Source organism: Pseudomonas sp. SMSB3 (assembly GCF_052041965.1).
In the GTDB taxonomy this organism is placed as follows: domain Bacteria; phylum Pseudomonadota; class Gammaproteobacteria; order Pseudomonadales; family Pseudomonadaceae; genus Aquipseudomonas.
The window spans coordinates 227,144-272,503 of the sequence record NZ_JBKGGV010000008.1 but is presented as its reverse complement, the minus strand read 5'-3'; the positions used below and the strand labels follow the sequence as shown (position 1 = coordinate 272,503).

26 protein-coding genes, 5 tRNA genes and 1 pseudogene are annotated in these 45,360 nt (G+C 59.7%); 18 read left to right on the top strand and 14 right to left on the bottom strand.

The window, feature by feature from the left end; genetic code table 11:
• Nucleotides 1–56 precede the first annotated feature (56 nt).
• Nucleotides 57–1,403 carry a class II 3-deoxy-7-phosphoheptulonate synthase gene (locus ACLEJW_RS15465; RefSeq protein WP_440777847.1) on the bottom strand — a complete coding sequence of 449 codons (1,347 nt, stop codon included), beginning with the start codon at nucleotides 1,401–1,403 and terminating at the stop codon, nucleotides 57–59.
• 115 nt (nucleotides 1,404–1,518) lie between these two features.
• On the opposite strand from ACLEJW_RS15465, the gene ACLEJW_RS15460 reads away from it, so the two are divergent.
• The gene (locus ACLEJW_RS15460) at nucleotides 1,519–2,274 is read left to right on the top strand and encodes a spermidine synthase (RefSeq protein WP_313302773.1); all 756 of its coding nucleotides are present in this window, start codon (nucleotides 1,519–1,521) and stop codon (nucleotides 2,272–2,274) included.
• Nucleotides 2,275–2,588: 314 nt separating this feature from the next.
• Nucleotides 2,589–4,302, top strand: a pseudogene (locus ACLEJW_RS15455) (DEAD/DEAH box helicase).
• A gap of 88 nt (nucleotides 4,303–4,390) precedes the next feature.
• Here the strand turns inward: ACLEJW_RS15455 and ACLEJW_RS15450 are convergent.
• Nucleotides 4,391–5,143 (bottom strand): DODA-type extradiol aromatic ring-opening family dioxygenase, encoded by a 753-nt coding sequence (locus ACLEJW_RS15450; RefSeq protein WP_313458885.1) that lies wholly within the window; start codon nucleotides 5,141–5,143, stop codon nucleotides 4,391–4,393.
• 101 nt (nucleotides 5,144–5,244) lie between these two features.
• On the opposite strand from ACLEJW_RS15450, the gene ACLEJW_RS15445 reads away from it, so the two are divergent.
• Nucleotides 5,245–5,895 carry a thiopurine S-methyltransferase gene (locus ACLEJW_RS15445; RefSeq protein ID WP_313302768.1) on the top strand — a complete coding sequence of 217 codons (651 nt, stop codon included), beginning with the start codon at nucleotides 5,245–5,247 and terminating at the stop codon, nucleotides 5,893–5,895.
• A gap of 49 nt (nucleotides 5,896–5,944) precedes the next feature.
• Here ACLEJW_RS15445 and htpX read toward each other — a convergent pair whose 3' ends face one another.
• Complete coding sequence (htpX, locus tag ACLEJW_RS15440) at nucleotides 5,945–6,832, bottom strand: protease HtpX (RefSeq protein ID WP_145193049.1); 888 nt, start codon at nucleotides 6,830–6,832, stop codon at nucleotides 5,945–5,947.
• Nucleotides 6,833–7,065: 233 nt separating this feature from the next.
• Nucleotides 7,066–8,277, bottom strand: coding sequence for a pyridoxal phosphate-dependent aminotransferase (locus tag ACLEJW_RS15435; RefSeq protein WP_313302764.1), 1,212 nt, complete (start codon nucleotides 8,275–8,277; stop codon nucleotides 7,066–7,068).
• Between the two features lie 168 nt (nucleotides 8,278–8,445).
• On the opposite strand from ACLEJW_RS15435, the gene msrB reads away from it, so the two are divergent.
• Nucleotides 8,446–8,850: a peptide-methionine (R)-S-oxide reductase MsrB gene (msrB, locus tag ACLEJW_RS15430; protein ID WP_313302761.1), complete on the top strand. Its 405-nt coding sequence runs from the start codon at nucleotides 8,446–8,448 to the stop codon at nucleotides 8,848–8,850.
• Entirely contained in the window at nucleotides 8,850–9,338 is a 489-nt protein-coding gene (locus ACLEJW_RS15425; RefSeq protein ID WP_145193054.1) for a glutathione peroxidase, read from the top strand. The genes msrB and ACLEJW_RS15425 overlap by 1 nt, the downstream gene beginning before the upstream one ends.
• Here the strand turns inward: ACLEJW_RS15425 and ACLEJW_RS15420 are convergent.
• Nucleotides 9,328–11,682: a hybrid sensor histidine kinase/response regulator gene (locus tag ACLEJW_RS15420; protein WP_313302756.1), complete on the bottom strand. Its 2,355-nt coding sequence runs from the start codon at nucleotides 11,680–11,682 to the stop codon at nucleotides 9,328–9,330. The two genes, ACLEJW_RS15425 and ACLEJW_RS15420, sit on opposite strands and share 11 nt — an antisense overlap.
• Nucleotides 11,683–11,752: 70 nt before the next feature.
• On the opposite strand from ACLEJW_RS15420, the gene ACLEJW_RS15415 reads away from it, so the two are divergent.
• Both ACLEJW_RS15415 and ACLEJW_RS15410 read left to right on the top strand, forming a co-directional pair.
• Nucleotides 11,753–12,640 carry an ATP-binding protein gene (locus ACLEJW_RS15415; RefSeq protein WP_313458889.1) on the top strand — a complete coding sequence of 296 codons (888 nt, stop codon included), beginning with the start codon at nucleotides 11,753–11,755 and terminating at the stop codon, nucleotides 12,638–12,640.
• Nucleotides 12,641–13,123 carry a GAF domain-containing protein gene (locus tag ACLEJW_RS15410; protein ID WP_313302750.1) on the top strand — a complete coding sequence of 161 codons (483 nt, stop codon included), beginning with the start codon at nucleotides 12,641–12,643 and terminating at the stop codon, nucleotides 13,121–13,123.
• Between the two features lie 75 nt (nucleotides 13,124–13,198).
• Here the strand turns inward: ACLEJW_RS15410 and ACLEJW_RS15405 are convergent, their stop codons facing one another.
• A complete protein-coding gene (locus tag ACLEJW_RS15405; RefSeq protein ID WP_145193062.1) occupies nucleotides 13,199–13,966 on the bottom strand; it encodes a hypothetical protein in 768 nt (255 codons plus the stop codon).
• Between the two features lie 342 nt (nucleotides 13,967–14,308).
• On the opposite strand from ACLEJW_RS15405, the gene ACLEJW_RS15400 reads away from it, so the two are divergent.
• The 5 genes from ACLEJW_RS15400 (at nucleotide 14,309) to ACLEJW_RS15380 (ending at nucleotide 14,873) form a co-directional block, all read left to right on the top strand.
• A tRNA-Glu gene (locus tag ACLEJW_RS15400) sits at nucleotides 14,309–14,384 on the top strand.
• A 4-nt stretch (nucleotides 14,385–14,388) separates the two neighbouring features.
• Nucleotides 14,389–14,464: transfer RNA gene (locus ACLEJW_RS15395), tRNA-Gly, on the top strand.
• 92 nt (nucleotides 14,465–14,556) lie between these two features.
• Nucleotides 14,557–14,632: transfer RNA gene (locus ACLEJW_RS15390), tRNA-Glu, on the top strand.
• A gap of 3 nt (nucleotides 14,633–14,635) precedes the next feature.
• Nucleotides 14,636–14,711: transfer RNA gene (locus ACLEJW_RS15385), tRNA-Gly, on the top strand.
• Nucleotides 14,712–14,797: 86 nt separating this feature from the next.
• Nucleotides 14,798–14,873 (top strand) — tRNA-Gly (locus tag ACLEJW_RS15380).
• A gap of 92 nt (nucleotides 14,874–14,965) precedes the next feature.
• On the opposite strand, the gene ACLEJW_RS15375 is transcribed toward ACLEJW_RS15380, so the two are convergent.
• From ACLEJW_RS15375 to ACLEJW_RS15360, 4 genes are all read right to left on the bottom strand, one after another.
• Nucleotides 14,966–16,432 (bottom strand): hypothetical protein, encoded by a 1,467-nt coding sequence (locus ACLEJW_RS15375; RefSeq protein WP_313459810.1) that lies wholly within the window; start codon nucleotides 16,430–16,432, stop codon nucleotides 14,966–14,968.
• Nucleotides 16,433–16,478: 46 nt separating this feature from the next.
• Complete coding sequence (locus tag ACLEJW_RS15370) at nucleotides 16,479–18,488, bottom strand: autotransporter outer membrane beta-barrel domain-containing protein (protein ID WP_313298182.1); 2,010 nt, start codon at nucleotides 18,486–18,488, stop codon at nucleotides 16,479–16,481.
• Nucleotides 18,489–18,843: 355 nt separating this feature from the next.
• Nucleotides 18,844–20,838: a hypothetical protein gene (locus ACLEJW_RS15365; RefSeq protein WP_440777846.1), complete on the bottom strand. Its 1,995-nt coding sequence runs from the start codon at nucleotides 20,836–20,838 to the stop codon at nucleotides 18,844–18,846.
• 19 nt (nucleotides 20,839–20,857) lie between these two features.
• Nucleotides 20,858–25,753: an RHS repeat-associated core domain-containing protein gene (locus ACLEJW_RS15360; RefSeq protein ID WP_313298188.1), complete on the bottom strand. Its 4,896-nt coding sequence runs from the start codon at nucleotides 25,751–25,753 to the stop codon at nucleotides 20,858–20,860.
• Between the two features lie 207 nt (nucleotides 25,754–25,960).
• Here ACLEJW_RS15360 and ACLEJW_RS15355 point away from each other — a divergent pair, with 207 nt between their 5' ends.
• The 6 genes from ACLEJW_RS15355 to ACLEJW_RS15330 all read left to right on the top strand — a co-directional run bounded on the left by ACLEJW_RS15355 (nucleotide 25,961) and on the right by ACLEJW_RS15330 (nucleotide 40,130).
• Complete coding sequence (locus tag ACLEJW_RS15355) at nucleotides 25,961–27,736, top strand: hypothetical protein (protein ID WP_313298190.1); 1,776 nt, start codon at nucleotides 25,961–25,963, stop codon at nucleotides 27,734–27,736.
• A gap of 107 nt (nucleotides 27,737–27,843) precedes the next feature.
• Nucleotides 27,844–30,354, top strand: coding sequence for a hypothetical protein (locus ACLEJW_RS15350; protein ID WP_313298192.1), 2,511 nt, complete (start codon nucleotides 27,844–27,846; stop codon nucleotides 30,352–30,354).
• 12 nt (nucleotides 30,355–30,366) lie between these two features.
• Nucleotides 30,367–32,592 carry a hypothetical protein gene (locus tag ACLEJW_RS15345; RefSeq protein ID WP_440777845.1) on the top strand — a complete coding sequence of 742 codons (2,226 nt, stop codon included), beginning with the start codon at nucleotides 30,367–30,369 and terminating at the stop codon, nucleotides 32,590–32,592.
• 46 nt (nucleotides 32,593–32,638) lie between these two features.
• A complete protein-coding gene (locus ACLEJW_RS15340) occupies nucleotides 32,639–35,707 on the top strand; it encodes a hypothetical protein (protein WP_440777844.1) in 3,069 nt (1,022 codons plus the stop codon).
• On the top strand, nucleotides 35,691–36,191 hold the full coding sequence (locus ACLEJW_RS15335; protein ID WP_313298201.1) for a hypothetical protein: 501 nt from the start codon (nucleotides 35,691–35,693) through the stop codon (nucleotides 36,189–36,191). Before ACLEJW_RS15340 ends, ACLEJW_RS15335 begins: the two co-directional genes overlap by 17 nt.
• Nucleotides 36,192–36,236: 45 nt before the next feature.
• Nucleotides 36,237–40,130: a hypothetical protein gene (locus ACLEJW_RS15330; protein WP_440777843.1), complete on the top strand. Its 3,894-nt coding sequence runs from the start codon at nucleotides 36,237–36,239 to the stop codon at nucleotides 40,128–40,130.
• A gap of 44 nt (nucleotides 40,131–40,174) precedes the next feature.
• Here the strand turns inward: ACLEJW_RS15330 and ACLEJW_RS15325 are convergent, their stop codons facing one another.
• From ACLEJW_RS15325 to ACLEJW_RS15310, 4 genes are all read right to left on the bottom strand, one after another.
• Nucleotides 40,175–41,251, bottom strand: a complete 1,077-nt coding sequence (locus ACLEJW_RS15325) for a fimbrial protein (RefSeq protein WP_313298207.1) — start codon at nucleotides 41,249–41,251, stop codon at nucleotides 40,175–40,177.
• Nucleotides 41,248–43,773: a fimbria/pilus outer membrane usher protein gene (locus ACLEJW_RS15320; RefSeq protein ID WP_313298210.1), complete on the bottom strand. Its 2,526-nt coding sequence runs from the start codon at nucleotides 43,771–43,773 to the stop codon at nucleotides 41,248–41,250. Before ACLEJW_RS15320 ends, ACLEJW_RS15325 begins: the two co-directional genes overlap by 4 nt.
• A gap of 34 nt (nucleotides 43,774–43,807) precedes the next feature.
• Nucleotides 43,808–44,560 carry a fimbrial biogenesis chaperone gene (locus tag ACLEJW_RS15315; RefSeq protein ID WP_440777842.1) on the bottom strand — a complete coding sequence of 251 codons (753 nt, stop codon included), beginning with the start codon at nucleotides 44,558–44,560 and terminating at the stop codon, nucleotides 43,808–43,810.
• 81 nt (nucleotides 44,561–44,641) lie between these two features.
• A complete protein-coding gene (locus ACLEJW_RS15310) occupies nucleotides 44,642–45,181 on the bottom strand; it encodes a fimbrial protein (protein ID WP_313298215.1) in 540 nt (179 codons plus the stop codon).
• Between the last annotated feature and the right edge of the window lie 179 nt (nucleotides 45,182–45,360).

Genomic DNA, 45,360 nt, shown 5'->3' with positions numbered 1-45,360 from the left:
CAATGGCAAAGATAGGGCTTATGAAGATTTATCCCTGTCTATTGGAAGCCAACCACTTATCGCCGAACTTGCTTCAATGTCTCGGCAATCAAAAACGCCAACTCAAGCGATTGATCGGCGTTCATCCGCGGATCGCAGTGAGTATGGTACCGGTCCGACAACCCATCTTCAGTAATCGGCCGCGCCCCGCCAATACATTCCGTCACATTCTGCCCGGTCATCTCGATATGAATCCCCCCCGCATGGCTGCCCTCAGCCTGATGCACTTGGAAGAACTGCTTCACCTCATCGAGAATCTGCGCAAAGTCCCGCGTCTTGTACCCGCTGCTCGCCTTGATCGTATTGCCGTGCATCGGATCGGAACTCCACAGCACCTTGCGCCCCTCGCGCTCGACCGTGCGGATCAACCCCGGCAGATGCGCGCCAACCTTACCCGCCCCCATCCGCACGATCAGATTCAGCCGCCCCGGATCGTTCGCTGGATTGAGCGTGTCGATCAGCCGGATCAACTCCTCCGGATTCATGCTCGGCCCCACTTTGACACCGATCGGATTGTGCACCCCGCGCAGAAACTCCACATGCGCGCCCTCGAGCTGGCGCGTGCGGTCGCCAATCCACAGCATGTGCGCTGAACAGTCGTAGTAATCGCCAGTCAGGCTGTCCTGACGCACGAACGCCTCTTCGTAATTCAGCAACAGTGCCTCATGGGCGGTGAAGAAACTGGTTTCGCGCAATTGCGGCGCACTGTCCAGGCCACAGGCGCGCATGAATGCCAGGGTTTCGTCGATGCGATTGGCCAACTGGTGGTACTTGTCGGCCAGCGCCGAGTTGGCGATGAAGTCCAGGTTCCATTTGTGCACCTGATGCAGGTCGGCGAAACCACCCTGGGCGAAGGCACGCAGCAGGTTCAGACTGGCCGTGGCCTGGTGGTAAGCCTGCAGCAGACGCTCAGGGTCCGGCACCCGGCTCTTTTCATCGAAACCGATGCCATTGACGATGTCGCCGCGGTAGGCCGGCAACGTGACATTACCCAGGGTCTCGTTACCGGATGAGCGCGGCTTGGCGAATTGCCCCGCCATGCGCCCGACCTTCACCACCGGACAGCCAGCGGCGAAGGTCATGACAATCGCCATCTGCAACAGCACCTTGAAGGTGTCGCGGATTTTCGCTGCCGAAAATTCGGCAAAGCTCTCGGCACAGTCGCCGCCCTGCAGCAGAAATGCCCGGCCCTCGGTGACCTCGGCGAACTGTCGGCGCAGCTCGCGCGCCTCGCCCGCGAACACCAGCGGCGGATAGCTCGCCAAGGTCTGCTCGACCTTGCGCAGGTGCGCAGCGTCAGGGTAGGTCGGTTGCTGCTGGATCGGCAGGGCACGCCAGCTGTCAGGGCTCCACGGTCGGTTCATCACAGGCTCGGTAATGTAGGTTTAGGCTGATGGTCATGGTATCAGCTGCCGCCGCGCTTGTTGCATCCGAGGTGTTGGCGGACAATGCGCGTTTTGCCCAAGTGGATGCAGGTCGATGACGACGCAGCGGGAAGAGAAGCTGTTGGCCCGGGTCGAGGACGCCTTTGGCGTCATCAGCGTGTATGAGGTCGAGGATTACCGCTTCCTTGAATTCGGCGATGCCATCGAGCAAAGCTGCGTGTTCACCGCCGACCCCAGTTGGCTGGAATATGACTACACCCGCGCCATGCTGGTCGGTGCCCTGTGCCATGCGCAACCAGAGAGCGCGCTGTTTCTAGGATTGGGCGCGGGCACGCTGACCCAGGCGTGCATGAAATTCCTGCCACTCGAAGACATTGAAGCCATCGAGTTGCGCGCCGATGTGCCGCGCCTGGCCATGGACTATATGGGCCTGGACGACGATCCGCGCCTGTACGTGCGCATCGGTGATGCCCTCGAGTTGCTGCCGACGGCCGAACCCGCCGACCTGCTGTTCGTCGACCTGTACACCGACCATGGTCCGGGGGTAGGGCACCTGGCGTGGAATTTCCTGCAGGGCTGCCAGCGCCAGCTCAACCCCGGTGGCTGGCTGGTGATCAACCAGTGGGCGAACGATGACGGCAAGCCGCTCGGGGCGGCGCTGTTGCGTGGGCTGTATCACCGCCATTACTGGGAGCTGCCGGTGAAGGAGGGCAATGTGATCCTGCTCGTACCTGCGGACCTCGAGCAGCAGCTCGACCTCGAGGGCCTGCGCGCGCGGGCCCAGGCGCTGGCGCCGCGTCTGGGCTATAGCCTGGAAGGGCTGATCCGCGAGATACGTCCCGCCACCTGAAAGCCTGAGCGCTGAGGGTCGCTTCATGGTGGGCAGGTAAACCGATTCAGCTACAAGCGCGAGATGGCTTGATGCTGGCCGCCTGGACAGAAAAATTTCCTCACGCCCCTGCATTAATTCGGGTATAGTACGCGCCGGTCTTTTAGCGGACCTCAAAAATCAGGTGGTGCAAATCCCCCGAGTCCAGCTTCGGCTGCACGTCCGCTAGGCGGACCTTTCCCACGTTTTCTTTTTCAATCGTTTTCGCAAATCCCCGCCGCCAAAGCTGCCTGGGTGACCGTTCCGGTCTTTCAAGGCATGTGCAGCTTTGGAGCATGGGTCTTTGCGGATGCACATAGAGGCAGACCCATGACCCAGGAAACCGGCGGCTTCGCCGCTCTCGATCTTAATCCGAACATTGTTGCTGCCGTTCTGGCGACCGGCTACGAAGAGCCGTCCGCCATTCAGCAACAATCGATCCCGATCATCCTCGCCGGTCACGACATGATCGGCCAGGCGCAGACTGGCACCGGCAAGACCGCTGCCTTCGCCCTGCCGATCCTCAACAAGATCGATGTGAGCAAGCGCGAACCGCAAGCCCTGATCCTGGCGCCAACCCGTGAGTTGGCGCTGCAAGTCGCTACCGCTTTCGAAACTTACGCCAAGCAGATGCCGGGCGTTAATGTCGTGGCCGTCTACGGTGGTGCCCCGATGGGCCCACAGCTGCGTGCCATTCGCAACGGCGCGCAAATCGTCGTCGCCACTCCTGGCCGTCTGTGCGACCACCTGCGTCGTGACGAAAAAGTCCTGTCGACCGTGCAGTACCTGGTGCTGGACGAAGCCGACGAAATGCTCAAGCTGGGCTTCATGGACGACCTCGAAGTCATCTTCGATGCCATCCCGGCCAGCCGTCAGACCGTGCTGTTCTCCGCCACCCTGCCGTCGTCGATCCGTTCGATCGCCGAGCGTCACCTGCGCGAACCCAAGCACGTCAAGATCCAGAGCAAGACCCAGACCGTCACCGCAATCGACCAGGCACACCTGATGGTCCACGCCGACCAGAAGATTCCAGCTGTGCTGCGTCTGCTGGAAGTCGAGGAATTCGACGCCCTGATCGCCTTCGTGCGCACCAAGCAAGCCACGCTGGACCTGGCCGCCGCACTGGAAGCCAAGGGCTACAAGGCGGCCGCGCTGAACGGCGACATCGCCCAGAACCAGCGTGAGCGCGTCATCGACTCGCTCAAGGACGGTCGCCTGGACATCGTCGTCGCCACCGACGTCGCTGCCCGTGGTCTGGACGTGCCGCGCATCACCCACGTGTTCAACGTCGACATGCCGTACGACCCAGAGTCCTACGTGCACCGTATCGGCCGTACTGGCCGTGCCGGCCGCGATGGCCGCGCGCTGCTGCTGGTCACTCCGCGTGAGCGTCGCATGCTGCAAGTCATCGAGCGCGTCACTGGGCAGAAGGTTGCCGAAGCCCGTCTGCCGAACGCCCAAGCGGTGCTGGATGCGCGCATCAAGAAGCTGACCAACAGCCTCGCGCCATTGGTCGCCGAAGCCGAAGCCACCCACGGTGAACTGTTCGATCGCCTGACTGCGGACTTGGGTTGCAGCGCACGCGCACTGGCCTCGGCCCTGCTGCGCAAGGCTACCAACGGCCAAGCGCTGGACCTGGCTGCGGTAGAGCGTGAGCAGCCGTTGGTGCCTAGCTTCGCCCCGCGTGGCGAGCGTACCGAGCGTGGTGAGCGCAGCGACCGTGGTGACCGTGGCGACCGCGAGCGCCGCGCGCCGCTGCCACTGGCTGAAGGCCGTGTGCGTTGCCGTACCGCCCTGGGCGCCCGTGATGGCATCGCCGCCAAGAACCTGCTGGGCGCGATCCTCAACGAAGGTGGCCTGGCCCGTGATGCCATCGGTCGCATCCAGGTGCGCGACAGCTTCAGCCTGATCGAGCTGCCTGAAGATGGCCTCGAGAAGCTGCTGTCCAAGCTCAAGGATACTCGCGTTGCCGGCAAGCAACTGAAGCTGCGCCGTTATCGCGAAGATTGATCCCTACGCGATAAAAAAGTCCCCGGCCCAGGCTGGGGATTTTTTTTGCCTGTGCTCGCGAGGGGGCGCCAAGCGCCACCGGTAATGTTCAGTCGAACCGGTAGATGTCCATCCCCAGAGCCCCGAGGGTAAAGCCCTGGTGCACAATCCCGAACCTATCCCCAGCCCCGAGGGCAAAGAACAGCGGCAGCAGATGTTCATCGCTGGGATGATTGCGCGCTGCAAACGGCGCCTGCTTGCGGTAATCCAGCAGCGCCGCCTGGTCATTTGCCTGCAACCGCTCTACCACCCAGTCCCGGAACGTCAGCGCCCAGGGCTCGATTACCTCAGGCCCGGCCTGCCAGTCCAGCTCGCCCAAGTTGTGGGTGATGCTGCCAGAACCGATCAGCAGCACGCCTTGCGCTCGCAGCGCTGCCAATGTTTGCCCGACTTGCAACTGCATGGCTGGCCCCAGACGGCTGGGTAACGAGACCTGAACGACCGGAATATCTGCGTCGGGGTACATCAACGACAAGGGCACCCAGGTACCGTGGTCGAACGGGCGTTGCGCGTTCAGGCGAGCTTGCAGCAGGTCGGCGATCCGGCTGGCCAGGGCCGGGGCGCCCGGGGCGGGGTAATTGACCGCATACAGCGCCGGTGGAAAGCCGCGGAAATCGTGCCAGGTTTGCGGTTGTGCGGCACTCGATACCTGCAGCTCATCGCTTTCCCAGTGAGCTGAAACCACCACGATTGCAGCGGGTCGCGGCAGGGTAGCGGCCAGGGTTTTCAAGGCAGGCCCGCTGGCGCCGGGTTGCAAGGCAAGCATGGGCGAGCCGTGGGAGATGAACAGACTAGGCAGCATGATCGGTTCCTGAAGGTTAAGATGCGTTCATCTTCGATCAAGCATCAATCGAAATCCAAACCAACTTTTGCCCTGAAATCATCGAATAACTGGGAGTGATCATGGAGCCAGCGTTCTGGCAGCAGCGATGGGCCAACCAGCAGATTGGTTTTCATCAAGCCGAGGTGAACCCGTACCTGAAGCGCTATTGGCCGCAGCTGCAATTGCCGGCGGCAAGCCGAGTGCTGGTGCCATTGTGTGGCAAGAGTCTCGACCTGGCCTGGTTGGCCGGGCAGGGGCATAACGTGCTCGGCGTCGAGCTGTCCCGGCAGGCAGTGGCAGATTTCTTTACCGAACACGGCCTTGAGGCTGAGGTGCGCCAGCAAGGCGCCTTCGAGATCTGGCGCACTGCCGGGCTTGAGATCTGGTGTGGTGATTTCTTCGCCCTGCAGCCACAAGACACCAGCGATTGCGTGGGTTTATACGACCGTGCCGCCCTGATAGCCCTGCCGCCGCCGATGCGCAGTGCCTACCTGCGGCAGCTCTGCGCGGTGTTGCCGGAGCAGTGCCAGGGCATCGTGGTGACGTTGGAGTACCCGCAGTCACGCCTGCCAGGGCCGCCGTTCTCGGTCAATGAGCAAGAAGTTCGCCAAGGCTTTGCCGGCTGGCAGGTGGAGGCGTTGGACGCGGTCGAGCTGATCGAGCACAGCCCCAAGTTTGTCCAGGCCGGTGTGGCGAGCTTGCTCGAGCGGGTCTATCAGATAGGCCGCTAAGCAGGCACAAAAAAGGGCGACCGCAGTCGCCCTTGCCATAGCCAGCGGATCAACCGCGACGGCGCAGCGCTTCGATACGTTCTTCCAGTGGCGGGTGGCTCATCAGCAGGCCGGCCAGGCCTTGCTTGAGGCCACCGTTGATGCCGAAGGCCTTCATGGTATCCGGCATGTGCACCGGCAGGCCTTGTTCGACACGCAGGCGTTGCAGGGCGCCGATCATGGCCTGGGTGCCGGCCAATCGCGCACCGGCTTCGTCGGCGCGATACTCGCGGCGGCGCGAGAACCACATGACGATCATGCTGGCAAGGATACCCAGGATCAGCTCGGCGACGATGGTCGCCACGTAGTAGGCGATACCTTGGCCTTCTTCGTTCTTGAAGATCACCTTGTCGACGAAATTGCCGATGATGCGGGCGAAGAACATCACGAAGGTGTTGACCACGCCCTGCACCAGCGCCAGGGTGACCATGTCGCCGTTGGCCACATGGCCGATCTCGTGGGCCAATACTGCGCGCACCTCATCGGGCGAGAAGCGCTCCAGCAGGCCCTGGGACACGGCGACCAGGGCGTCGTTACGGTTCCAGCCGGTGGCGAAGGCGTTGGCCTCGTAGGCGGGGAAGATACCCACCTCGGGCATTTTGATGCCGGCTTCGCGGGACAGCTCTTCGACCGTCTGCAGCAGCCACTGCTCGTGGCGAGTGCGCGGCTGGGTGATGATCTGGGTGCCGGTGCTCATCTTCGCCATCCACTTGGAGATGAACAGCGAAACCAGAGAACCTGCGAAGCCGAACACCGCGCAGAAGACCAGCAGGCTGCTGAGGTTAAGGTCAACCCCATTGGCGGCCATGAACCCGTTGAAGCCGAACAGGCTCAGGGTAATGCTTGCAACCAGCACCACCGCGAGGTTGGTGGCTACAAACAACAGAATGCGCATCATGGTTGTTACGTTCTCCTGACGGATAAGTCGTTGCGTACTGCGGGGTATATAAGGTGCCGGCCGCGCCGATTCAATCGGGCGACTATTTCAAACTGTGTACGGCGCATTATGGCAGAGCATTCGACGCGGGCTGTGAGGTAGAGCGTTGCAGGATGTAAGAATCATCCGGTGCGAACGCAGGGGCCATTTTACAGCCCCGGCGTGCAGGTCGACCGGCGCCAGTGCGCCGATGCTTATTGCGAATAGGTGCGCAGGAAATTCCCGATCCGCCCGATCGCCGCCTCGAGATCATCCACCCGTGGCAAGGTGACCACGCGGAAGTGGTCCGGCCACGGCCAGTTGAACGCTGTGCCCTGGACGATCAGCAGTTTCTCCGACAACAGCAAGTCGAGGGCGAATTTCTCGTCGTTGAGAATCGGGCAGACCTTTGGGTCGATCCGCGGGAAGGCGTACAAGGCGCCCATCGGCTTGACGCAGCTGACCCCTGGAATGTCGTTGAGCAATTCATAGGTGCGGTTGCGCTGTTCGAGCAGGCGCCCGGGTGGCAGCACCAGGTCATTGATGCTCTGGTAGCCGCCCAGCGCGGTCTGGATCGCGTGCTGGGCCGGCACGTTGGCGCACAGGCGCATGTTGGCCAGCATGTCTATGCCTTCGATGTAGCTCTGGGCATGGTGCTTGGGCCCGGAGATGATCAGCCAACCGGAGCGGAAACCTGCCACTCGGTAGGACTTGGACAGCCCATTGAAGGTCAGGCACAGCAGATCGGGTGCCAGCGAGGCGGTGCTGATGTGCACGGCTTCGTCATAGAGGATCTTGTCGTAGATCTCATCGGAGAACACCACCAGGTTGTGCTGACGCGCCAGCTCCAACATGCCCCGCAGCAGTTCCTTGGAATACACGGCGCCGGTAGGGTTGTTCGGATTGATGATCACCAGTGCCTTGGTATTGGGGGTGATCTTGGCCTTGATGTCGGCCAGGTCCGGGAACCAGTCGGCCTGCTCGTCGCACAGGTAATGCACCGGCTTGCCCCCGGCCAGGCTCACGGCGGCGGTCCACAGCGGGTAGTCAGGGGCTGGAATCAGCACTTCGTCGCCGTTGTTGAGCAGCGCCTGCATCGACATGACGATCAGCTCGGAAACACCATTGCCGAGGTAGATGTCCTCGATGGTGACGCCTTCGATCTCTTTTTGCTGGCAATACTGCATGACCGCCTTGCGCGCGCTGAACAAGCCCTTGGAGTCGCTGTAGCCCTGGGCGGTCGGCAAGTTGCGGATCACATCCTGGAGAATCTCGTCGGGCGCCTCGAAGCCAAACGGCGCCGGGTTGCCGATGTTCAGCTTGAGGATGCGATGGCCTTCCTCTTCCAGGCGTTTGGCGTGCTTGAGCACTGGGCCGCGAATGTCGTAGCAGACATTGGCGAGCTTGTTCGATTTGCTGAACTGCATGATGGGATCCCGATTGAGAATACGCGCCGCCCTTTGGTCGAAAGGTTTGAAAGGGCAGAAAGCGGGTGCCAGACTTGAGGCCTTGCACACCAAGCCAACTAATATACGTGCCACCCGCGCCAGGGAAAAGCCGGCGCGAGGTGAAATTCAGCCTGCCGAGGTTTACTCATGCAAAAGATCGACAAGACACTGGAACAATGGCGCGAGATGCTCGACCCCGAGCAGTACCAGGTGTGTCGGCTGAAGGGGACCGAGCGGCCCTTCAGCGGCAAGTACAACAGCGAACGGCGTGACGGCATCTATCACTGCATCTGCTGCGAACTGCCGCTGTTCGACGCCCGCACCAAATTCGACGCCGGCTGCGGCTGGCCTAGCTTCTACGCGCCGATCGAAGAGGGCGCGATGATCGAGATCCGCGACACCTCCCACGGCATGATCCGTACCGAGGTCACCTGCGCCCAGTGCGATGCGCACCTGGGCCATGTCTTTCCCGATGGCCCGCCGCCGACCGGCCTGCGCTACTGCATCAATTCGGTGTGCCTGGACTTCAAGCCCCGCGACGGAGCGCAATGATGGCTGAAACGATGCTGGACATCACCTGCATGACCCTCGGCGGCGAGCCGAAGAAACTCGGTGACTTCCCCGCCAAGGCACTGCTGGTGGTCAACACCGCCAGCCAATGCGGTTTCACACCGCAGTACAAGGGTCTGGAGCAGCTATGGCAGCACTACCGCGAACGAGGCTTGGTAGTGCTCGGCTTTCCGTGCAACCAGTTTGGCAAGCAGGAGCCGGGCGATACGCGCGAGATCGCGCAATTCTGCGAGCGTAATTTCGGCGTGAGCTTTCCGCTGTTTCGCAAGGTCGAGGTCAACGGACCCGGCGCGCATCCCTTGTTCGCCGCGCTCAAGCAGCGCGCTCCTGGCCTGTTGGGTACCCAGCGAATCAAGTGGAATTTCACCAAGTTCCTGATCGACCCTGCCAGCGGCCAGGTCACGCGTTATGCGCCAACGACCAAACCGCAGGCCTTGGAGGCCGACATCGAGCGTCTGCTCAGCCGCTGAGCGGCACCCAGTGATCGATCAGCGCCAGCAGCTCTTCGCGGCGAAAAGGCTTGGCCAGGTAGTCGCTCATACCCGCGGCGCGGCAGCGCTCGCGCTCCTCGGGCATGGCGTTGGCAGTCAGGGCGACGATGGGCAGGTCCGACCAGCGCCCGCTCTGGCGAATGCGTCGGCTGGCCTCGTAGCCGTCCATGACCGGCATGTTGCAGTCCATCAGCACCAGGTCGAAGTCCTCGCGCTCCAGCCAGTCCAGCGCCTCCAGACCCTGGGTGGCCACCTGCACCTGGCAGCCGAGCTTGGCCAGCATGCCCTTGGCGACCAATTGGTTGACCGGGTTGTCTTCGACCAGAAGGATGCGCGCGCGCCCTGCGGCGGAGCCTGGCGGAGGGGTCGCCAGTGGATGTTCCGGCGCATGGCCCTGAAGGGTGCGGCGCAGGGTTTGATAGAGCGCATTGCGTGCCAGCGGGCGGGCCAGTTGGTGCAGCGGGGCCAATTGCGCCGATTGCTCGCTGGTCAGGAAGTTGCCGTAGGCCGTCACAAGCAGGATCGGCGCCTCGAGGGCCGGGCGCAGTTGGAACAGATGCTCGAGATCGTCGGTGATCAACAAGTCGATGGCGGCAGGCAGCGCGGCGCTGCTGTCATGCCGCTGATAGTCCAGCCCCCAGGTCGGCAGCAGGGCCTGCAGCAGCTCGCTCAGGCCGCTGCCAGCGTCGCTGATGGCCACGACCTTGCCTTTGAGGGCTGGCGCTGCCAAGGCCTCGGTATGGGCAGTCAGCGGCAGCTCGGCGCTGAAGCGACTGCCAAAGCCCGTCTCGGACTCGATGTGCAGGCGTCCCTGCATGGCCTGGCACAGGTTGCGGGTGAGCGCCAGGCCCAGGCCCGTACCGCCGTATTGCCGGGAGATGCCGGCACCGGCCTGGGTGAAGGGTTGAAAGATGCGCGTCTGGGCGTCCACCGGGATACCGATGCCGGTGTCGCGCACCTCCAGGCGAACCCCGCCAACGATCTGGGTCAGGCGCACGTCAACGCGGCCGAAGCGGGTGAATTTCAGTGCGTTGGACAGCAGGTTACTGATCACCTGGCGCACCCGCATGGGGTCACCTAGCACCGAGCTTGGGAAGCCATCTGCGATCAGGCAGGTGAGCTCGACACTTTGCGCGGCGTTTTGCGAAAGCAGATTGGCGGTGTCTTCGACCATCGCGCCCAGGTCGAAGGGGATGCGCTCGAGCTCCAGCTGCCCGGCATCGAACTTGGACAGGTCGAGGATATCGTTGAGCAATTCCACCAGCACTTTGCCCGAGTCATGGGCAATCGCCAGCTGCTGGCGCTGTTCGCCGGCCATGGGGCTGTCCAGCGCCAGGGCGATCATGCCCAGCATGCCGTTGAGCGGGGTGCGGATTTCGTGGCTCATGTTGGCCAGGAACGCAGCGCGCGCCTGGGCCATGTCGAGCGCGCGTTGGCGCGCCTCTTCCAGTTCCTGGTTGGACTGGCTCAGGCGGCTGTTGCTGGCCTTGAGCTGCTCGGTGCGCGCCGAGACGATGTCTTCGAGTTCGTTGAGGTATTGCGTCAGACGGTTCTCGGCATTACGCCGCTGCTGGATTTCGGTCGCCATGCTGACGAATTGCTGGTTGGCCACCTTGACCAGTACGCCGATCTCGTCCAGTTCGTGGCCTGGGGGGCAGTCGACACGGGTTTGCCCGGGCTGGCGCGGGTCGCGTCCGGTCAGGGCGCCGATCACCGTCACCAGCGGCTTGGTCAGCATCATGTAGAACAGCGCGAGCAGTATGCCGGTCAGCACCAGGCTGCGGGCGAAACCATTGAGCAGGGTGACGCCGGCACGGTTGAGAAAACGCCCGCCAAATGCGTAGGTGTCGACATCCAGGTACAAGGTGCCGAGGTATTCCTCGGGCATGTGGGTCAGGTACAGGCGTTCCTTGAACTGGCGCTCCTGGCCGAACAGAAAGTCGCTCAAGGGACGCAGGCGGTCCTGCAGGCGCGGACGCTCGACATCGGCGAGCACCGTGTCGTTGTTGTCGATCAGGCGCGCGTGGATGATCGCCGGCGATTCGAGCAAGCCTCGGGTCAGCTCCAGCGCCAGTTCCGAGTCGATGTTGTAGGCGATCCGCGATGCCGGGTTGTGGCTGATTTGCAGCAGTGCCTGCACTTCGCGGTTGATGGATGCGTCTTCACTGGCATAATCGATGCCGATCTGGATGAGACTGAGCAATGTTCCCAGGATGAAGCCTACCAGGACTGTCAACCGGGCTTGCTTGTAGGACAGGCGATTGGTGAACTTGATATCCATGAGTCCCGAGCCGGTTTCACATTCCTTGCGCTGCGCAAGCATAGCCGATCCACCCCGGCTACTGGTGGCCTTGTCACACATTCAGCCTATACCTGAATCCGTAGGAGTCGTCATGGACGCCCGTTTGAACACTTTCCTCGACCGCGCCGAATCGGTTTTGGCGCGCTTGGAGCCTCTGCTGCCTGCCGCACGCCCGGCAATCGACTGGGATACCAGCCTGGCTGCCCGCTGGCAGCGTGATGGCCGCAGTGGCTACCTGATGCCGCTGCAGGTGAGCCTGGATATCCGTTTGAGCGACCTGATCGGCGTCGATCAGCAGCGCGAGCAACTGGGCCGCAATACACACCAGTTCATCAACGGCATGCCGGCCAACCATGCGTTGCTCTGGGGCTCGCGTGGCACCGGCAAGTCTTCGCTGGTGCGTGCCCTGCTGGCCGAGCACGCCAGCACCGGGTTGCGCCTGATCGAAATCGAGCGCGACCACCTGGCCGATCTACCGCGCGTGGTCGAGCAGCTGCAAAAATTGCCGCAACGCTTCATCTTGTTCTGCGATGACCTTTCATTCGAAGCCGGGGAGGGCGACTACCGGGTGCTCAAGAGCGTGCTCGATGGCTCGCTGGAGCAGGCCCCGGACAACGTGCTGCTGTACGCCACGTCCAACCGTCGTCACCTGGTGCCGGAAAAGCAGAGCGACAACGAAAACTGGAAGATGGTCGACGGCGAACTGCACCCGAATGAGGCGGTGGAGGACAAGATCGCGTTATCTGACCGATTTGGCTTGTGGCTGTCGTTCTATCCGTTTAGCCAGGAACACTTCCTCGACGTGGTCGAACACTGGATCGGTCAACTGGCGAGCGCCGCCGGTCTGTGCTGGCAGCGTGACGAAGCGTTGGACATTCTCGCCGTGCGCTGGGCAACTGGGCGCGGCAACCGTAATGGCCGTTGTGCCTATCAGTTCGCCCGCTATTGGGTCGGGCTGCAATTGCTGGAGCAAAAGTAAATGATCGACCTCAATGCCAGTGGCACTGGCCTCGACGGCTACGACCTGCTGGCGGCGCAAGTGCAGGCGCTGTTCAGCGACGAGCGCGATTTCATCGCCAATGCCGCGCAGTTTTCGGCGTTTCTCTACCACCAGGTCGAAGACCTCAACTGGGCGGGGTTCTACCTCAATCGCGATGAACAGCTGGTGCTCGGCCCGTTTCAAGGCCAGGTTGCCTGTGTACGGATCGCCTTCAGCAAAGGCGTGTGCGGGGCAGCTGCAGCGACCCGGCAAACCCAGCGGGTCGAGGATGTACATGCGTTTCCCGGGCATATTGCCTGCGACAGTGCGTCGAACAGCGAGCTGGTGATCCCGTTGGTGAAGGAGGGGCGCCTGATTGGCGTGCTGGACCTCGACAGCCCGAAGCTTGCGCGCTTCAGCGAGGCCGATCAAGCCGGGCTGGAGCGTCTGGCGGCGATTTTCCTTGAGCTGAGCGACTGCTGATCACTGTCGTCTTCATTGGCGCCTGTGCAAGCACTCGGCAAGACCGCTTTGCACAGGGCCAGAACCGGCCTGGTATCAATCGTAGATAACGCGCTTTTTCCAGGTTTCGTCTTCGTCGGTCTTGAGCCCCTCGGTCAATTCGTTCTGTTCGTCCTGCGCCGGCTCCATTCGATCCATCACCTGGGCATTGGCCCGGTTCAGCAGTTTTTCCAGGTAGGTCAGCTGCTCTTCATAAAGCTTCGGCTCCGGCTGCTTGCGCAGGTATTGCACGCCGCGCTCGAAGGCCAGACGCGCCTGCCCCGGCTGCTCTTGCTGCAGGGCCTGCTGGCCCAGATTGTTGAAGAACTCGATGTGCAAGAGCACCAGGATGTGGCGGATCTCCTTGACCCATTGCTTGCCCTCGGCAGTCGGTATGACGTTTTCCTGAGTCGCCTTGACCACCAGGGTATGCAGCGCCTCGAGCAGAAAACGCACATCCTTGGCCTTGGCTTCGGTCTGGATCGGGCAGGGCGGATTGTTCAGCGCGATACCAGAGCCCTGGGCGACCAGTTCCACCAGTTCGGCGATACGGCCCTTGAGCTCGGCATTGTGCTTATCCAGTGCCAGGCGCCGCTGCTCGAGGTTGAGTTCCAGTCGTGCCAGCAGCAGTTTCAAGGCCGGGGTCATGAACTGGCCGGGGAAGGATTCGCTGATCTCCCCACACCGCCGCACCCGTTCGGCCAGCTCGATTTTCAAGCGCGCGCGTTCGAGCTTGCCGTTCTCGACCACGTTATTGAGGTAGCCGATCACGATCAGCAATGCGATCCCGGCCACGATGAGCAATGTGATCAGAAGTGGGGTCACCGTTAACGCCTCATGAAAGGGTGTACTTATTGAGTGTAGGAGCCAGCTTGCCAACATGAGGCCCGGTTGGGTGCATCTGTTTTGCTATCGGCAATCCGCATCGAGACATGATGCTGGCATATTGATAGTGAGCTTGCCCGAGGTGGCGCCAGAAAATCAACGCCATTCACTCGGCGCGTTTCATCTGTGGGCCCAATAAGGCGCGAAGTCATTGATTTAAATAAATTTCTACAAAAGGGTTGACGGCCCTTCCTGGCATACATAGAATGCGCGCCACTTGCAGCGTAAAGCACACAGCGAAACGCGGCAGGCAGTGAAAGCAGGCAGCGATGCCAGCAGTGTGTCCCCTTCGTCTAGTGGCCTAGGACACCGCCCTTTCACGGCGGTAACAGGGGTTCGAGTCCCCTAGGGGACGCCATTATGCGGGAATAGCTCAGTTGGTAGAGCACGACCTTGCCAAGGTCGGGGTCGCGAGTTCGAGTCTCGTTTCCCGCTCCAAATTCTCCGGCAACGCTTGACGGCGGGGCAGGAAATAGAAATCCAGTCTGAATCGTGAGGTTCAGGTCCTGGTGCACTGAAAAGTGTAGTGTGTCCCCTTCGTCTAGTGGCCTAGGACACCGCCCTTTCACGGCGGTAACAGGGGTTCGAGTCCCCTAGGGGACGCCAAATGCGGGAATAGCTCAGTTGGTAGAGCACGACCTTGCCAAGGTCGGGGTCGCGAGTTCGAGTCTCGTTTCCCGCTCCAGTTTAAATACTGTGGCGTTCGCACGGTGCAGTGGTGGTGAGGGTCGTAAAGGCGCTTCACGCCGATTAGCGGTAAAGCTTCACATTGCGGGAATAGCTCAGTTGGTAGAGCACGACCTTGCCAAGGTCGGGGTCGCGAGTTCGAGTCTCGTTTCCCGCTCCAAACAGTAGACTGCCCCTTCAACCTGAGGGGCAGGCACACGAAAAAAGACGCTTAGGCGTCTTTTTTCGTTTCTGCATTTCGTCCGTCGCGGTCTATCCAGGAATGTCTACCAGCGTTGCGGAGGTGTGTGGGAATGTCAGCCAGCTCTGTTTATCGTCAAAACTCACTCTGACCTTCACCTGGAATTGATACCCAGACTCAAGCTGCTGCAATTGCGCTTTGGTCAATGAACCCACCGGCATGGCGCTATTTTCGCCTGGCACCGGCGCTTCGCTAATCAGCGGCAGCGTCACCTTCTCCCTGGGTGCACCACGCTTGACCCCCTCGAGCCAAACCGTGACGAACTGTGATGTGGCCATGTGTTGCCAGGTTGGCAGGGAAAAGTTTGCTCGGTCACCCATGGTACTCAGCACCAGGAGGTGATCGGTGATCTTGTCGCATTGCACCACGGGCAAGCCGGTCAGCCATTCCACCTGCAGGCGATGGATTTGCGAGTCGAACAGCTCATCGGCGCGGGTCTTGACCTGATATCTAACCTCTATCGCCTTGCCCATGTGCGGGGCGATGTTGGCCTTCGGCACCTGGAAGCGGCGCCCACCGGGTGTGATGGGAACGTCGCTGCTGTAGGCGCCGACCGTGCCCGGCTCGCCCCAGAACACCGTGATCAGGTCGTCGTCTTCCAGCACGGCATCACTGGGTATCTCCAGCGTGGCGCCGTTTAGCGCGTCGCGCGGCTTGAGCGTGCTGAAAAACGCCGTACCGATAGCTTGCACGACTTTGATCGGAGGCAGGTTGCGGGGAGCGGGTAGCACCGCCGCACCGATGCCAACGGCCAATGAACGCTGAATCGCGGTACCGGCACGGTCCTGCACTTCGTAGCGGGCGAAGCGCGGTCCGTCCTTGGATTGGCGGATGAAATCGCCAGGGATCGCCAGCGTCAGCGGCGTATCGAGGTCTGCCTTGGTCAGCTCGCGAATGCCTACCAGTTCTTTGCCCACTGGGCTGGCGCTCCAGTACCAGCGCACCTTGTCGCCCACCGCCGCGCCGGTGTATTTGGGTACTTGGCCGAGTAACTGGTCGCCGTTGGCTTCCAGATAGCGCTCGGTCACCCCGTTGCGTATCACTTCCGGAGGGTAGACAAGATCATCGTTTTCACCCAGATAGGGTGGGGTTTTATCGATGATGATCCGCAGTTTTTCTGAAGGCACCGTCTCGCCGTAGTGCACCGTTACCTGGTAATGGATGTCGTGATGGCCTTCGATCAGAAAGCGCGCCTCGACATCGATGAACAATTCCACGTCTTTCACTGGCGCCGTCCATTGGCGTTTGGCGACGGGCCTCTCATTGATGAACAGTACGAGCGTCTCCGGCTCTTCAGGCGAAGGGTCGGAATGGCGCCACATCGGGAACTCGACACGCAGAGGGGTGAAGGTTGCCTTGAAGGGCAGCAGATTGAGTTCCCCGTCAGCAATGTCCGGCAACAGGGCAGGAATGCTGGGGGGGAGGTAAGTGGCGGCGAAATCCACTTTCCGAACGGTTCGCAGCTTCACAATGGACATTGTGCTCCTCCAATGAGAAGGGGCCGTGGCCGGCCCCCCTGAGTGATTACCAGTTATAACGAACCCCGAGATTCACGCCCCAAGGCTGTTCCAGTTTTCGGCCATGGCTGTATTCAACTTCGGCGTGGCCCTGCCATTTGTCCGCCCAGCCAAGCGTAACCCCACCCCCAACTTCGCCGCGGGTACCGGACAAGTCATTGTTGAAGCGGTTGTCATTGACCTTGACCAGGTTATTGTCGGCAAATTCGTGTACCACCGCGGCCCGCAGGTAGGGTTGCACCGTGCGTCCATTGCTCGCTTTGAAGGTGCGGCCGAGCGTAGAACCCAGCTTGGCTTGCAGTGAGCGGGTGGTGCCGCCTTGCGCCTGCATGCCGTTGTCCAGCTGGTAGTCTTTGCCTTCGATCACCAGCGCCGACAGTTGGGCGAAGGGTTCGAGGAAGTAATCGTCTTCGAGCCGCAGGTGACGGCCCGCCTCGACGGCAACGCCGACGCCATGGTTTTCATAGTTGCCTTTGGTCTTGCTGCCGTCGCTCAAGCGCACGTCAGCGCTGTTCTGATAGCGGTTGACACGGGCGATAGCGTCGAAGTAGTAGCCGCTGCGCGGATCCGTCCAGGTGGTATAGGCGCCGACGTGGTAGCTGTCGATATCTGCCGAAGCACCCTGTTTGAGATCAACGTCCGAATGGCTGTAGCCCGCCATCACACCCGCCAGCCAGCCACTGTCAGCGACAGGCCAGTCGATGCCCACGGATACTCCTTGCTGGACTTGCTGGTAAGTCACGTCGCCCGCCGCCGATACATTGTACTTATTGCCGAAGGTGCGTACCCAGGCGCCGGAACTGGCACTCTCACGGCGTACCTCGCCCATGCGGCTACGCAGGATGCCGAGCTCGCCGTACCACACGGTCGGCGCGCTGTTGAACAACGCCAGCACCGTGCCTGCGCCTGGGCTGACCACGCGCTTGGTCAGGTCCAGATACCAATCATTGGCATCCTCGCGCACCAGGTCGTAGGAATAGGCGCCCAGGTCAACCGGGCCGCCCGCCAGGCTGAAGCTGGCATCGCCGCTGGCGGCGTGCACCATGTGCAACCTGCTGTCGCCCTTGGGGTCGGTACCCGTGGCCGTGATGCTGAGCGTGTGCTCGCCGGTGGCCTGCCCGGTGATTTCCAGGAAGTCAGCCTGGTCATCGTCGAAGTTGGCCTGCATGAGGAAGTTGCCGTTGCCGGAAAGATTGGCCATCGACAGCGTGTAGAAGCTGCCCGCTTCGCCTAATCGAATGTTGCCGCCGTTCAGGCTCACATTGCTGGCCTGGGTATCGCCGATCAGGTTCCACTGAGCATCGCTATTGATCGCAACCTGCTCGACGTTGCGCAATTCCCCGGTAAAGGTTGCCGCCTGTTCCAGCGTAACTGCAGCACTGCCATTACCGTTGACAACGACATCGCCGTCCAGCCGGGTGTTGCTGCCGCTGACCAGCAGCCGAGCATCGGCCCCATCGGCAACCTCCAGCAATACTCCGTTGCTGCCCCGCAGCAGGGCGCCGTTCTGCACCTGGATGTCCGCCGAAGCCAGCCGACCATTACCGCGGCCGACAACGATCGCTGCGCCATCGCGGCCTTCGACCAGGCTATCGTCCAGCACCAGGCGGGACGCACCAGGCGTTGCGAGGTCGGAGACCCGAATGCCGCTGGTGCCGCCGCTGATCACGCTTTTCTCAGTCGCGACCAGGGTGCCGTTCAACATCTCTGCGCCGCGGCTGCCACTGTCGGTCCCGTTCAGCGTCGTGCGCTGCAGTTCCACCACACTGCTGTTGACTTGCGCGCCTATAGTTCCGCCCTCGATCACGCTGTCACTCATCGTGGCCTGGCTGCCACCCGCGGCGATGAAAGCGCGGCCGCTGGTGCTTACAGTGGTGTTGCGCACAGTGATCGCAGCCTGTTGCAGACCGATACCCACCGCGCTGCTGATGCCTGGCAGTATCTGTACATTCTCGAGCGTCGCGGAAGAGCCCCTGTCGACATCCAAATACAACAACTTGACATTGCTCGCCGTCAAGTTCGCGCCATTCAAGACTCGGTAATTATCAACGGGGCTGCCTGCGCCAATAACGGTATCTTTGGTCACATTGGTCTGGGCGAGGGCTGATGTTGCCAGCAGCAAACTGGCTGGAACCAGGGCGCACAGGGATAACGCAGCTTTCAATTCTGCTGGGTAGAAAATAGTCACGACCGTCTCCTCGGTGAAGTAATACCTCGAATCGATCTCCATTCAATGGCGATCCTTCGCACACGGTAGTCTGGAAAATTCTCTACTTATGTAGGAAACGCCCTACAAATAATGGTAAAAATTCAACATCTGATCAGTGACATCGAGGCCCAATCGATGTCACTGATCTCCTCCCTGGTTGCGCTCAGCTCACGACGCAGCTGTCGTTGCCCTCACCAAGACTGATTCTTTGTACCGCCCATTCTGAGCTGGGCCCGCCGACTATTTCATAACGCACCCGTGCACGTGCACGGGTACTGTTGGGCCAATCATAGATAGGCAGCAGGCGCTCATCGTAGGGCTCGATCCTGTGAGTAAAGCCTTTGATATTGTTGGCGTCGATATCAATAGTCCACTCGGCCCTGGCGCCCGGCACAGGGTCTGAACCATTGGAGTCTGAGCTACCAATATAGGGGTCCCAATACACTCTCACTTGGCTGCCCGGATGGGTTTCGTCGGTAAGATCGGGAATAGTCACACGCAACGCAAGCGCTTTACCGGCCTCTCGCAGCGAAGCGCACACTAACCAGTTACTGCTGTTGATACCCTCATAGGCAGGGAGTGGCAGTATTTTGGTAACGGCATCTGCATCGACAAACTGCACCACTGATTGTTGAACGTTAGTGGCATCTACTGAAGCACGGATGGTGTAATAAAACGGCAGCTGAGGGTGGTTACCCGCGGCTTCGATATACTTCCATGGGAGCGTAACAGTAATGGGGTCTAGGTCCGAAAGATTCACTGTATAGCGGACGTCCTCGGCCAATTCACCATTCCAGTAAAAATCCACGACCTGGCCGTCTGCGGCGTTTGCATAGCGTGGGAAGGTGAAAGTTGCGTCAAGATTTCCATCATCGCGTCTCAATATGTTGATTGGGTTATTGCCACTCCCGCCCGTGACATCTGGGGCCAGCAACTCGGCATTGATAGGGTCAGGCCAATCCGGGTCCGGGTCCGGGCGGACTGGGCCGATGACACTGAAGTCTACACCCACGTTGATCGACTTGGGGCCAAAGGGGACATCGCCACGCAACACCTGATAGCTGACAAGGGTGTCCTTGAGCCCGGTGAAGTTGCCGTATTCCAACCGCAATACGTGTTTGGGCACGATGATGGAAATGGGAAATTGCTTACCGCCAACAGGTTCGCTAATCAGTGTCGTTCCACCCCATGTCACCTGTAGGTGGTCGGTAGCGCGAGCGTTGTCGTAATAAGGGATTTCAACGGTAATCCCCTGGATTGCATCTTCCAGGTCGAGCAGATTGTCCCCGCGTGCCAGCGGTACCTCGGGGTCTTGCAAGTTCTCTGGCAGCGCGCCGAGGGTCACATGGATGGTAGAGGCCAATGACAGTCGGCTTTTATTCCCAGCCTTGTCGAACAGGTAATAAACCACGTAGTACTGCCCATCCGAATGCGTTTCGATCAGGTCTTTTGGCAGTAAGATATCGCGGTTCGCATTGAGTGGGCCTTCATGGGCGGGGGTGGTGTAGTCGTCGTGTTCATCTGGCCAATGGTTGAAGTAATAAATCTTGTAAAGGTCTTTACCGGGTTCCTGATCGTTAAAAGCTGGCAATGTGCCGAGCAGGTCGCCATGCGTGGCGAGGTAGGCATCATCTATCGGAGTCGCGGGCAACAGCGGAGCAGCGGGTTGGATGTCAAGTCCCCACGGTGGTGTGCTGTCACATATCAAGGGAACAGATACAGACTCTTCGGGCTGGCCAACGGCATTGCGCATGCGATAACGCAGCCAAACGTTGCCATTAGCAGGGAGCTTCTTATTATCAGCCGTAATTTGTAAGGGAAAGTCGCCGCTTTCCATCGGGCCCGCGAATGTCATGCCGGCACTGATGTCATGATAGTTTTCTTCAATGTCACCCTCGCTGGAAAGTTGCACCCATATGTCCACGTAATCTCCCTCTTCTGGGAGGTGGCGAAATACTGGAATATCGACCTGTAGCGGTTCATGCAGCGTATCGCGCAGCAATGTGCCATCTACCGGGTCGGCAATACCGAGCACTTCGGGTTTGTCCAACAGGTTTTCCGCGGCATCTGGCAATACCTGCATATGCGGTTTGCGAGCCCGGCGTTGGGCCAGGTTAGCGGCTTGGGCTTCGTTTTGAGTAGACGACAGTTGTTTCATGACTACCGATCTCCGTAGCTTACCAGCGAATGTGAGTGTTTGACTTTGCTTCCCATCCTGGAGCGTTTTTATCAAGGTAAGCCGTGACACGTCTCATGACCGGCCAGGGATTAGGCGGGGGAGGGTTCTTTCTGAATACCGTTGGCGAAAGATCCCTTGTTATTGTTCCTTGAGGCGGTTCAATTCCACCCGATATCGTTGACGTGAGACTTGTGGTTGAGGGCTTGCGGGAGGATGGGCCAGCTAATCCTTTAACTGCCTTGCCAACCGAGCTTCGGTTAAACCGCTTGGCAATCTTGCCTCGGAACTTCAACCCCCCACTGAAAAGCCCGACAGCCGTGGCAGCAATCCCGAGGTACATGGCAAGTTGACCCGCCGTCTCATTTTGCGGATTCACCGTATTGACGATCTGGGATACTGTCGACGCCACGGTGAGTGACAGTGCAATGGTCGCCGCCACTGCCTCGCCAACCACCGCAGCGGCAGCGGTGGCAGTCACGGTGCCTGCCGCAGCGCCAGCCACTGCACCCTTGACCCCGGCGAGGGCTGAGCCAGCGAACACCCCGGCAACGATCACGCCCAGCACCGCCAGGCCCACGAACACCCAACCCATGACCTTGCTGCCGGATCCGCCTCCTCCGCCGGGGGAAATCTCGTTGTCGTAGCGACTGCTCTGGCGTCCGCTCCAGCCAATGGCGGCTTCACCCGTCGGGTCGCGGAAACTGATGGGGTTACCGCGGACGTAGCTGTAGTAGTTCAGCCCGGCTTCACCAAATGGGCTCTGGTGCTGAGTATCGGGGCTAAGGAAACGCATCAGCGTGGGGTCATAGGCGCGGTATCCGTTGCCCAGCAGATACCAGCCCGTGGCCGGGTCAAGGGCTTCGCCGTTGTAACCTAGACCACTGCCTGGAGGGTTGTCGCTCGCGTGGGCGCCGTAGGCGGTGTACACCACGTCGCGGCGGGTGCTGCCCAGGCTTTCGGCGACGATGCTGTGGCTGGCGGTGGTCTGCAGCAGCACCGGCACACTGCCGTCGTCGCGCTGCTGGCTGAGCGGCTGCTCATCCTTGTAGCAGTAATGCTGGTACACGCCACCGTGCACCGCCAGGCTCAGGCGGTCGCCTTCGAAGTACAGGTTGGCGCGTTCACCGGCGGCGTCTTCGCGGGCTTGCAGGTGGCCATGGCCATCGTAGCGATACTGATGCTGCGCCACGCCCAGCAGGCGGTTGTGGCTGTCGTAGCGCAGCGTGCGGCCCTGTGCGTCGCGGGTTAAGTTACCGTTGGCGTCATACGTGAATTGTGGGTTGCCGGTCGATCGCGCAGGGGTGTATTTGATGCTGCGCAATTGGCAGGGATCATCATAGGCATACTGGTATTGGGCACGCTCTGTTCTGGATCCATCGGCGAACTGGGTGACCGTGATGCTGATGTTGTCGTAGGCATCGAACGAAAAAGTCTGCTGCTTGAGCGTGCGCCCCAGCTCATCGCGGGGCAGTTGGCTGCCCGTGCACTTGTATTCGGTGAGGCGGTTGTTGGTGTCGTACTTGAAGGTTTCCTTGAGCAAGGTGGTGCTGCCTTGGCGCAGTTCACGCCACTCCAACAAGTCTTCGGTGAGCCATTGCAGTGTCAGCGTTCGCTCGGCCTGGCCAGCCTGGCGCCAAGTGCGTGTGATCTCGCGGTCTTGATCGTCGTAACCGATCTCCGTTTCAAGGCTGTTTCCCTGGCCGTCGCGTGTGGCGGTCAGATAATGCCGGCCAAGCCGGTCATACACGAACCCGGCCGACAGTTGGCCTTGAGTCGTGGAGGCCTGGCGGCCAAAGCCGTCGTATTCCACGACCGTGGACCCGCCTTTGTCGTCGAGCGTGCCAAGCAGGCGATCGTGCACCGAACTCTGGTAGGTGCGGCTGTGGCTGTTGCGTCCGGTAGCGTCGTCCCAGTGTTGGGCGACCAATTGGTTGGCCGGGTTGTAATCGTAGCCTCGACCGCTCCCGCTGGTATTGGCACCGGTGATTCGGGCACTGACTTTGTTGAAGGCGAAGTTGGCTTCGCTGTCCTCGGCCAGACTGTGCTTGGGTTCGGTGGTCAGCGCAAAGTCATAGTCATAGGCAATGGTCTTGCCAGCAGCGGTGATGCGCCGCCGCGGTTGCGATTCGCCGTCCTGGTATTCGAAGTGCTCGACCCGCGGCCCGCTACTGGCAATGATCAGGCGATCGAGGCCGTCGTAGTAACGGCTGCCCAACTGATGGCTGGCCAGCGAGGTGTTGCCGGGCGTAACGAAAACCAGGGTAGGCAATTCGGCATCGGTGTGCGTTGCATAGTCGCGTTGCACGCGCGTCTTGTCTGGCAGCGTAGTGCTCAGCATTCTGCCGAAACAGTCGTACGTGAACTCGGTTCGCAGGTTGCGTTCGTCCGTTTCGCGCAACGCTCTGCCGAGCCCATCGTAGGCATAGGCGCGGCTGGCCAGGCGCACGCCATTGGCATCCAGACGGTGCACCTGATCTGGTTTTTCGAACGGGTTGAGCCAGGTTTGCGTGGCCCCGCTGATGAGCTTGGCGCTGCCGTTGCCAACTTCACTCCACTCATTGAGCACCGGGCCTGTGCGGTGCTCGCTGTTGCCCAGCGGGTCGGTCTGGCTGTAGTGCCGTACACCGTCCGGGCCAATGAGGCATTGCTGTTGGCCCCATTCGTCGTACTCCAGGGTCTGGGTCACCGCCAGCGTGCCGCGCTGGCCCATCCAGTCCACGTCGGTCTGTTGCTGTTGCTGGCCGAGCGCATTGAATTGCACGGCACTGATCCGCTCCATGCGCTGCGGGTCTTGCGTGTGAATGTGGTCGCGCCGTTCTTCGACCACCCTGGCCAGGCCGTCGAGTACCGTCAGCGTCTTCACGCCGCGCGCGCTGATGACGGTCTGGCTGGCGGGCTTGGCTTGCTCGTCGTCGTTCTTGGGCGTGTAGAAGGCATACTGGTAAGCCCTGGACGCTTCGAATTCCGTGCCGGGAGCAACGGTGGAGCGGATGACCCGCGCCAACGCGTCGTACTCAGTGCGGGTGTACACCCCATGCTCATCGGTCTGGCTGACGAGCTGGCCATTGAGCATCGATTGTTCAGCCACGGTGCTGCGCTCGCTGCCATCGTAGCCAATCACTACCTGCCGGGTCTGCAGCACTTCCCGGTCGATGCCGCTGCCCGGAACTTTCGCGTGGTAATACTCCGTGGCGGTTTCCAGCCCGTTGAGGGTCTGCACCTGCAAGTAGCGGCGGCCATGCAGGAAGGCGTCGGTTTTCGAGTTGATGTGATTGATACGGGTGTAACGTACGGTCTTCTCTTCATTGCCCTTTTCGATCAAGGCCTCGCTGCGTAGTACGTGCCAGGGCTGGTGCTTCCAGTCCTGGTCCGGGTCGTTCTGATCATGGCTGGAGTCGTCCAGGCGCGGCAGGGTGGTGTAGCGATAACGCTCGATGAGCGTAGGTGCTGCAGCCAGAATCACACCGTTGGCCGGCGCCGGCGTGGTGGTTTTCTGTTTCAGGTGACGGCTGAAGCCTTCTGGATCGGCAGGGCAGCCGTCTTCACCCGCAGGGTCATACCACTCGCTGGTTTCCACAACCTGGTTGGGCGCTTGTCGCGTGCGTACATTGCCGTCGCCATAGTAGCTGTTGACGCTTTCTTCGCTGCGCGGCGGGCGCAGGCCGTCACGCTGTCTCCAGCGGCGAAGCACGCGAATGGGTTGCTGGCAGGCATTGACCTGCTTGGCGAACGGCCCGTCGGTGATCGGGTAGGTGGTGATCTCCTCAAGTACGGCATTACCTTGGCTGGTGACCTGCTCCGTCAGCAAGTGGAAGCGGTTGAAGGTGCGAGCGACCGAGCGCACGGGCTGGTTGTCGACGTACTGGGTTTCTTCGCTGCCGTACTTGTAGTCGCCTTCAATTTTGTAGAGGTTGTCCAGGCCCGATTCATCCCAGCTGATCCCACTTCCTGCGCCCAGGAAGTTGTTAGCCTGGCCGGCGAGTTCGTAGCCGTAGCGGGTGTCGAGCATCGGCTGCCCTTCGCCGGGTTCGAGGGTATGGCGGGTGACTCGCGGTAGCGGCCGGCGACCGCTGCCAGCGGGAAACTGATGACCGCTGTCAAGGTAATAGAGCGTTTCCCATGCGCCGGCAGGCGAACGCACGCCGCTGATGCACTGCAGCCCCAGCACCGACTGATAGCGCATCTGCCATTGCCCAGGATGTTCACCCGGGAGGGTAATTCGAGTTACCAGGCGGTTTTCCAAACCCAATTGATAGCGTGCCAGGGGTTCACCGTCCTCGCCGGTGAAAGGGCGTACCAACAAGTCGATGGTGCTGTCGCCTATCCGCTGCACTTGCAGCAACAGCGTGCCCAGCCCATCGGTCACTGTGTCCAGCAGCCATTGGTCAGTACCGAATGCTGTGTAGTCGAGCAGCAGCTTTTGGCCCTGTGGGGAGTAGATCTCTGTCGGCAGCGCTACATTGCCCTTGAGCTTGAGAATTTCTACCAGGCCTGAGCGGTGCATGACGCGAAGGCCCGTCAGGGTATGCAGGTTTTTCCCGCCCATGGGGTAAACATTGAAACTGGCCAATTTTTGTTCGGGCACCGCCAGGCGGCCGCTGGGGTGGTTGGAATCCTCAAGTTTGAAAGATTCGCCGGAGTGCAGGCTTAACACCTGGTTATCGCCGGTATATTGGGAAAGGTTGAGATTCCAGCCGCTGCCGTAACCCGAATCCCCCACGTTCAAAGGGTTGAAGTTCAGCTGCAGCTTGAAGTCTGGACTTTGCAGGTCGTTACCCAGTAAATCTGGCAAAGCGATGTGCAACGTATATTGCCCGGTTCGCGGGTCAACGCCATGTTCAAGAAAACTTAGAAAGCTGGTGGCGTTGGAATGCAGGGAATGTTGGATAGACACGAAGTTCACCCCTTTCAAAGGCTTCAAAGCAGTACCGTCACCCCGCGTGGATGCTGTTTCAGTACTGTAATTCGCGTAACGATCAAGCGCAGGTTATCGAGGTGGATTGCTGCAGTCACCTAGCATTTCTGTCAGTTACACCAATGCGCAGTACTCGCTATAACTTCTCCATCCCGTCCCTCGCTGTAGGTTTGGAGGATCAGCAAAATGGCGATGGAAGTACCTTTCATACCGCTCCTGGACTTGGCCACGGAGTCTGTCGAAGTCGATAGCGTGGGGCCTCAAGGGCTGGAGACTTATCTGCCCATCCCAGGCTTCAGCCCAGGTGACTTCGCTCACATTAATTGGCGCAGCCGCATGGCCAGTGGAGAGCCGCTGGATATCGTTGACCGCGTAAGGATTTTTGAGACGGACGATGAAGGGCGCGCCCTTTACATTATCTCTCAGGCCGATATGCAGGCACTCGACGGTGGCGATGTGTTCTTCTCCTACCATGTCGACACGGCCGACGGGTCAGCGGGTGAAGAGTCGCTGCGCCTGCATTTTCATGTCAGCCGGCCGATGGGCGGTGCGCTGCCACTGGGCGTCGCACAAGTCATGGAGTGCCATGATCGGATCATCGATATAGAAGAAGTCGAAGGCGCCGGCGCATTGGTAGTGACGCCCCCTTACCAGTCCATGGCCTTGGGGGATGTGCTGGAGTTGAGTTGGACCGGCTATTTTGACGATGACTTCAGTCTTGGCCCGGTCACCCAGGAAATCACCCTCATGGACGAGGCCCAGCTTGGCAGGCCGCTACAGTGGACGTTGGACTACTCGGATATCGCCCTTTATGTAGATGGCTATGCAGATCTCGAGTACAGCATTACCTATGCCAACGGCGAGACCACCGCGTCTCCCCGCCAGCGTTTTCATATCAAGCAAGGCGAACCGTCCGGGCTTCCTCGCCTGGCCCCGCCACTCATTCCTGGGGAAACCAGCGATGCGGTAAACCCTGTTGCCTACCCGAACGGTATCAAAATCGAGATCCCCGCCTACCCAAGCCTGCGTACCGGGGATCAGGTTGTGCTGTACATCACCGGTTCATTACCGGTGGTGCATGCCCTGCGCACAGACTTGAGCACGGTAGACAGCGGCTACATGGCGCTGTTGGATACTCAGTGGATCACCAACCAGGCCAACGTTGGCAAACGCTTCGACCTGAGTTACCAGTTCAGCCACGCCGGCGCCGCCATGCACTCGATGCCGCTGTCGGTGACGCTGCGCAGCCCGCTCAGCCTGCCATGGCCGACCATCCAGGACGCCGTGCCAGAAGGCGGAGACGAGGACAATCAGGCGACTGTCCAGCCGTCTCAGCTCACAGGTGGCGCTCAGGTTCGTATACCCGATACCGCAGAGCTTGGCGGCGGCAAGGTCAAGGTGCACTGGGAAGGCCATCCCGGTTCTGGAAACGTGGTCGTGGACGAACCGATGGCAGGCCAGGAACGGGTGTTCCTGGTACCCCGCGAGGCTGTGCCGGCGAACATAGGTAAACGGCTCGATGTGCGCTATAGCGTCACCCTGGCAGGTGAGCAGCCCGAGTTTTCAGAAGCCTTCGACCTGAAGATCGCTGATTACAACGCGAATCGCTTCAGCCCCATCCAGGGCACGCAGGTCAGCGACAATAAGTTGTCGCTCAGATTATTGAATTATAACAATGCGCACTTCACCCTGTCGCAATGGCCGTTCATGGCGCAGGGGGATTGGCTGGAGATAAAAGTCGTCGGTTTGGGCAATAAAGTTGAGTTTATGCGCGAGGCCAAGGCAGGCAGTGCAATCACCGAGCAAGAGTTTCGCAATGGCAAAGTGGACGCCTATCTAAGCTATCCGTTCGTTTCGCAATTACCGCTTTATCAACCTTTTAGTGTGCAAGTGCGCATCAGCTTCGATCAAGGCGTTTCGTTTAAAGTCTACAACCCTGTGGAAATTACCTTAGTTAATTGAGCCCTGCGCTCTCGGCGAGGTTGGTCATGTCTGAACTCACTCAGGAAAATTTACTGAACTGGTTGCGTAGTCGAAGCCGTCTATTGGGATGGGACGGTATTGTGGCGATGGACCGTAGTAAAATCAACGGCGTCCTGTCACAGGAATATATCGAACGATTCAATACCCAGGCGTACCTGGAGCCGGTGAGTGGTGATATTAACCTCGGTCCCTCGGCCAAGGTTTTCATTCATGACTTCACGCTCGATCGGCCGAGGCTCTCGTTCGAAAATGCCGATTTGAACGACTCCAAGGCGCGCTTGCGCATGGCGGTGATCGGCGGCAATCAAGTGAACTTGCGCAAGGATGTCGACCACTGGTATCCGCAACGGCTAGACCGAATCGGCCCGCTGACCGGCCCGCAATTATTGCTGAACCTGCGCTTGCCGGATGTGCCCGGTAGCGTTTCAGGCAGTGGGGCGATCCTGCTTGACTTGAGCAGGAGTGATGACTTCAGCCTGACCTTCTCCGACCAGCAGGACGAACGTGAACTGGGCGGTAATTTTTTCAAGGAACTGTTCAATCGATTACCGCCAGAGCAGCGAGTATGGTCGCTGGGGCAAGTCGAGGCGAGCAGCAACGATCACATCCAGGCTGAAGCCTTCAGGCTGAGAACCCAAGCCAAGCCTTGGCCCAAGAATGTGCCGACACCCCTGATCGGTAGCGACGTCGAGGGCGATGGGGCGCTGCTGGTGTTCATCCGTATGCACGGTGGGCGTGACGGCAGTTTGCCGGACGCCAACTCGGATTTTCGCTACCTGATCGTGGATGACCGCAGCGAGGGATCTTCTGCGACTGCCTTGTACGACAGCGGTCGCCTGCTGATGGTGCAACTGATCGGCAGGTTGTCGAAGGTTTTCATCGACCTGGGTTTCCGTTTGAACGCCAACAGCAACGGTAACTACATCAGCGCGACCGCCCAGCACGGCCATTACTATTCGCCACCCCAACAATTCAGCCTCGAAAAGCCCCTGTGGTGGGTGACGTGGGAGGAGCCTCACCCGAATCCAGAAGTCGAGCCTTTCTTTACCTACTATGTCGACCTGTTGGCGGAGACCGAGGGCAACGGCATGGTGCCAATCGCCTCAGGGTTCGGCATCAATATCCGCAACCGGAAGACTGTGGAAATTCGCCTGGCCTTCATGGTCACCCAATTGGTCGAGATGATCGACTACTGGGACGATAAGGGTTTGTTCAGCAAATCCGATTTCAAAGACTGGAATGTCAATGAGGTCGCGTCGCCAATCGCCGTAGAAATCGACTACAGAATCGTCGATAGGGCGGGTGGTGTGCTCGAGCTCGAGCGGTTCACCGTCAATGGTATCGACGCCAGTGTGGACTTCAGCGCTTCTTCATTCGAACAGGCCAGCGAAACCCTGCGCCAGTACGGTAGCGGTTTGCAAAACGAAATGGAGGACCAGAAAAAATTCTGGTATGCGCTGGTGGTCGCCGGCCTCGCTCAAACGGTCTTGAACACCATCAGCACCATGCAGTACGAATCGTTTGCCGGTCCGCTACGCGAGGCCTTGGCCAAAGACTTGCCAGTTTCCGATGTGGTCGAGCCCTTGGTCAAAGAAACCATTCGCCTCGCCTTCGGCCAGTCCATCCACAGCGATGAGGTACGCATCCCCAACGATATCGTGGCGTTCGGCCAGGTCAAGCCCGATAGCGGTCGTTTTCTGGTCACCCCCCTGGAGCCTGTGATCAGTGCGGGCGGTACCCAGCGATTTGCCGTCGAGCCAGCCGATGCCGAAGTGACGTGGAGTGTCGAGCCCCTGCAGGGCTTTGCCAGTTCGGTCGAGCGCATCGATGACGATGGTCTTTATCACGCCCCTGGCGCTGAGGAGTTTCAAGGCAGCTTCCTGCGTAGACGGGTGATCGCGACCCACAAGTATTCGGGTGAGCGCAGCATGGCGCTGATTACCATCATGCAAAACAGCATCGACCTCAGCCCACTGGTGGAAATCTGCGCGCCCAATGCCGAAGTCACCCTCAAAGGTGGAAGCCCGGGTGTGGGTGAACTGCAATGGTCGTTCATCACCACCAAGCCGGGTGGCCGCTTGCTCACGACCACTGGGGCCCAGGTCACCTACAAGGCGAGTCCTGAGCAAACCGGCAAGGCCTACAGCATCGATGAAGTGCAGGTGCGCAATGGCAGCAGTGGCGAATCACGCAGTGTTTGCCTGATCACCCGCATGGCGAAAAAGAAGCCGATGCCTATCACGCTGGAAGAATACGGCACCGAGGCGGGCAAGGACTGGGTGCGCCTGGCGCTGAGGGTCAATGGCCAGATTCAGGAAAACGTGCAATGGAAAGTGCTGAACGGCCCCGGTGACTTCGTCGGTGGCGTGTACCAAGCCAACCCCGACAGTGACGCGCGCTTCGCCGTGGTCGAGGGTCGGGTCGAGCAAAAGCCCTGGGGCTGGATGGAAGGTTTCATCATCTTGCCATTGCCGCTGGAAAGCGCCACGTCGACGTACCAGGTACTTGCCAGCGACGCCAGCCGCGCCAACGCGAGGTCCGCACGCAGCGCCACGGCCTGGCCAGTGCAGATCACCCAGCTTGCCAGCGAATCTTGAGGAGCGAACACCATGGCGGATAACTCACTTGGATCATTGCTCGATGCAATGAAAGTCAACGAACGCTTACACCAACTTGACCTGGTGGTCGCGGTGCCTCCCGAGCGTGTCGATGCACTGATCGCGCAGGCTCACGTCGCCCAGCTTGGCCAGGGCGGAAGTATCTCGGTCGATGGCGAGATCAAGATCCGCAATACCACGCTGACCCATACGCTGCGTGGCTACTATCTTGGCGCGCCAACCGTTGACCTGGGCGAGGCGTACTACGATACGCCGCAGGTCCGGCAGCAACAGAGTGTGGAGGGCGGTACGCAGGTCATCAGTGACGATTATGATGGGGTGCTCGGCCTGTATGCCCACGATGCACTCAACAGCTTGCAGCTACGTCAGCGGACGCGTTTCGACAGCGATGCGTTGCGCGTAAGCCTGGATATCAAAGAGGGCGAGAGCGACAGCATGGAGCTCGACCTGGGCACTGACATGCAATTGCGTCTGGCCGGTGGCGCATTCATGAAGAACGTGCTGAAGGGGCTGGACAAGGAACAGGGCAAGTACGCGCTTTTGGGGTTTGCCGAGCAGGCGACTCGCAACCCCTATCTCAAGGTTGACACGCTGGGCGTGCGAACCCACCGCAGCGCCGACGACCAGCAAGGCGCACTGATGATCTTCGCGGGTTTTGAAAAGGGCACGCCTGTGGTGTACCCCCCAAAAGGCGCAATTCCGTTTCTGTTGCCCGATGAAATGGCCGAGCAGGCGCCGGTTTCCATGACGCTTTCCAGCCAGCTGCTGCACCGGGCGGCGTTTGCCCACGGCCTTGAGGGCATGCTGCAAGGCGGTGGTTTTACGTACCAAAATAATGCCGTTGGCGGTCTGCGCCAAATCACCGCGACCAAGGGCGCCTTGGCGTCACCGGCCATCGAGTACAACGGCGTGAAGTATGCCTTCAAGGCCGATGCCTTCAACCTTGAGGCCTCGCACGGGACGGTGCCGCTGCGTGCCGAGTTCGATGCCGACCAGGCACATTTGCGCTGGCAGGCGCAATGCAAAGTGCCGTTCTATTACAAGCCACTCACCGGTGGCGGTTGGCAACTGCTCAATGGTGATTTCGCTTTCCAGCTGTCGCACCGCTTCAACCTGTTCAAGCCCTTCGCTGAAGAAGCTGAGGACAGCCTGCTCATGGGCCAGGTGTTCTGGCCCTGGGCTGACGAGCCTGAGGTAAGCACGGTGGGCGGGGTCGCCAGTCAGTTGCCGGATGAACTTCAGCAGGAGCTGGAAACATTCGTTGCGCTGCTGCTCAAGCGCTCGCTGCTGGAGGGCTTGTCGCACAACTTGAGTGCGTTGATCCCTGAACAGGTGCTGGCCGGTTTCAGTCCCGCCAAGGGTAGCGTGCCGGCGATGCGCCATAGCGAAATGCCGCACGGTATGGTCTTGTTCGGCGATCTGGGCTGCGGCGCGGACATGCGCATCACCGACCAAGGTCTGCGCCTGGCGGCCAACGGCAAACATACCTTTGAGGTTCAGCCCGCGACGGCAGGGGTAACCTGGAGCTTGGCATCCGTGGCTGGCAACCCTGGCGCGATCGGGTCGATCGACCCGCGCAGCGGTGAATACCTTGCACCGCCGGCACATGCCCTGGAAGGCCGCCAGGCCCGCGTGCTGGTGATCGCCAGCAAAGGCACCCAGCGCAGCATGGTGCAGCTCACCGTATTGCCGCAGAGCCTGACGGTCAACCCGTTGATCTACGTCTGCGCGCCGGGCGACGAGCTGACCTTCGCAGCCGGTAGCCTGGGCGCAGCGCCAGTCTGGAGCATCCTCGACCAGCCCGCCAGCGGGCATTTGCAACCAAGCGCAGATGGTACCCGCTGCCTGTACCGGGCGAGGGAGGCGGAGGTCGAAGGGACGTACGTGCTCGATCAGATTGAGGTACGTGAACCCGACAGCGGTTGCACGCGTACCGTGCATGTACTGGTCAAGCATGTGGTACCTGCACTGCTGATCGAAGCCACCCCAGGCGCTGGCGGTTTACAGATGACGGCCTACTTCAACGGCGAGCCCCTGGGGGAGGAGTTTGGCCTGCAATGGGCACTGCCTTTAGGAGGGCCGGGCACGCTGGATGAGAGTGGTTGGTATCAGCCTGTCGAAAACCCAGAGCAACCCTACGTGTTAGTCACGGCCTCGATCGAATCACCCTGGGGCATGCTCGAAGGGCACCTGATACAGCCGCTCGCAGGGCTGTAGGCCACATTTTCCAGCGATACCTATTTTTCATCGCGAGGATGAATCAATGTCTAATTCATTGGAACAAATCCTGTCCGTCATGAAGCAGGGCAGGGCCACCCTTGGCTGGAGTGCAGTGGCGATCTATAGCCGCGAACGCCTGAACCGTCTGCTGCAACAACAGTATAACGAGCGTTTGCACGAGCTACGTTACCTGCCGCCGTTCACCACTGAACTTGCCACTGCCAGTGAAATGCTTGCAGCGCGCATGGCGCAACAGCAGCCTCAGGTGATCAACGCGGTGCAGGCGCAGCAAGTTGAGCAAAGCAAGTTCCGGCTGACCGTGGATATCGATACCGTCGGTGCACAGCCCACTGCTCGGGCCAGTCAGGCTGGGGCCAGTGTGAAACTGCAGGCCATCGAGTTCGGCACCCCGGTACTGTCGTTCAGCAATGCGTCGGTCAGTAACTCCAGGGCTCGTCTGAGCATGAATATCGTCGGCGGTTCGTGCACCGCAGGTTCTCGCGCCGACAGCCGCATGTTCTCGGTATTTACCTTGAACGAGGCCATGGGCTACTCACTGGAGATGGATATTGACCTGGCGCTGGTACGCGGCTCGGTCGACCACACGGGGCGGGTGACGCTCGATCTATCCAGGGGCAGCAAGTTCAGCTGCAGCCTGTTCGCTGAGGATGCACAACTCAATGTTGCGCTGCTCAAGGCTTTGCAGGCGTGGTTCAGACAGATGCCCAGCAGCCGTAGCCGATTCGAACTCGGTGTACTGGACCTCGACGGCCATAGCCCGCTGAAGCCTCAGGAATTCATCATTCGTACCCAGGCTGCACCGGGTGCGGGCCTGCGCAATGCGCAGAACTACGGTGACGGTGCCGTGCTGGTGTTCATCCGGGTGCAAGCTGACGCCGCTAATGGTGGGTCACCCTCACTCAATTACCCTTACCTGTTGCCCGATGGGAATTACTCCGCCACTGTCGTGCTGGCCAAGCGTCATCTCGATTATGCAACCGAGGAGCGCCTGGTACTGCTCAACAGCCTGCTGTTTCCTGCCGACTACGAGTTCATCGAGCGGTCGCGCTACACCCCTCACGACTTGGCGATTTTCGGCAACATCAACCCGCAGCGTACGCGCTTTACCGTAGAGCCGAACGGGCAGGTGATCGGTGCCGATGAAAAACTGCAGTTCAAGCTGCTCGATGGAGAGGGTAGAGAGGTCTCGGCCCATCGCTGGCGAGCGGTTGGACTGAAGAGCCACACGGCGGCCAGCCAAGGCGTGATCAGCCCTAATGGCCTGTATAGAGCAGCAAGCCACGAAAACCTTGGGCATGAAGTTCTGCCCGTGGTGGTTACCGCCGAATATGACGAAGCCGGCGAGACCTACCGGGCTTCGGCGCGGCTGCTGGTTTCGTTCGAGCGCCTGCAGATGATGCCGCGCGTGATCAGCCTGCCGCCAGAGCGCGAGCAGGTGCCTCTGTCGGCATGGGGGGCTGGGAATAAGGTGCAGTGGCAGCTCGATGGCGTGGTGGCAGGTGCACTGACCGTGATCGATGACCAGTCAGCCGCTTTCCAGCCAGATGCCGAACGGCGTAAACGCACCTTGTTGGCCCAGCATGTGGTTGCCAAGGACGGTGACGAGGGGGCGGCCGCATTGCTCATGGTCAACGCCCAGCAGTTGCTGGGGGTAGAGCCCAATTTCGTGTCCCGCCTGAAAAGCACCACCAGCTGTCAACTTGGTTTGAGCGGCACGATGTTGCCGAACATGCGCCGGCGCTGGCGAGTGCTGTCAGGCCCGGGCGAGGTCGATCAGCACGGGCGCTTCACCGCTTCAGCTGAACGCACCACGCGGACCAGCGCGGTGGTCTGTGAAGCGGTGCATAACGGGGTCATCTTTGCCACGGATTACAGCCTTGTGGAGCAATCGGAGCTTGTGCCTGAAAAGACCTGGCAGTCGCTCGCCAAGCATGGCATCACCGTTCCCGGAGGTGCTGAGAACGGAAGCAAAGGCTCGCTGTATGGCAATGGCTTCCAGCAGATGCCGGTAAAAATCACTGTGCAGACGTCTCGAGTGGGTGGCGAGTACTTTCCGCTGAGTGTCAACGAGCTGGCCAGTATCGTCATCGCCGACAGGGTAAATAAGCAAAACGTCAAAATGATGCCGGAAACCAGCGAAGGGCTGGAGGATGGAGTGGTGGGCGGGGTGGCATGGGCACTGCGCGCTACAGCCAACCAATTTCAATCGAGTGTTGGCGCTCTGGCTGAGGCAGCGCAGGAAGACATCCTGGCAGATGAGCAATTTCAGGCGTTTTATCTGCATGGCCGCTCCCGCTCGAGCCAAGTACGCGAGTTTGTGACATCGCTGCAAAAGGACAGCGGCGAGTGGTTTTCCAGTGATGAGAAAACTGGACTCGATAACAAAATTGAAGTCACCACGCGAGAAGTTCCGTCGTTCAGCGACAGCGATTATCGCTTCATTGGCTATCGGGTGGATGGCGGCGGCCAGGGCGAGGAAGTGCCGGCGAGGCCGGACGATGACGAATTCTACTTGCATCCCAAAACAGTGGATTATTGGAAGCTGCAATACCCTGGCTCACCCTTCATGTCGTGCGAGGTGGTTTCGGACTCTGTCGACGACCCGACGCCAGCGTTGAGTACGCTGGCCTGGGAGAGCGAGCACGACTATGAAGAATATTGCAGTTACACCGGTTTTATTTTCGAAGCACCGGGCGCTGCACGTCAGCAGAACATTGCATTCCACGGGCAATTAAGTAAAGCCCTGGGTGTGCAATCGTCACTGCTGGCGGGTATTCGCGTTAACCGCAATGTTTATTCCCCCGGTTCATTGGTCATAAGCAATCACCGTACTGACAATATTTCTTTCGCTAAAAGCGATCCGAAGACCCGTGAAAAGTTGAAGGACGGCATTCAATTGGCGCTTCGCGACAAGTTAGGAAATCCACACTACCTGCGCGTCTCCTACTTGTCCGAAAGCACCGTAGGCCACCGCAACCGTTTGCGCCATGTGGCGACTCCAGCGGCGTACCTGCGCGCCTGGGCAGAGCCCGAGCGTTCCGATCAAGACCAAGAGCAACTTGGAGGTACCGATCATGAAACGAATCAATAAGCGTGTTTGGATGTGCACGGCAATGTTGGCGGTGGCGCTGTTACAGGGGGGCACGCGGTCGCTGGCAGCGTCGACCACTGAGGAAAATGTCGCGACCATCAAATTCGCTAATAAAGGCTCGAACGACGCGCCCGGCAAAACCTGTACGAAAACGGTGTCATGGAACCACACGGGCAGCTACAACCTGGCTGACATGGACTGCAAGAATGACGAAGCGTATTTTTACATGTTCGAAAACGTGCCCTCTGCAATGAAGATCATGTTGAGCTCAGAAAAGGACTGCAACAAGAAAAAAAAAGACTGGGAGTTTGAAATGATCACCTACAAACACCCCCTGACGATGGATAACTGGAAACGCATTTCTGATCTCAAAGGGATGGTGGCCGGCCAGATTATCGTCCCGGGGTTGAAACTCACGCGAGAGGATTATGACCACGGCAACATCGACGGAAAACTGTCCTGTTTCACGATCGACCGACCTTGACCTCGGGCAGCCCTCTATGAGTGTTCAAGTCCAGGAGTGTGTGTGATGACTCAAGCCACGTCAGTTCATTCCAATGCGTTCAATTTCATGAGTTTCATTCAGGGCGGCGTCGACCCCAGAACCGGGCAATACACGGTCGCCATCGACTTGCCGGAACTCAAGGCCAACGACCTGCAAGGGCCAGGTTTTGCCCTTCGCCTGGCATTCAACCCGTTGAACCTGGTCGACTCGGGTTTCGGTAGGGGCTGGGACCTGAAGCTGTCGCAGTACACGCCGCACAATCAGGTATTGGCCTTGAGTACTGGCGAAGCCTTCCGGGTCAACGATACCAACCGTGAGGACCGACGCCTGTTCATGCCAGAGCAGAAGCTGGCGAGCTTTCATGTCTACAAAGTGGGAGAGCAACCACTGAGTGGCATTACCCAGCTACGAGTGGTGCACCGTTCGGGGCTGGTGGAAATACTCGAGCGCATGCAGGTCGGCAACACATGGATTGCCCTGCCGGTGGAAATTCGCTCAGCGCTTGGGCATCACGTGAAGTTGCGCTATAGCGACTTCAACCAGGCTTACAAGTTGCTCGAGTGGGTAGACGATGCCCAGGGCAACCCGCTGCTGAGGCTTGTGCGCACTAGCACCCAGGTAGCCATTCAAGAGTACCCGTATGAGGGGGATGGTGGGGAGCCATTGGCGAAGTTCGTGATGCATCTGGGCAGCGACAACCGGGTCGACGCTTTGGCCTTGCCCACCAGCAACCAGGCCAGCTGGCGGTACGAGTATGGGTTCGAGGACTACATGTACATCACCCGGGTCAAGACCCCCACCGGTGCCCAGGAAGATCTCTACTACGAGGACGAAGGTCACCGCTTCCCCAGCAGTGCCAGGCGCCCCAACTTGCCGCGGGTGACACGCCATGTCACCAGACCTCGCTTCGACCAGCCGGAAATGGAGGTCAGTTATTCCTACCAGTCCGATGCACCGGGTGGGTGGGGCAAGCGCAACTTCCTAGGCGATGATAGCGTCGCCTGGCATGAGGATGACGGCCAGGACAACCTGTATCGCTACAACGGCCGCTACTACTACGGCTCCATCCAGCAGCATTGGGTAGATGGCAAGGTAGTGCGAACCATTGAACGCCAGTTCAACCGCTTTCACTTGTTGGTCTCCGAGGTCACCCGCCAGGGCGACGCCGTGTCGGAAACCCTGCAGGATTACGGTGGGGACGAGGAGCAGCCGTTCGAAAACCAACCTCCCAACTTCCAGCTGGTAACCAAAGAGCGGCGCCGCTGGCGCGACGCCGGGGGCGTACGTACGCCACGGATGGAGGAGGTGAACAGCGTTTATGACAACGATGGCAATCTTACCGAGCGTACGTTGGCAACCGGTGTTCGGGAAGAAAGCCTGTGGTACCCGCCAGAAGGGGAGGGCGAAGACTGCCCTCCAGATCCTTTTGGTTTCAGGCGCCACCTGAAGCAAAAGACCGTGCGACCGGCCCAGGCCGATGGCCAGGCCCCCGTCCTACGCCAACATTACACCTATAAACTGTGCCCAAACCTGGATGACCCGCTGTACGACCCAAGCGATCCCGATCATGACTGGCGGGGCGCTGGGGTGCACATGGTCGAGGACGAAAACCTCTACGAAGGCGAAGACACCCTGCTCGAGGCAACCCATTTCGAGTACTACCAAACGCCTGCCGATGCGTTTGAACATGGCCGTCTGCAGAGTCAGAAATCGGCACATGGGAATGAGCAGACGCCGCCAATTACCACCACCACCTTTACCTATTGCATAGAAAATGACAGCCGGGCCGGTGAAACCGTACTCAAGACCGTGCAAACCCTTACCGGCTTCGATGGCGAGAGCAAAGTCATCACCTTGCACCATTCGATCCTGCTCGACCAGCCACTGCTCAACCGCGATGACAACGACGTCGAGATCCGCTATGAGTACGACGCCCTGCGCCGTGTGACCCGCGAGACTGTGGCGCCGGGCAAGGACTCGGAAGCGTCGCGCAGGTACCAGTACTTCCTCTGTGGCAACGATTACGAGCAGGCCCACCAGTGGGCCTTCGATGTGAAGCAAGTGAAGACGGCAACGCATTTCGACGGCCTGAACCGGGCCATTCATGAAGAGCGTGATGATGTCGACAGCAAGGTGTTCGCCGGTGCGCCACGGCCGATCTATCGCGCGGCGTACGATGGCTTGGGCCAGTTGGTGGAAGAAACGGAAGTCGATTGGCTGGGCGAGCGCCTTCTCGAGCTCAAAAGCACGTACCAGTACGACGACTGGGGCGAGCAGTGCTGTGTGATCGGCCCGGATGGCGTGCAGACCCATGAGCAGATGGACCCGATCGGTACCCGAGAATCAGCTGGGCCGATCCAGTTCAACTGGCGGGTAGGGGATGATGGAACGAGCAGCGGGGTCACTGAAACCTGGTTCAACCTGTTCGAAAAACCGACGCGTGTCGAGCGCTACGTGGAAAAGGAAGACCGGGTTCGCGAACAAGAGAGCCTCAAAGTGCTCACTTATGATGGCTTGGGGCGGTTATTGAAGGAAATCGACGGCAAGGGAGCAAAACCGCGAATCAACAGTTATGAATACGATGCCTTCGAGCGTCTGGTCGAGCATACCCTGCCAGGCAACGTCAAAGTGGTTCGATCGTTCGCCAGCCATAGCCGTGAAGATTTGCCCGTGAGTATCAGCGTCAACAAGATTTTGTTGGGCGAGCAGACATTCGACGGCCTTGACCGGCGCACCAGTGCCACCACGGGTGGGCGCAAACAGACGTTCCACTACCACTCGGGGCAGAACCAGCCTTATGAGATGATCGTCCCGAGCGGCGAGGTGGTCACTTACGAATACGACCTGAGCGTGGGCGAAGAGCCTACCCTGCGCAAGGTGGCAGGCGAGCCTGCCAATTTCGGATTCGACAAACACAATGCACGCCTGCTGGATTGCGATGTACCTGGGCAGGCCACCGCCCGCACTTATTTCAGTAATGGGGATGCCAGGACCGAGACACGTACCGTGGATGGGCAGGTCTACGCGATGCTTTACGACCACAGTTATCGCAGCCGTTTGCGCAGTTATACCGATGTGACGGGGCAGGTGCAGCAATACGATTACAACGCCTTCGGGCAGCTGGAGGAAACCCGCCTGCATCCCGAAGCGCCCTCTACTAGGACGAGGGCCAGGGTGCGACGAATGGCCGAAGACGATGAGGTACTTATCCGCTCCAGCTTTGTTTACGACAGTTTCGGCCGTAGTGAGTCCATCACCACCTGCGATGAGCAAACCGGTAATACGTTGAAAACCAGCCTGGAATACGATGCGTATGAGCGCGAAGTATTGCGCACATTCGATTTTGGCAACGTGGTTCAGACCTTGGAGCAATGTTACGACGAATACGACTGTCTGAAATGGCGCACGCTCAAGGAAGATGGCCGTGAATTGCGTCACGAGACCTATGGTTACGACCTACGCGGACGGTTGGTGAATTACACCTGCAGAGCAGCAGAAAGTGCTGACCCAGAGCAGCCCGATGCGCACTATTGGCCGGTTGATCCCTATGGCAAGAAAATCAAGGGGCAAATCTTCAGCTTCGATGACCTGGACAACATCAAGATTGTCGTCACAACATTCGAGGGGGGAAGCAATCGGGCCGTCTATACCTGTGGCGACCCTGCAAAAGGTGAGGATCCGGCGCAACTGAGATCCTTTACCAACACCCACAAGGACTACCTGCCCAAGGTGGTGAACCTGGATTACGACGCCAATGGCAACATGGTGCTGGACGAGGCGCAGCGCATGTTGAAGTACGATGCCTTGAACCGGCTGGTCTCGGTAACGCTGCCAGCGCGCAGTGCCAACGAACCCGGAGAACAGGTGAGCTATCACTACGATGCTCAGGATGTGCTTAGCGGTACCTCAGGCGACTAGCTCGACAGGCTACTGGGAGATGCGTGCATCTCCCAGTGGTCAGCTCAGCGATAGCGTACGGTGAAGTTCAGTGCGCCATTCGCCTTGCCTGCTTTGACGCGGTGCTCGGTTTGAATGTAGTGGGCCTTGAGCTTCATCACGGTGGTGCCATTGCTCAAGGCGACCATCGATTGCTCCTTGTCCAGTGGCATCGGGGTTCCGTCTTCCTTCAGTAGCTGAATGCCGACCCCTTGGGCATCGGAATCAGTGGTCAAGCCAAGTACGCCTTGATCCCCTGGACCGATGGGCGTTGAGCCGTTCTTGCCGGTGAGCTCCAGCGTGGCGACGGCGTTCTGGTCCGGATCGGTCTGGCAGGCCGACAAGGTGATCTGGAAGGCAGCCGGTGTGGTCGTGAAACCTGGGCCGGTAAACGCCGATTGCTCCCACTCACCCAGGTCGACAGGATTAGGCATGACCGCATCGTGGCCAATGCTGCACTGAGACTGGATAACGGTCCCGCGCAGGCGGTACCTCAAGGCCAACCCTATGTTGTTGAAGTCCAGATGACCCGTGAACATCTCGGCATCCACATGATGGATGCCAGGGGGCAGCTCGCCGGTTTTCACCAGCGTCACGAAATGGTACATGCCGTACAGTTCGAAATGGCTAAAGTAATGCCGTTCCTTTCGCTGTGCCACGAACGGTACATAGGTCGAGCCAGCCACCGGCAAGAAGTCCGAAGTGCCATCCCCACTGAAGGGGGACTCGAGCCGCAGGACTGCACCGATACCGGGTACGTTGGTGGGGATGATCGGGTTGCTGGTTGCGCTGTGCCCCAGCACGATAGGTGGACGGCTGGCGTTCAGCGTGAAGGTCATCACCACATCGCCTTCGTTACGGCACTGAAGCTTGTATCGCTCGTTGTTGACGATGGGCACACCCTTGTCTGGCGGGCCGATGAAGTCCCCCACCCTGGCGTTCAGTGGAACGTAGCGGGTACCGAGGTTGTATTCCATGGTCATCGGCGAAGAACCTGGTAGCCACCGGCAGTAGCTTTGTGGGTCCGCATCGGCCAGGGCCTGGCTCATCGGTCCGGCAAGGCACAGCAAAGCGGCCAGGACGCTGCGTGGAAATAGGGTCATGTCGCTTCCTCGAAAGCTGGCTGGCTGCAGGTCAAGTCCTGCAGGTAGTAGCCTTGGTTGAGCTGCAGGGCTGCAGGATCCAGTTCGACCTGGCATTGTTGGTCGCCGCGCTTGCCCCACCTCAAGGTCAAGGTCTGGGCACGCAAGGTGGTTTCCATGGCCGCTTGCCCCGCCTGGCCGATCAAACCAAGTTGTTCACCCTTGGTATCGAGTACCAAGGCACCGAAAGGTAGCGGGCTGCCGTCGGCATGACGCAGGGTAAGGACCAGGCGGGTAATGGTGCGGGCGTCGAATGTGCTTTTGACGATCGCCCCACGGCGCGGTATGACCCGAGCAGTACCGTTGTCGATTTGCACGTCTGGGCCGAGGGTGTCGGTTTGCAATAACAACGTGTTGTAACGATAGGGTTGCAAGGACGGCACGATGGTATAGCCCCGCGCATTGGTCGTGGCGCTTGCGCTGTTCTGCACCCCCACACCTGCAACGCCGGGTACTTCGACAAGTCCGGCGGTGTCGCCAATCCATGTGCCGAATTCGACGCCTTGCGCATGCCACAGCATCGCGCCGCTGGCATTGAGCGAGACGCTGCGATAGTCGGTACCTTGGCTGATGCCGGTGCCGACACTGCCGTACGCCCCTTGGTAACCCAGCGCGAGCGCGCCGCTGCGCTGGTGGCGTTCATTCTGGCTCAGGCTCGCGTTGTAGCTCAGTTGGCCATCATCGGCGGTGCCACTCAGGCCAGCCCGCTGGCTATAGCCCTGGCGCTGTTTCTGCCAATCCAATGTGGCATTTGCGGAGCGCCCGAAGTCCAGGGGCATGGACACGCTCAAGCCGAACTGACGATCGCTGCCATAGTTGTCGGTCAGCGATTGAGAGGCGAACAGGTTGTAGGTGAGCCCGGCGTGGTAGGTGCTGAAACTCAGTTGGTACTGACGCTGGGTGCTATTGCGTTGCCAGTAGTCCTGCTGTGAAAAGCTCAGGTTCAGGCTGTGCCGCTGGCCCAGGCGCTGATACACCGATGCCTCGAGGCGGCTGCGGCGGCTGCCCTGGAAATTGCCAGGTTGGCTGCGCTGGCGCACGGCCTCGCTGAAGTCTCGGTAGCCTTGCGTGGAGTAACGGTAGCCGGCAAAACGCAGGTTGGTACCGAAGTCGAACGATTTGCCATATTTGAAGGCATAGCTCTGGCCCTGGGCCTCGGTCTGGTCGGCCGCATCGATCTGGCTGTCGGCGTGGGTCATATCCAGCGCAACCGCTCCCAGGTTGCCCAGGTTCTTGCCGATACCAAGGTTCGCTGCCCGGTAGTGATCGCTGAGCATCAAGCCGCCGTATAGCGTCAGGTCCCACTCCATGCCTGTGCTGAACGTGGCCTGTGCCAGCATCGGCTTGTCGTGACGCGCCGCCGGGTTGTAGCGGCCGATGGTCGCGTTGTAGCGCCATACGCCGGGGCGTAGCAGGTTGCCCAGTGAGGCGTAGGGTTGTACGAATCGGCGTACCTGGCCATCGGCTTCGGTCACCACCACTTCGAGCTCACCGTTGCCGGCGACATTGAGGTCATCGATGGCGTACGGGCCAGGACTTACGTAGGTGGAGTAGATCGGATAGCCGTTTTGCCACACCTCGAGCTTGGCACGTGTTTGCGCCACGCCGCGGATGACCGGTGCATAGCCCTGCTGGGTATCTGTCAGCATGCCCATGTCCGAGGCCACCTGTAGACCGGTGATGGGAACGCCGCTGAAGATATCGCTGTCGGTGAAGCTTTCGCCAATTGTGAGGTTGGCACGCGTGCCGGGCAGGTCGCGCTGGGCGTAGGTGCGGGTGCGCGTCCAGCTACGGTTGCCGTCGCTGTCCTGCCTCCAGGATTGGTTGGTGCGCAGGCGCCAGTCCCCCAGATTGATCCCACTGTCCAGATAAAGGTCGTCGTTGCTGTGATGGCCCTGCTGGCGATGGTGCATCCGCAATGTCGAAACGGTGTAATTGATGAAGGCAGCATTGATACCGCTGTCCCAGCGGGACGGGTCGCTGCTACCGTCAGCGGCGCGGCGCATGGCAATCTGCGGGATCGAGATAGCCAGGCGCAGGCGCTCCGGCTTGAAGTCAAGCTGAGCGCCGGGCACGGCTCGCGGCAGTTGCAGGCAGGTTTTCTGCACGGCTTCGCCGTCCTGCAGCGCCTCGAGACGTAATCCCCACTCAGCGAGCAGGGTTGGCGCCAGGCAAGGCTGGAGCTTGCCTTCACTGTCCGCATGAAAATCCAGGGTATGCCGGCCGACAGGTTCCAGGTTGACCAGTACGGTTACGTCATAACGGCCAGGTGGCAGGGCCGATTGTTGCAACAGCTTCAAGGCCTGTTCACCGGCACCGATGGCTCGGCCAGGCATGGTGCGCAGAAAGCCTGCATCGAATGCCACTTCTTGAGCGGCGGTGTGCAGGGGGATGGCCATCAACCCGGCCACAGCATAAGCCAGACGCCATGAAGCGGTGTGCTTGCTGCAGATCAAGAGCAAGCGCTTTGAAGAGAAAGGCATGTGTCGACTCCTTGCTTTGCGACGATGCCGGGCATCAGTGAGTCGTGGCGATGGGCTGGGTGAGGGGTTCGGTATGGCCGCCGAAGTCATTGATCACGGAAAACCGCACTGTCGAATCGGCGCTCAGAGGCGTTCCCGCCAGCGCATGATCGTGCTCGGAAAGTGGTGCCACCATGGGGGGAGCGTCGAGCTTGTACGTCTGCCCCTGCGTGGAGGCTGCCAGGCCAATGAAGGTGATGTAGAACGGCGAAGGGTTATGAATGCGTAGCCACTTTTCGCCTTGCTTTTGCACCACCGAGAACCTCAGGGTTTGCAACTGCTCAATCGGCGTGCCCTTTAACTGAGCCGGCCGATAGAACAACTTGATTCGCGTGCGCAGGGCGATATTGAGCTGGTTTCCAGGCTGCTCGCTGACGTTGGGTATCTCCTGCATGTTGAAAAAGAACAGCGATTCGCGGTCTTGCGGCAACGTGTTGGGCAGGCTGTTTATCTGCACAAGCTGCTCGCTGGTGGGTACGATGCTGAACAAGGGCGGGGTGATGATGAAGGGAACCGGGGTGGTCTCATCGTCGGCCTCGGTATTGATCCAGGCCTGCACGGCGTAACGACTGGTCGAAGGGTTCTTTACAACGACCGAAGTGCTGCGTTTGTCGCTGTCAAATACAATGCGCGTGTTGTTGAGTGTCAGTGCGCAGTGGCCTGTAAGGGGGGCAGTCAATAGGATTGCTGCCAGGCAAGCGCGCACAACAGCGCGCGCTGGCGCGATCGCGCAACGTGAATTATTCATATAGAAAGTCCATGGAGTCCGGGCGTACTGCATACGCCCGGATGTACCGGCAAATCGCTAAGGCAGGAGTGCTACCGGTATTTAAAGATAATCAACGGTGTAACGTACGTGGGCCGAAGCGGGGCCCGCAGTCACGGTGGCGGCAGTAGAGATATAGGCGGCGCGGAACTTGAGGTCGGTTGCGCCAGTGCTGTTCAGGTCGTAGTCAGTCGATTTGCCACCTGGTGCAATGGAGGCGTTGGTGATATCCCGGATCACGATCGACACGCCCTTCGCGGCGCCCACTACCGGCGCGACTGCAAAGTAATTACCGGAACCATCGGGATCACCCTCGAAGGTGACATTGGCTTGGTCTTCAGTAATGTTGCAGCTGGCCTTGTCGGGAATGCGCACGGCAAACGTCGGTCCGTTGACTTCCTTACCGGCAGCGGTGAAATGGCCTTGTGGAACTTCACCCATAGCCAGGCGATTATCGACGCTGCCGTCTTCTGGATTGACAATTTCGATGGGGCACGTTTCCGGAGTAATGCGGCCCTCGAAAAACACCGAGCTTGCAAATGCCGAACTTCCAATCAGACCGGACAGCAGGCCGATTGTCACTGCGATTACAGACTTTTTCATGGCTGAACCTGATGAGTTGATAAGTATCATTGCGAGTCAGATAGACGCGGTTTTCACGTTATATGAAGACACGTTTATTGTTCTCGGCGCTCATTCTAGGTAGGGGTGCAATGCGGAGCTGTAGGAATAAGTTACACAGTGAACGGGATAAGCATTTTACATTTTGTTGAGTGGCGGGG

Coding starts and splice junctions, on each gene's coding strand:
- ACLEJW_RS15465 (WP_440777847.1), bottom strand. CDS start 1,403: ATGAACCGACCGTGGAGCCCTGACAGCTGGCGTGCCCTGCCGATCCAG.
- ACLEJW_RS15460 (WP_313302773.1), top strand. CDS start 1,519: ATGACGACGCAGCGGGAAGAGAAGCTGTTGGCCCGGGTCGAGGACGCC.
- ACLEJW_RS15450 (WP_313458885.1), bottom strand. CDS start 5,143: ATGCTGCCTAGTCTGTTCATCTCCCACGGCTCGCCCATGCTTGCCTTG.
- ACLEJW_RS15445 (WP_313302768.1), top strand. CDS start 5,245: ATGGAGCCAGCGTTCTGGCAGCAGCGATGGGCCAACCAGCAGATTGGT.
- htpX (WP_145193049.1), bottom strand. CDS start 6,832: ATGATGCGCATTCTGTTGTTTGTAGCCACCAACCTCGCGGTGGTGCTG.
- ACLEJW_RS15435 (WP_313302764.1), bottom strand. CDS start 8,277: ATGCAGTTCAGCAAATCGAACAAGCTCGCCAATGTCTGCTACGACATT.
- msrB (WP_313302761.1), top strand. CDS start 8,446: ATGCAAAAGATCGACAAGACACTGGAACAATGGCGCGAGATGCTCGAC.
- ACLEJW_RS15425 (WP_145193054.1), top strand. CDS start 8,850: ATGGCTGAAACGATGCTGGACATCACCTGCATGACCCTCGGCGGCGAG.
- ACLEJW_RS15420 (WP_313302756.1), bottom strand. CDS start 11,682: ATGCTTGCGCAGCGCAAGGAATGTGAAACCGGCTCGGGACTCATGGAT.
- ACLEJW_RS15415 (WP_313458889.1), top strand. CDS start 11,753: ATGGACGCCCGTTTGAACACTTTCCTCGACCGCGCCGAATCGGTTTTG.
- ACLEJW_RS15410 (WP_313302750.1), top strand. CDS start 12,641: ATGATCGACCTCAATGCCAGTGGCACTGGCCTCGACGGCTACGACCTG.
- ACLEJW_RS15375 (WP_313459810.1), bottom strand. CDS start 16,432: ATGTCCATTGTGAAGCTGCGAACCGTTCGGAAAGTGGATTTCGCCGCC.
- ACLEJW_RS15365 (WP_440777846.1), bottom strand. CDS start 20,838: ATGAAACAACTGTCGTCTACTCAAAACGAAGCCCAAGCCGCTAACCTG.
- ACLEJW_RS15355 (WP_313298190.1), top strand. CDS start 25,961: ATGGCGATGGAAGTACCTTTCATACCGCTCCTGGACTTGGCCACGGAG.
- ACLEJW_RS15350 (WP_313298192.1), top strand. CDS start 27,844: ATGGACCGTAGTAAAATCAACGGCGTCCTGTCACAGGAATATATCGAA.
- ACLEJW_RS15345 (WP_440777845.1), top strand. CDS start 30,367: ATGGCGGATAACTCACTTGGATCATTGCTCGATGCAATGAAAGTCAAC.
- ACLEJW_RS15340 (WP_440777844.1), top strand. CDS start 32,639: ATGTCTAATTCATTGGAACAAATCCTGTCCGTCATGAAGCAGGGCAGG.
- ACLEJW_RS15335 (WP_313298201.1), top strand. CDS start 35,691: ATGAAACGAATCAATAAGCGTGTTTGGATGTGCACGGCAATGTTGGCG.
- ACLEJW_RS15330 (WP_440777843.1), top strand. CDS start 36,237: ATGACTCAAGCCACGTCAGTTCATTCCAATGCGTTCAATTTCATGAGT.
- ACLEJW_RS15325 (WP_313298207.1), bottom strand. CDS start 41,251: ATGACCCTATTTCCACGCAGCGTCCTGGCCGCTTTGCTGTGCCTTGCC.
- ACLEJW_RS15320 (WP_313298210.1), bottom strand. CDS start 43,773: ATGCCTTTCTCTTCAAAGCGCTTGCTCTTGATCTGCAGCAAGCACACC.
- ACLEJW_RS15315 (WP_440777842.1), bottom strand. CDS start 44,560: ATGAATAATTCACGTTGCGCGATCGCGCCAGCGCGCGCTGTTGTGCGC.
- ACLEJW_RS15310 (WP_313298215.1), bottom strand. CDS start 45,181: ATGAAAAAGTCTGTAATCGCAGTGACAATCGGCCTGCTGTCCGGTCTG.